Here is a 56,497-nt window from a genome sequence, read left to right on the forward strand (position 1 = left end):
AGCGTGTAATTTCTGTCAATCAGGTAGCTTTTGCCCTCTTTCTTGAGTACGCCTTTATGAATAACCGTCACAACATCTTTGTTGTTAAACAGGAAAAGCGTGGTTAGCGACATATCGGTTGACTCACCCGTGGAATAGGTTTTCCAGGAAATGGTATCTGACTGGCAGCCAAACCCCTCATCCTGCGTTCTGGTAAAATAGACCCATAACAACGCGATGACAGACAGCGCCAGTACGATACTGAACAGTACACTCATTTTAGTCCTTGACATATTTTAACTCCCGGTCAGGCTTCTGTAAGAAATGCAGTTCTTATAATCGTCGATACTGTCCTGCTGATAACAGATGGCCAGGAAATAATTTTCTATCTGCGACTTTTTAAACCTGGAATAGTAAGCATCTGCAACCTGATGTTGACAGTCGATATGTTGACTGGCGATGACCTCTTTTACGTGATTAAAGTAGTGCTGTCGCGGCTGATACATATTCTTATCGATCAGGTATATCGTACACCTGTCCACTTTACCGAGCAGATGCTTATCAGAATCTTTCAGGCTCTCGGCATAGGAATCCCGCTGGTGCAACAGTAAAACAGCGGTGCCGGTAACAATAATCAATAATAACGTGCAGAGAGAAATAAAGAGTCTGTGCAGCGATATTATTTGTTTAGGCGGATCGGCATCTTTCTTATGCACTAGCGTATCGAATGCTTCAGAGGCAGATTCTTCGCTAAGCGTTGAAATAACCGGCGGCCTGACCGTGTGATGTTCAATATGCGCGGCAAGGCTAAATCCCTTGCCACGTATCGTTTTTATCAGTAAAGGGTCGCAGCCTAATGTACGAAATGCTTTTCTGATTTCACTTATGGCAACATTTAGACTCACCGAAGAACCAGAGAAACCATGATCCTCCCAGACCTTCTTTATCAGGTCGTCTCTGTCGAGTGTTTTACCATTATTGATGATAAGTTCATAAAGCAGACGACCCGCCTGGTTAGATAACTTAATGGATGACTCTTCCTCTCCATTAATCATGATCATACCGGTGTCGACTTCATAAAGCATTGTAAGATCAATGAGATACTTCATATTATTATTACGCCATTGTTAAATTTTTGTGCATTTGCCAGGCAATAATAAGTCTAAAGTTTGTGTGGTCAAGTCGCGTGATATTAATTGAGAGATGAATTCATAAAGCTTCATTAATTAACGATTATTAAAGCATTAATAAAAATCTTCGAACCAACGCATTTAGGTTAAAACATTAAAAAAAACATACTGGCAAGATTATAATCTTAAACTTTAGAAGTTGTTGGAATAATGTTTTGTTATGTACTTTTTTAGTGCAACATAATATCGTCAAAGCATTCTCCCGAGTCGCCATGCGTCTAGCCGGTACATCAGGGACATGTGTAGCCGATTAACATTCATTTTAAATAACACAAATCTTCATGGAGTTTATCATGTTCAAATCGATCATGACCGTATCACTGCTGGCCGCCGCTATTGCCTCTACCAGCGCAGTGGCCGCAGACAATTCGGCGGGTGGTATCATTAACTTTACCGGCGCTATTACCGATACAACCTGTACCATTAACGGCGGTAAAAGCGCGGACTTTACCGTTGCGCTTTCCCCTATTTCGGTAAAAGATGCGGGCACAACGGTTGGCCTGATCACCCGAAATAAAAAATCTATTGCGCTGACATTCTCTGGTTGCTCACCAGCAGCCGGAACGACCGGTACCCCGCTGAAAGTTTATTTCTCCAGCGCGGATAATATTTCCACTGACGGTAAATACCTGCTGAATAACAGCGTGAACGAAAGCGATGCCAGCGTGGCACGTAATGTCGGCTTTGCGTTAGTGGAGCCAGGTTCGTCTACGCCTATTACCCTGAACCAGCCTTACACGACAAATATTATGGGTACAGCGACCGCGCCAGATTCCGAAACGCTGACGCTGGACGTTTATTACTATAAAACAAACGCCGCTGCCGCCACCGTGGGCGAGTTAAGCTCCAACGTAACGTATACCATTTCCTACCTGTAATAGTGATTATTCAGGCTCTGTTTTCGCAGAGCCTGTATTTAAGGTTACAATCATGCGCAAGGCAATTTTGCTGGCAGGCTTACTGCTAAGCACGGGTCACTCATGGGCCAATATTGTCATTAATGGCACCCGTGTCCTTTATCCTGAAAATAACAAAGAGGTGATCGTCCAGTTAATGAATACGGGCGATGCGCCGGCTCTGGTACAATCCTGGATAGATGACGGTGATATTAATTCCACGCCGGAAACAGCCAATGTGCCGTTTCTGTTGTCGCCGCCGGTGATAAAGGTTAACGAACATAATGGTCAACAGCTTCGTATTAAAAAGCTGCCGTCCAGCTTGCCTGCGGATCGCGAATCCGTCTTTTTCCTGAATGTCCTCGACATTCCGCCCAGACCTGAAAATCTGCAAAACCAGAATACCGTTCAGCTGGCGATTAAATCCCGTATCAAACTTTTTTATCGGCCCGCTGCGCTGAAAGGCACGCTGGATGACGCGGTGGCGAAACTGACGCTCGCCGCCGACGGCGATCGCTTTCGCATTACAAATAACAGTCCGTTCCATATTACGGTCGCCAATATTTCGCTGGGTAAAACGAAATTGCTCCAAGAGTCCCCGATGGTTTCCCCGTTTGGGCAGCTGACGGTCGCCGCCAAAAATACGGTTAAGCGCGGACAGACCTTCCAGCTGATGTATGTGGACGATCTTGGCGCGTATAAAAACCGGACTTTCACCAGTCAGTGATCGGAAAGACTCACCATGAAAATGAAACAAAACAGACTCTGTCTGCTGGCAGTCTGCACGCTTCTGCTTTCGCATAAATCAGGGGCCGTCTCGTTTGATCCCTCCCTGCTTGCTGGCGCATCCGGTGAGTCCGATTTGTCTCGCTTTTCCGAAAACAACGCCATGCCTGCCGGCAGTCAGGAGATGGATATCTACGTAAACGGCAGCTGGAAGGGACGTTATACCGTCATCTACGGCGAACAGCGTGACGACATCCGCCTTGCCTGGAAAGATGCCCGGTCGCTGGGCATCAACACCACGTCCGTGCCTGCGCCCGCCATTGCGCACGGGCAGGTCCAGCTGCGCGATCTGGTTCAGGGCGGTGAAGTCAAAACCGATACCAGCACCCTGAGTCTGGCGCTTACCGTTCCGCAGGCGGCCGTGCAGCGTACTGAAGAAGGTTACATTGCCCCCCAGTTCTGGGACGAGGGGATACCGGCGCTGATGCTCTCGTGGAACACGACCTGGTACAACACCCGCGCGAAAGGCACTGCGAAAGACACAAATGATGATTTTTATGCCGGGCTGGATTCCGGCGCCAACCTGTTCGGCTGGCAGTTTCGCGACAGCAGCGCCTGGCGGAAAACCGCCAGCGGAGAGAGTAGCTGGCAGAATAATACCCGCTACCTGCGCCGTCCCCTGGCCTCGCTGAAATCCAACCTGACGCTGGGTGACTTTTATATTCCTGGCGATCTGTTTGATTCCCTGCGCGTGCGCGGCGTGTCGCTGGCGTCGGATATGAAGATGCGCCCAAATTCACAGCAGGGTTTTTCACCGGTGGTTCACGGCGTGGCACGGACGAACGCCCTGGTGAAAGTTATCCAGAATGGCAACGTGATCTATCAGGAGAACGTGCCGCCGGGCCAGTTTACCCTCGACAGCATTCAGCCTACCGGGTCCGCGGGCGATTTGCTGGTGGTGGTGCGTGAAGCGGACGGTTCACAGCAGTCCTTCACGGTGCCGTTTTCCGCCGTGCCCGGGATGCTAAAAGAAGGGGTGAGCCAGTACAGCGTAGTGGCGGGTAAAGTGCATCAGAACACGCTCGATGCCGAACCCGCATTCATGCAGGCCACGCTGCGCTACGGGTTTAATAACCTCATCACCGGGTATACCGGGACGATTATTAGCGATAACTACCAGGCCGGGCTTGTCGGTACCGGGTGGAACCTTCCCTTTGGCGCGGTCTCGTTTGATGTCACCCACGCCAAAACCACCCTACAGGATCGCACCAGCAGCGGTCAGAGTTATCGCGTGTCGTACAGCAAATTTATCGATACCACCGCCACCAACTTCACCCTGGCGGCCTATCGCTATTCCACTAAAGGCTATTACAGCTTCAGCGACGCGCTCTATTCGCGCGAAGGGTATCAGCGCCTGAGAGCGCAGTACGACGACTATGAAGATCGGTTTGGCGTTGCGCCCGACATGTCGCTAAGCACCTGGGACGCCCTGCGCGCGGCGCAGCCCAAAAATACCTTTACGCTTAACCTTAATCAGCGCCTGCTCAATAACTGGGGCACGGTGTTTGTCTCCGGCACACAGCGCGATTACTGGAACTCACAGCAAACCACGCGCGAATATCAGATGGGCTATTCCAACGCCATCGGCCGCGCCAGCTATACCCTGTCGGCCAGCCGGGTACGGAACAGGGACAGTGAAGAAGAGACGCGCCTTTACCTCTCCCTCAGCCTGCCGTTCTCGCTGTTTGATAATAATGCGTGGATCACCTCCAGCCTGACGGCCAGCGATTCGCATTACGAACAGAGCAATATCAGCATGAGCGGGAACGCGCTGACGTCGAACCGCCTGAGCTATACCCTCTCCGGCAGTAATGCGCGGGGGGGTAAAAATGCGGCAAGCGTTAACGCCGCGTACCGTTCGAACTTCGCGACACTCGGTGGCTCTTACAGCGAATCCTCCGACTACCGCCAGACCGGGCTCAGCGGACGCGGAAGCCTGGTGGCCTACCCGTGGCACGTTCTCGCCTCAAACGAAACCGGCACAACCATGACTATCGTCGATGCGCCAAAGGCGGAGGGACTGATGGTGAACGGCGATGAAAGCATTATGACGAACCGCGATGGCGTGGCGCTGGTGCCTTACGCCACCCCGTATCGCAAAAACGCCATTACGTTAACTGAAACGGAAAACAGCGCTGGCGCGGAGGTGATCGGCAATATGGCTAACGTGGCCCCTTACGACGGGGCGGTGAGTTATATCCGCTTCGAAACCGACAAGCGCCAGTCATGGGTACTTCATGCGACGCGCGCCGACGGCAAACCGCTGCCCTTTGGCACTGAAGTGCTGGATGAACACGGTGAATCTGTCGGGTATGTCGGCCAGGCCAGCGTACTGTATATCCGTGCTGAACAGCCGCCACGCGCGCTCAACGTGCATCTCCGCGGCGGAAAGTGCGAAATCTCCTCCCCGGCCTGGGGGCTGAACAGCCCCTCATCGGTTTGCCACTAATTACGGATTATCAAAATGTTACGATCATTCATATTCCTGCTCCTCACCAGCGTTAGCGGGATGAGCTATGCCACCTGCTCCGGCAGCAGCATCGTTTATGGCACACCGATTACCATTGATTTATCGGATAAGCTGAGCCCGGCCACGCCCACATGGACCGGCAGCTTCACCACCCAGTACAGCGGCTCGTTCAACTGTACGACGGGTAACAGTGAATTTTCTTACACGCCGATCCTGTCGACCGACAGCAAATACGCGACCATCCTCGGGTTCAGCAACAACAAGTATATGGTGCGGGCGGAGATCACCAATCCCCCGGCCAATAAAACCCTGTCAGCCAGCGGTAGCCATACGGCGTCTGAGCTGAACACACCGTTTACGGTTCGCTTCACCCTCGTTAACCAGAGCGGTACCACCCTGACGGGGGATACGGCGAACATGAGCGACGTTCTGTTCGTCAGCGACATGAGCGGGTTATCCATCTGGGAAATCATCACCTGGCCAATCAATCAGGTCATCAAGATAGCGCAGTGGTTATTCAGCGGGTTCAAGTGGCCTTACGACAACCGAGATATGTTTGGTCAACCGATGATCATCAAATACGCGCCGAAACTGACTACCTGTTCCTTTGATAATGCGGGGCTGACCGTGGCGCTGCCGACGCTCGGCATTCCCCAGCTCAGTGCATCCTCACAGCCGGGGCTGACGCCTTTTTCACTGAACATGAGCTGTCAGAACGTCGGGGTTAATGGCAATTCCGATCGGGCAATTGAGATGTTTCTGTCCAGCACGCAGCTGCTCTCAACCGACAGCTCGGTGCTGATCGACAGCAGCAGTAGCGCGGCGCAGGGCGTGGGGCTCCGCCTGATAAAACGTGACGCCCCGCAAACGCCGGTGACCTTCTCTACCTCAACCACCAGCCGTGGCAACGCCACGATGATTTTCAGCGTGGCGGCTGGCGCGGCGCTGGACGAACATTTCACCCTTCCGATGGCGGCGTACTATTACGTGTGGGCGCCCGCCCAAGTGAGCCAGGGTAAGATCAATACATCGGCTACGCTGAATATTATCTATCCCTGATGTGAACTATTCCTCCATCTTTCCAACCGCTTGCACATACTTAATCAGTTCGCTGTGGTTGGAAAGATTCAGCTTTTTCATTGCATTGTGTTTCTGTGTCGCAATGGTACTGACCGAACGGTTTCGATGACGGGCAATCTCCGTCGTTGAAAATCCTTCCACGATAAGATGAAGCACCTCCCACTCTCTGGCCGAGAGGATGGAACGCGCCCGGGAGCCGGACCGCATTACCCGCCTGAGCCACGAAGAGATCGACGGTTTTTGCCCGTCCGCCATGAGCAACGCGGGTAATTCCTTTTTCAGTTCAGTCAATTCATCCTGCTGACTGATGGTTAATTCAAATTTCATCTCCAGAACTTTTTTTAACAGCCCGTAAGGCAGCTCGGGCACCAACAGAACACGCCTGACGTGATGGGTTTTACATAAAGATGTAAAACGGCTGCTGACCTCCGCACTCCACTCTTTATGATTAAGCAGATAATTAAATTCAGTGAAGAAAACATCCACGTTATTATCCGCCACCGCCGCCAGCGCCTGTTCTGTGGAATCGACCTGAGTAATGTTCAGTACGTAATCGGGTAAAAGATCCTGGAGCGCCCGGAATATTATCTCTTTAAATATATTTATTTTGTAAAACACCATTACCCTTACGATACGTTCAGTATTATTCATGTCTTTTCTAAATTCTCGTGACCGGAGGAAAATGATAATAGTTTATGTACTCACCACTCACAACCTCTTCGCGCCAGGATTTTATCCTTCTCAGGCCTAAAAATCTGAACAAGGACATTAAATTTATAGAAAAAATTCTATTTTATTCTGCACGCCGTTTCCTCTCGCAGATTAAGCCCTGTCGATAATCCTGCCACGATCACAACTTTTCTCACAGAAACAGCAATAACCCACTGATAAAACAGTGTATTAACTCCATTAATCAACTACCTGATACTTAATTTCCACTCCTTTACAGAATAAAAACCTGTCATGAATATTATTAGAAGATTAAAACAATTACATATACCATTAAAACCATTTTTCAATTTTATCTTCCGCTAACAATTGGCATCAGCTTTACTCGACGGTTTGTATTGGCTTACATTGGTGCCATCGCATCGCGTTATTTAAAAAAGTGCTCGTTATTCTTTTAATAAGAGAGTGCGAACCGCCATTTTCTCTTATATGGACTGTTTACTCAGCGAAAGGAGAATGCCAATGCAAAATAAAAAAACAATTCACGTTGCCGTTGTTGACAGCTGCGAATTCACGATGATTGGCCTGCAATCGCTTGGAAAGCGTGAGCCTGATGAAAAACACGACGTTATTTTCCATGGATTTACCCATATCGAAGAACTTGCTATGAGTGAACAACTCTTTGATATCATCATTTATGATCCGCTGAATACGCGTCATTTCCGGGTGACGACGAATGACGACATTCTCTGCATAAAACAGAAACAAGTGACGGCGAAGATCTATATCTATTCGTTATCCGCCGGCTATTTGAAATTCAAACATGTTGATGGAGTCATCAGCAAAAGAGTCTCCCTGGGGGATATCAAAGCGCTGTGGCAAATACTGATGAGCCAGACGCCGCAAGAGTCTGGCCGTTACAACGTAGGCATGACGACCCGCTTACGCACCCCGGCGAGGCTGTCCAGCGAGGAGGCAAGCGTATTGCGCGGCTATTCCTGTAATCTCAAAACCAAGCAAATCGCCCGTCAGCTGGGGTGTAACGTCAGGCTGGTTTACTTTTATAAGAACAACGCCATGAACAAGCTTAAGGCCGTGCGTGGTCCCTCGTTTTACCAGAGCATTCGCTGGATCCTGAATTAAAAATTTGACCGTGTGTCGTTTGCCTTTTGTTCCCGTGTCCGCGGGAACCTTTTTTCATTTCCTGAAGGCTGTTCCATGTATACCGTTCTTCCCTCTCCCCTGTTGCAACGTATCTCAGGGCTGCGATTCCAGCCGCTTGTCGATCTTCATTCGGGCCAGGTGTTCGCGCATGAAGTTCTCGTGGAGATCCATAACGTCAATCTTGAGGTGCTGTTTGCCTCGCTGCCCTCGCGCAGCGCGCTGCAAATCTTCTTCTGGCAGGCCAACACCCTGTTACAGATACCCGCCCGGGACGCTTACTGGCTAAACCTTCCGGCAGAACACCTTCTCAACGAACGCGCTATCCGGTTGTTGCTGGCGTTACGCCATCAGCAGCGGTTAACGATTGAAATTCAGGATCCCCTCACCATCACACGGCTGAGCGAGGATGAGCAACGTCGTCTTCATGCCACGCTTGTTCGGTTAAAAGAGGCGGGATGGCAAATCTGGCTGGACGATTTAACCCGGGAGTTGGCGGAGGCGTTCGCGCGGCTTGCGCTGCCGCTGGATGGGGTAAAAATTGACCGCTCAGCGCTGCGCGAGCGCGCGCCGCTTGCCCCGTTTGTGCAGCAGGTCAGGGCAGGTATCGCGCAATCGATTCTTATCGAAGGCATCGAAAACTCGCGGGATCTGGCGCGCGCCCGCGCGTCCGGCGCACAGTCTGGTCAGGGTTTTCTGTGGCCCGAAAGCCGAACCGATGCCCGCGTAACGCTTTGACGGCCAGCGGAGCGCTGGCCTTTTTACCGGGGCTTACCAGCCCGGCACCGCACCACCGTTAAAAATGGTCTCCGCCGCTTTCGCCACTTCCGGCGACTGATAGGACTGGATAAATTCCTTCACGTTTTCGGCGTCTTTGTTCTCTTCACGCGTGACCACAATATTCACGTAGGGTGAGTTTTTGTCTTCGATAAAGACGCTGTCGTGTACCGGAGAAAGCCCCGTTTGCTGGAGATAGGTGGTACTGATGATGGCCACATCCACTTTCGGATCGTCCAGCACGCGCGGCAGTTGCGCCCCTTCCAGCTCCATAATCTGTAAGTTTTTCGGGTTCGCGGTAATATCCAGCGCCGTTGGCAGCAGGCCAACATCCGGTTTAAGGGTAATCAGCTTCTCTTTTTGCAGCAGCAACAGCGCGCGGCCAAGGTTGGTGGGATCGTTTGGAATCGCAATGGTTGCGCCGTCCTTCAGCTCAGAGACCGATTTAATCTTTCGGGAGTAACCCGCCATCGGGAAGACGAAGGTATTGGCCACGGCGACCAGCTTGTAATTGTGCGCCTTGTTATCTTCTGCGAGGAACGGGCGATGCTGGAAGACGTTGGCATCCAGTTCGCCCTGGTTGGTGGCATCGTTGGGTAGCAGCGAGCCGCTAAAGCCCACCAGCTCAACATCCAGACCGTATTTCTCCTTTGCCACCTTTTTGGCGACTTCCGCCACGTCCTGCTCAGCGCCATTGATCACGCCGACTTTAATGTGTCTGGCATCATTGCCGCCCTGATCACAGCCCGCGAGCAGCAGGCCAGTCAGGAGAAGCGCACCCAATCGAAGTTTCACGAGACAGTTCCTTTTGATAGACGTTTTGAAGACTATATCGACAACGAGACGGCAGGCTAAAAAACGAAAAGGAATCAGTAAGACGGTTAAGTTATATGCGGCCTGTTGCCGGGTGGCGCTGCGCTTACCCGGCCTACGTAACGGGCGAAGTGTAGGCCCGGTAAGCGTAGCGCCACCGGGCGATGGGCATCAGGCTACGGTAGTCCAGGCGCAAGCAGAACCGCTTCCCTCACGCCTGCCGACGCAGCGGCGCTTCGCGCAAAAACCACGACAGCACAAACGCCAGCACCATAATCCCCGCCGCCAGCATGAATACCGCATGGATCGCCGAGCCGAACGCATCCAGATAGTCCAGACGCAGGGCATCAGGCAGATGGTGTATGGCAACGGGATTAAGTTCGCGCGGCAGTTCCGCCCCTTCCGGCAGCCTGTCGATCAGGCCTGATTGCAGAATATGGGTGAACACCGCGCCAAACAGCGCAACGCCAATCGCCCCGCCAATGGAACGGAACAGCGTCACCCCAGACGTCGCGACGCCGTATTGATCGGCTGACACGCTGTTCTGCACCGCCAGCACCAGCACCTGCATCACCAGTCCCAGCCCCATGCCCAGCACGCCGGTAAACAGGTACAGCTGCCAGGTTGGGGAGGTGATTGAAATGCGCGTCAGTAACACCATCCCCACCACGCCGAGCAGCGTGCCGAGGATCGGGAACAGACGATATTTCCCGGTACGGCTGATGATGCGCCCGCTGATAATGGAGGTGAGCAACAGCCCCCCCATCAGGGGGATCAGCTGCAAACCGGCCTGCGTCGGCGTGGCGTCTTTTACCACCTGTAAATAGAGCGGCAGGAAAGTGACGGAGCCAAACAGCGACATGCCGATAATAAAACCGATCAGACTACAGAGCAGGAAGCTGCGGTCACGGAAGAGCGACAGCGGGATAATCGGCTCCCACGCCAGCCGCTCTTCGTAGATAAACCCGGCGATCCCCGTCAGGCCGAAGGCCAGAATACACCACAGCTGCGGGTCGCTCCATTGGCGGATAGTCCCACCCTCGGTGGTAAACAGAATGATGCACAGCAACGCCATGCTGAGGTAAATCGCCCCCAGGTAGTCAATCTCATGCTTGCTGCGCCGCGCGCTGCCGTGGAAAACCGCGCCAATCACCAGCAGGGCAAACAGCCCCAGCGGCAGGTTGATGTAGAAAATCCAGCGCCAGGATGCGTGCTGAACGATAAACCCGCCGATCAGCGGCCCTATCACCGTCGCCAGGCCAAACACGCCGCCAAACAACCCCTGATAGCGACCCCGATCGGCAGGCGGGATCACGTCCGCCACGGCAGCCATGCTGATCACCATCAGACCGCCGCCCCCCAGCCCTTGCAGGGCGCGCATCAGCACCAGCTGGGTCATGTTCTGCGCCAGACCGCACAGCGCGGACCCTACAAGAAACAGCACAATCGCGATTTGCAGAACGATTTTTCGGCCAAACAGATCGCCGAATTTGCCGTACAGCGGCACCACGATGGTCGAACTGAGGATATAGGCCGTTACCACCCACGAGAGCTTATCCAGCCCGCCCAGCTCACCGACGATGGTCGGCAGCGCGGTGGAGACAATGGTCTGATCCAGCGCCGAGAGCAGCATCACCAGCAGGAGTGCGCTGAACAGCAGCTTAATCGACGGCGCCTTTTTCGCAGGTTGAGTCATTACGTCGGACTCCATAAGACATCACTTGTAATTAATTAATCGTATAATTAATATTTGTGGAAGTGATGAATAAGATCAAGAGATACGGTGACCATGCCAGCACAAAAGGACAATTCTGAACCCCGCCGCCCCGGTCGGCCACGCGGCGGCAAGCGCGTTACCGCCAGCCGTGAACAGCTGCTGGATATCGCCCTGAACCTCTTTTCCCGCCAGGGGATCGCCAATACGTCGTTGAACGCCATCGCCCGCGAAGCAGGCGTGACGCCCGCCATGCTGCACTACTACTTCAACTCCAGAGAACAGTTGCTGGATGCGATGATTGAGGAGCGCTTCCTGCCGTTACGCGAGCGGATCGGGGCGATTTTCGCCGACAACCGGGATTCGCCGGTGGATGCCCTGACGGAAATGGTCAGGGTGCTGGCCGAACTGGCGGAAAAGTATCGCTGGTTTGCCCCGCTGTGGATGCAGGAGGTGATTGGCGAGATGCCGGTACTGCGCACCCATTTGCAGGCACGCTTTGGCGATGAGAAATATCACACCACGCTGGCAACCATCAAAAGCTGGCAGCAGGAAGGAAAGCTGAATCCGGCGCTGGCCCCCGAACTGCTGTTCACTACGCTGCTGAGCCTGGTGCTGGTGCCGTTCTCCCGCATGCGCAATGACGAGAGGCTTAACGCCCTCTCGCCGGAGATCGTGGTGCGCCACGTGTTAGCCGTGACAGGCACCGGGATCGGCGGTTAAAGATTTTTGGACAGATAGTGTCTCTGCATTCCCTGATAAGGGTAATCCTGCAAGGACATCTGCACCTGATAACCCTGTTTTTCATAGAACGGACGCGCCTGGAAGCTGACCGTATCCACCAGCGCGTGACGACAGCCTTTGCGACGGGCCTCCTCTTCAGCCGTTTTGATAAGCTGGCTTCCCACGCCCGTTCCCCGCACGCTGTCGCTGACCCACAGATAGTCGATGTTCAGCCAGTCGCCTTTCCGTACGCCGATTAACCCGCCCAGCATGACGCCATTGTCGTCTCGCATATATACGCCAATATCGCCGCCAAATGTCGACAGATCTAAAAACTGCGCGTTATAGGCTCTTAGCCCCGTTAATAATTCTTCTTTTTCTTCGGCTGTGACATTATCTGTAATGCTCAGATGCATAATTCTCTCCTTATTTTCAGCGCAATCTGAATATCTCACAGCTTAACCTTCATAAAAACTCCTTATTTTCTCCATTGTTTATACCTGGAAATATTCATTCAATATGTAAATAAAAAAAGCCTTTCCAATAGTCTCCGAAAACGTATAATGAGAACGATCATTCTCACTTTTTACGGTAGCCGACAATGAGTACAAAGCTGGAAGAACGACAAAAACTGCGCCAGGACGAAATCATTACCGCCGCGCGCCGCTGCTTTCGCGCCAGCGGGTTTCACGCTGCCAGCATGTCGCAGATCGCCAGCGAAGCCAGGCTCAGCGTCGGACAAATCTATCGCTATTTCAGTAACAAAGACGCGATTATTGAAGAGATGATCCGGCGCATTATCGACTCACGTATTGAAGAGATGCAGGGCAAAACCCTGGTTGAAGGGATGCCGCAGGCGCTTGCCTGGCGCCAGACGCTTAACGAAGACGATGACGCGCTGATGCTCGAAATGTCCGCAGAGGCCACGCGCAATCCGCTGGTGGCAAACATGCTGATCGAAGCCGAAGCCCGCATGTTCGCCAACGCCTGTGAGCACCTGAAAAAGCAGTTCCCTCACCTGAGCGATGAGCATATTCGCTGCTGCGTGGAGATTACCGCCGTGATGATCGAAGGCACGATTTACCGTCGACTCACGCCTTTAAAAGTACCATCAGAACAATTAGAGCCTATATACCAGAATATTTTAAATATGATTTTCTCTGCGAAGTAATCGCATGTGAATAATTAGCGGAAATAAGTAATTTCCCTTTTTTCATTTCTGGCTCAGCCAGAGATGCGGGATCGCTGTGCTTTTAATTAGCCCTCCTCCCTGTTAAGCGATTAACAGGGCAGGCTTCGTTCACCCTGGAAAAAGATTATGAAAACCATAACAACCTCCATCGCGGCATTACTCCTCCTGACAGGGTGCGATAATGCGCAAACATCTGCTCCTCAACGTCCTCTTCCGGAAGTGGGGATTGTCACCCTCATGAGCCAGCCGGTGTCCGTCGTCAGCGAGCTGACCGGCCGCACCGCCGCCGCAATGAGCGCCGAAGTGCGCCCCCAGGTGGGTGGCATTATCCAGAAACGGCTCTTCACCGAAGGCGATACGGTCAAGGCCGGGCAAGCGCTGTATCAGATCGATCCTTCCAGCTACCGCGCCGCGTATGATGAAGCCGCCGCCGCACTGAAACAGGCGCAGGCGCTGGTGCAGGCCGACTGCCAGAAAGCCCGGCGTTATGCGCAGCTGGTGAAGGACGACGGCGTATCACGTCAGGATGCGGAAGACGCGAAGTCCACCTGCGCGCAGGACAAGGCCAGCGTCGAGTCAAAGAAAGCCGCGCTGGAAAGCGCCCGCATTAACCTCAACTGGACCACCGTCACCGCGCCGATTGCCGGACGTATCGGCATCTCCTCTGTGACCCCCGGCGCGCTGGTGACCGCCCAGCAGGATACCGCGCTGGCCACCATTCGCGGGCTGGACAGTATGTACGTCGATTTAACCCGTTCCAGCGCCGATCTGCTGCGTTTACGCAAGCAAACCCTCGCCAGCAACAGCGATACGCTGAACGTGTCGTTGATTCTCGAAGACGGCAGCAGCTACAGCGAAAAAGGCCGCCTGGCGCTGACCGAAGTGGCGGTGGATGAGTCTACCGGCTCAGTCACCCTGCGCGCCGTCTTCCCGAACCCGCAGCATCAGCTTCTGCCGGGCATGTTCGTCCGCGCCAGAGTGGATGAAGGCATCATGAATGACGCGATCCTCGCCCCGCAGCAGGGCATCACCCGCGACGCCAAAGGCACCGCCACCGCGCTGGTGGTGAACGCCAGCAACAAGGTCGAACAGCGTCAGCTGGAGACGGGCGACACCTACGGCGACAAATGGCTGGTGCTGAGCGGTTTGAAGGCGGGCGATAAGCTGATTGTGGAAGGCACCGATAAAGTCACCGCCGGGCAGGAAGTGAAAGCTGAAGAGATGAAAACCAACGGAGGAAACGCCTGATGTTTTCCCGTTTCTTCGTGCGTCGCCCGGTCTTTGCCTGGGTTATCGCCATTCTCATCATGCTCGCCGGAATGCTGGCGATCCGCACGCTGCCCGTTGCGCAGTACCCGGACGTGGCTCCGCCGTCGATCAAAATCTCCGCCACCTATACCGGTGCCTCCGCACAGACGCTGGAAAACAGCGTGACGCAGGTGATCGAGCAGCAGCTCACCGGGCTGGATAACCTGCTCTACTTCACCTCCACCAGCAGCTCGGACGGGTCGGTGAGTATTAACGTCACGTTTGAACAGGGAACCGATCCGGACACCGCTCAGGTACAGGTGCAGAACAAAGTCCAGCAGGCGGAATCGCGCCTGCCGACCGAGGTGCAACAGTCCGGGATCACCGTCGAAAAATCCCAGAGCAACTTCCTGCTGATCATGGGCGTATATGACAAAACCGACACCGCCAGCAGCTCGGATATCGCCGACTGGCTGGTGAGTAATATGCAGGATCCGCTGGCGCGCGTGGATGGCGTCGGTAGCCTACAGGTGTTCGGTGCAGAATACGCGATGCGCATCTGGCTCGACCCGGCGAAGCTGGCGTCGTACTCGCTGATGCCCTCCGACGTGCAGAGCGCGATTGAAGCGCAGAACGTGCAGGTTTCCGCCGGTAAAATCGGCGCACTGCCCTCGTCGAACGCCCAACAGCTGACCGCCACCGTCCGCGCTCAGTCGCGTCTGCAAACGGTCGATGAGTTCAAAAAGATCATCGTCAAGAGCCAGTCCAACGGTGCGGTGGTGCGCATCAGCGACGTCGCGCGCGTGGAGATGGGCAGCGAAGATTACACCGCCACCGCGAAGCTGAACGGCCACCCGGCGGCGGGTATGGCGGTGATGCTCTCGCCGGGCGCCAACGCGCTTAACACCGCCACGGCGGTAAAAGATAAGATCGCCGAGTTCAAAAAGTCGATGCCGGAAGGCTACGATGTGGCCTACCCGAAAGACAGCACCGAGTTCATCAAGATCTCCGTTGAGGACGTGATTCAGACGCTGTTCGAAGCCATTATCCTCGTGGTGGTGGTGATGTACCTGTTCCTGCAAAACATCCGCGCGACGCTGATCCCGGCGCTGGCGGTGCCGGTGGTGCTGCTGGGCACCTTCGGCGTGCTGGCGCTGTTCGGTTACTCCATCAACACCCTGACGCTGTTTGCGATGGTGCTGGCTATAGGGCTTTTGGTGGATGACGCCATCGTGGTGGTGGAAAACGTCGAGCGTATTATGCGCGACGAAGGGCTGCCCGCCCGGGAAGCGACCGAAAAATCGATGGGCGAAATTTCCGGCGCGCTGATCGCCATTGCGCTGGTGCTCTCTGCGGTATTCCTGCCGATGGCCTTTTTCGGCGGCTCCACCGGGGTGATTTACCGTCAGTTCTCGGTCACCATTATTTCGGCGATGTTCCTCTCCGTGGTGGTGGCGCTGACCCTGACGCCCGCGCTGTGCGGCTCGATCCTGAATCACACCGCTCCGCACAAAAAGGGCTTCTTCGGCGCGTTTAACCGCTTCTACAGTAAGACCGAGCACGGCTATCAGAACAAGGTGCTGCGCGCCCTGCGCCGTTCCGGTGGCATGCTGGTGATCTACGCCCTGCTCTGCGGCGCGATGGGGTTCGCCATGCTAAAACTGCCGGGCAGCTTCCTGCCAACCGAAGACCAGGGTGAAATCATGGTGCAGTACACCCTGCCCGCCGGCGCAACCGCGGTGCGTACCGCCGAGGTAAGCCGCCAGGTACGCGAGTGGTTCCTCACCAAAGAGAAAACCAATACCGACGTGATCTTCACCATTGAAGGCTTCAGCTTCAGCGGCAGCGGCCAGAACGCCGGGATGGCGTTCGTCTCCCTGAAAAACTGGTCAGAGCGCAAAGGCGATGAGAATACCGCCCAGGCCATTGCCCTGCGCGCCACGCAGGAGCTGAGCACCATTCGGGATGCCACAATTTTCGCCATGACGCCCCCGGCGGTGGATGGTTTAGGCCAGAGCAACGGCTTTACCTTTGAGCTGATGGCCAGCGGCGGCACCGACCGCGACGCGCTGCTGAAACTGCGTAACCAGCTGATTGGCGAAGCCAACCAGGACAACTCGCTGCACGCCGTGCGCGCCAACGATCTGCCGCAGATGCCGCAGCTTCAGGTGGATATTGATAACAACAAAGCCGTGTCGCTGGGGCTCTCCCTGAGCGATGTTACCGACACCCTCTCCAGCGCCTGGGGCGGCACCTACGTGAACGACTTCATTGACCGTGGCCGCGTGAAAAAGGTCTACATCCAGGGCGACAGCGACTATCGCGCGGTGCCATCGGATCTTAACAAATGGTATGTGCGCGGCAGCGACAGCACCATGACCCCGTTCTCCGCCTTCGCCACCACCCGCTGGGAGTATGGCCCGGAAAGCCTGGTGCGCTACAACGGCTCGGCGGCGTATGAGATTCAGGGCGAAAACGCCAGCGGCGCCAGCTCCGGTACGGCGATGAGCAAAATGGAACAGCTGGCGAATAACCTGCCGTCCGGCAGCACCTGGGCATGGAGCGGTTTGTCGTTGCAGGAAAAACTGGCGAGCGGTCAGGCAATGAGCCTCTATGCCCTCTCGATCCTGGTGGTGTTCCTATGCCTGGCGGCGCTGTATGAGAGCTGGTCGGTGCCCATTTCGGTGATCCTCGTGATCCCGCTTGGGGTGCTTGGCGCAGCGGTTGCCGCCTCCCTGCGCGGCCTGAACAACGACGTCTATTTCCAGGTGGCGCTGCTGACCACCATCGGTCTGTCGTCGAAGAACGCCATTCTGATTGTCGAGTTTGCCGAAGCCAAAGTGGCCGAAGGCTACTCCCTGACGCGCGCCGCCCTGCGGGCCGCCCAGACGCGTCTGCGTCCGATCATCATGACCTCGCTGGCGTTTATCGCAGGCGTGACGCCGCTGGCGATTGCCACCGGCGCCGGGGCCAACAGCCGCGTGGCGATCGGTACCGGTATTATCGGCGGGACGCTGGCCGCGACGCTGCTGGCAATCTTCTTTGTTCCTTTATTCTTTGTACTGGTGAAACGTTTGTTCTCCGGTAAGCACGCAAACCGGAGGTCATAATGTTTCGTGTAACCGTATTAACGTTAGCGCTGCTGAGCGCGGGCTGTGTGTCATTAGATCCCACGTATCAGCGCCCGGACGCCCCCGTCCCGGCGACGTTGCCGGGCGCCCATGGCGAAGCCAACACCGTGGTGAGCCAGTGGCAGCAGGTGATGAATGATGCGCGGTTGAAAAGCGTGGTGACGATGGCGCTCAACAGCAACCGCGACGTGCAAAAAGCGATTGCGGATATCGACGCCGCCCGTGCCCAGTATGGCGAAACGCGCTCATCCCTGTTCCCGACGGTGGACGCGGAACTGAGCCACACCCGCAGCCGCACGCTGGCGAGCGGCGTCGCGACAAGTGACGAAGCCAACGGCGCGGTCTCCAGCTTCGAACTGGATCTGTTTGGCCGCAACCAGAGCCTGTCGCGTGCCGCGCGTGAAACCTGGCTTGCCAGCGAATTCACCGCGCAGAACACGCGCCTGACGATGGTCAGCGAGCTGACCACGGCCTGGGTGACGCTGGCGGCGGATAACAGCAATCTGGCGCTGGCGAAGTCCACCCTGGAGAGCGCCGCAAACTCGCTCAAGATTGTGAAGCGCCAGCAGGAAGTGGGCGTGGCAGCGGCAACGGACGTCAGTGAAGCGATGGCGGTTTACCAGCAGGCGCGCGCCAGCGTGGCGAGCTACCAGACGCTGGTGATGCAGGACAAAAACGCTCTCAACCTGCTGGCGGGCGATACGGTGCCCGAGAACCTGCTGCCCGGCACGCTGGAGAGCCTGAGCGACAACGCCATCACGCTGATCCCGGCGGGCGTCAGCTCCAGCGCGCTGCTGCGTCGTCCGGACATTCAGGAGGCCGAGCATAACCTGCTGAGCGCCAACGCCAACATCGGCGCGGCGCGCGCCAACTTCTTCCCGACCATCTCGCTCACCGCCAGCGCGGGCGTCGGCAGCGATTCGCTGTCGTCCCTGTTCAGCCACGGGATGAAGGTCTGGTCGTTTGCACCTTCCATCACCCTGCCGCTGTTCAGCGGCGGCAGCAATATGGCGCAGCTGCGCTATGCGGAAGCCGAGAAAAAAGGGTTAATTGCGACCTATGAGAAAACCATCCAGAGCGCGTTCAAGGACGTGGCCGACGCGCTGGCCCGGCGCGAAACGTTGAGTGAACAGCTTGATGCCCAGCGTGAATACGTGGCGGCGGAGCAAAAAACGCTGGATGTGGCGACGCGCAGTTACAAGGCTGGCGCGGGCGATTATCTGACGGTGCTCACCGCGCAGCGGTCGCTGTGGTCGGCGCAGGAATCACTGATTGCCTTGCAGCAAACCGACCTGGAAAACCGCATCACGCTGTGGCAGTCGCTGGGCGGCGGGATTCAGTAACATCACTGCCGGGCGGCGCAACGTTGCCCGGCCATCAGAGTAAATACCTATGGCAAAACTCTCTTTTTCTTTCGCGGCCATCCTTGGCCTGCTGACGGCTATCGGGCCGCTGTGTTCCGATTTTTATCTTCCGGCGCTGCCGGAGATCGCCACCCAGCTCAACACCTCCACAACGCTGACGCAGCTTTCTCTTACCTCGGCGCTGATTGGCCTGGGGCTGGGACAACTCTTTTTCGGCCCGCTAAGCGATCGCATCGGACGTAAAACGCCGCTGCTGTTCTCACTTTTGCTGTTTGTACTGGCTTCAGTGCTTTGTGCCAGCACGCAGAATATTTACGCCCTGATCGGCTGGCGATTTGTGCAGGGCGTTGCCGGGGCGGGCGGCTCCGTACTTGCCCGCTCCATCGCCCGTGATAACTATCATGGCACGATGCTAACGCAGTTTTTTGCCCTACTGATGACGGTCAACGGCATCGCGCCCGTGGTGTCCCCGGTACTCGGTGGCTATATCGCGTCGCATTTCGACTGGCGGATGCTGTTCTGGGTAATGGCAGGGGCGGGTCTGGCGCTGCTGATCGCCAGCCAGCTTTTTATCCGCGAGTCCCTCACAGAGAAACAGGGCGGGGGATCGCTGACGCAAACCGCCAGGACGGTACTTAAAAATCGTCGCTTTATGCGCTACTGCCTGATCCAGGCCTTCATGCTGGCGGGGCTGTTCGCCTATATCGGGGCATCCTCCTTTGTGATGCAAAACGAGTATGGCCTGAGCGCCATGCAGTTCAGCCTGCTGTTCGGTGTGAACGGTATCGGCCTGATCGTCTCAGCGCTGATTTTCTCCCGTCTGGCACGCCGACACCCGGCGGAAGGGTTAATGCAAATAGGTCTGGTTTTGGCCTTAACCTGCGCGGGGCTGACGTTGCTCTTTGCGTGGATGCAGCTTTCCGTTCCGGCACTGATTGCACTCTTTTTCACCGTCGCATTTAACAGCGGGATCAGCACCATTGCGGGTTCAGAAGCGATGAGCGCAGTCGACGCGAAGGAGTCCGGCACAGCGTCAGCCATTCTGGGCATGCTGATGTTTTTATTCGGCGGGATCGCAGCGCCTCTCGCGGGTATCGGCGGAGAAACGATGCTGAAAATGAGTCTCGCGGTGTTAGTAAGCTATGGCATTGCACTGGCGATCGGATCTCGCACGCAGAATGCGTAAATTCATACTTTTGGCTTGAATCGCGTTGATGAATGTAACGATATATTTCAGGGGAAGCATGTGACTTTCAAAGGAGGTTTCGATGAAATCTGCACACCTGGTTTGCCTGCTCGTTTGCCTGATTTTCGCTGCGTTTGTTCACGCGCAGGAGAAGAGCGCTCCGGAGAAAGAGGCCCAGATAAAACAGCAGGTCCTGAAAGATGTGAAGAAAACCTGTACCCCGCAGAAAAAGCAGAGCGATAAGGCCTGGCAGGCGATGATTTTGTCGTCTGAGGCCAATCAGCTGCTGATCAAAAACGCCATCACCGCCGTGAAGCGTGACAACCTGGACGCCTACTGGGATGCAGTAAGTCAGGTGGATTGTATGGAAGATTACTGAGGGTTGAGCGCCGGGTGGCGCTGCGCTTACCCGGCCTACATCACACGTTTAACGCTTCCGCACATCCGGAATAATCAAATCCCCGCGCAGAACGTAGGACCCGAGCATCTGCGTTTTCTCTGTCAGCCAGCTCACGATGCGCGCCGCCATGGCGTCCATGGAATACTCAATGGCCGGGATCACCGGAATACCCGGCAGATGCAGCGAACCGCCGAGGCTGAAAACCATGATGTCTTCCGGTACCGATTTATTAAACGCCTGTAACTGCGGGATCACCCGCTGGGCTTCCTGCTCATCCGCCACCAGCAGCGCGTTGAAGTTCAGCGTGGACGCGTTGTTGAGTAATTCCTGAAGCGCAACGGACGATGAAGTCGCGTCCATAAACACGAGGTTGCGATTAAAGGGCAGGAAGTTTTTCTCCAGCGCGTGTTTGTAGCCCAGCAGCACCTGATCGGCAAAGCCGCTGCCGTGCGGGTGGATCAGCGCTATCTGGCGACGCCCCTGGCTGGTGAGATAGTTACAGGCCGTTTCGGCCGCGAACGCGTGATCGAACTGAATGCTGTTGGCGTTATCGGCTTCCATACAGTCGACCAGAATCACGTTGTCCATGTCCACGTCCAGCGGGAAACGCGCGCCAATCACCAGAATGTCATCACATAAGCCGCAGGAGAGTTCTTCAAGGGCGTTCATCACTTCTGTTTTTGTGTGTGCAAAACGCAGCAGCAGATGTTTTTGATGCTGGCTGAGGTGTTTTTCCAGCGCGTACAGGTAACCGGTGGTCTGGTTAATGTTTTCCTGCGCGCAAATCACCCCAATGCAGCCCGTCGACTGGCTGAGCAGCGACTGGGCGATCACGTTGGGACGATAGTTCAGCTCATCCACCGCTTTCAGAACAGCCTGGCGGCTGGCTTCTTTAACGCCACGCGACCCGCTCAACACCCGTGATACCGTGGCTTTGGACACCCCGGCCAGACGCGATACATCGTTGATTGTAGACATCTCTCTCCCCTGTCAGACGCAACTGGCGTCTGTAATTTCCATCACCGCTACGGCTCACATTATAGCCAGAACGGAGTATATCCGTTTCCGTTTTCCATGGAAACCGATTTTCCGTTTCCACTCAATTTGATGCCAAAACAGCCAAATTATGTGACCCACATCCGGTTAATTAGCCTCATAAGTAAGGGATCTTGATGGTTGTCACACTTCTGTCTTTTATAAATGGAAACCGGTTTCCGTATCATGTCCAATCATCCTCGCAATAACTTTTTACATTTTGAGGATGGTTGTCGATGTTCAAGATTATGCTGTGCTGCTCTGCCGGGATGTCCACCAGCCTGCTGGTCAGCAAAATGATCGATGTTGCAAAAGAACGGGGCTTGCCCGTGAAGATAGATGCGTATGGCGTATCCGAATTTGATACGCAGTTTCCGCACTATCAGGTGGTGCTTCTCGGACCGCAAGTGAAATACATGTTAAAGACGCTCTCAGACAAGGCAGCGACGCAAGGCATTCCGGTGCAGCCCATCGACATGATGGATTACGGCATGCAGCGTGGCGATAAAGTACTGGACTATGCTCTGTCGCTCATCGAAGCGGCACACTAAAAGGTGTTCACATGAGTTCGTTATATCAATCCATGGTCGCGGTGATTGAGCAGTCAATTACGCCGCTGGCCGCGAAGCTCGGTCAGCAAAAGTATGTGATTGCCATCCGCGACGGCTTTACCGCTGCGCTGCCGTTTATGATCATCGGCTCGTTTATGCTGGTGTTTATCTTCCCGCCGTTTTCGGCGGATACCACCAACAGCTTCGCCCGCGGCTGGCTGGATTTCTCCGAGACCTACCGCGAACAGCTGATGCTGCCGTTTAACCTCAGCATGGGCGTGATGACCTTCTTCATCTCGGTGGGGATTGGGGCGAGCCTGGGGCGTCAGTTTAACCTCGATCCGGTGATGTCCGGCCTGCTGGCCTTTATGGCCTTCCTGCTGGTCGCCGCGCCCTATGCCGATGGCAAAATTTCGACCCAGTATCTCTCCGGTCAGGGGATCTTCACTGCGCTTATCACCGCGATCTACTCCACTCGCGTCTATGCGTGGCTGAAACAGAACAACGTCACCATCCGCCTGCCGAAGGAAGTGCCGACCGGCGTGGCGCGTTCGTTTGAGATCCTGATCCCGGTGATGGTGGTGATCGGAACGCTGCACCCGCTGAACCTGTTCATTGAAGCGCAGACCGGGATGATCATCCCGCAGGCGATTATGCACCTGCTGGAGCCGCTGGTGTCGGCGTCTGACTCGCTGCCCGCCATTCTGCTCTCCGTGCTGCTGTGCCAGATCTTCTGGTTCGCCGGTATCCACGGGTCGCTGATTGTCACCGGCATCATGAACCCGTTCTGGATGGCGAACCTCTCTGCAAACCAGGCGGCGCTGGCGGCGGGCGCGGCGCTGCCGCACGTTTATCTGCAAGGTTTCTGGGATCACTACCTGCTGATTGGCGGCGTAGGCTCCACCCTGCCGCTGGCGTTTCTGCTGCTGCGTAGCCGCGTTACGCACCTGCGCACCATCGGCAAAATGGGCGTGGTGCCAAGCTTCTTTAACATCAACGAACCGATTCTGTTCGGCGCGCCGATCATCATGAACCCGATGCTGTTTATCCCGTTCGTGTTTGTTCCGCTGGTCAACGCCTGCCTGGCGTACGGCGCAACCAAACTCGGCTGGCTGGCTCAGGTTGTTTCGTTAACCCCGTGGACCACCCCCGCGCCGATTGGCGCCTCGTGGGCGGCGAACTGGGCGCTGAGCCCGGTGGTGATGTGCCTGGTCTGCATGGTGATGTCCGCCCTGATGTACCTGCCGTTCCTGCGCGCCTATGAGCGTACGCTCATCAAAAATGAAGAGCAGAAAGCCCAGGCAACCGTCGGCACCGCTGAAACAGTCAGTAATTAAGTCAAAGAGGAAGGGTCATGAAATACGCATTTCCCGATAACTTCTGGTGGGGCAGCGCAAGCTCCGCTCTCCAGACGGAAGGGGCAAGAGAGGGCGAAACCACGTGGGATTACTGGTTTGCCCGCGAGCCGAACCGTTTTCACAACGGCGTGGGGCCGCAGCACACCTCCACGTTTTATCAGCACTGGAAAACGGACATTCAGCTGTTAAAGCAGCTGAACCACAACAGCTTTCGCACCTCGATTAGCTGGGCGCGCCTGATCCCCGACGGTATCGGTGAAGTGAGCCCGGACGCGGTCGATTTTTACAATCAGGTCATTGATGAGCTAAACGAGCAGGGTATCACGCCGTTTATCACCCTGTTCCATTTCGACATGCCGATGGCGATGCAGGAGATTGGCGGCTGGGAAAACCGTGACGTGGTGGACGCGTACGCCCGCTATGCGCAGATTTGCTTCGAGCTGTTCGGCGACCGCGTGCTGCACTGGTTTACCTTCAACGAGCCGATTGTTCCGGTGGAAGGCGGTTATCTGTACGACTTCCACTACCCGAACGTGGTGGATTTTCGTCGGGCGGCCACCGTGGCATATCACACCGTGCTGGCCCATGCGAAGGCCGTTCAGGCTTACCGCGCCGGACACTACGCGGGTGAGATCGGCATCGTGCTCAACCTGACGCCGTCGTACCCGCGCTCCCGGAACCCGGCGGACGTGAAGGCGGCGCACATAGCGGACCTGATGTTTAACCGCAGCTTCCTCGACCCGGTGCTGCGCGGGGAGTATCCGGCGGACCTGGTGGCATTGCTGAAATCTTACGATCAGCTGCCCGCCTGCAAGCCGGAAGACGGTTTCCTGATTGCGGAAGGGAAAATCGACCTGCTCGGCGTTAACTACTATCAGCCGCGTCGCGTGAAGTGTCGCGACAGCGCGGTGAACCCGCAGGCGCCGTTTATGCCGGAGTGGTTCTTTGATAATTACGAGATGCCGGGCCGTAAGATGAACCCGTACCGCGGCTGGGAAATCTACGCGCCGGGTATTTACGATATTCTGGTTAATCTGCGCGATAATTACGGTAACCCTCGCTGCTTTATTTCGGAAAACGGCATGGGCGTCGAAAACGAGCAGCGCTTTATTGAAAATGGCCAGATTAACGATCAATACCGCATCGATTTTATTTCTGAGCATTTATCGTGGCTGCACAAAGGTATTAGCGAAGGCTGCAATTGCCTTGGCTATCATATGTGGACGTTTATTGATAACTGGTCGTGGTGTAATGCGTATAAAAACCGCTACGGTTTTATTCAGCTCGATGTAGAGACGCAGCAGCGCACCATTAAAAAAAGCGGAGAGTGGTTTGCCGCCACCGCCTTAAATAATAGTTTTGATAAAGAGTAATGATGATGATCGCACTAGAAGAAGCCGTAATGGAAATTATCGTCAACGCCGGCCAGTCCCGCAGCTTGTGCTTTGAAGCCCTGCACGCGGCGCGTCAGGGCAACCTTGACGAGGCCAAAAGCCTGCTGCGCGAAGCCGACGGCTACGCACGCCAGGCGCACAAGATGCAGACCAAACTGATCGAGCAGGATGCGGGCGAAGCCCGCCAGCCGATGACCTTAATTATGGTGCACGCCCAGGATCATTTAATGAATTCCTTATTAGCGCGCGAGTTATCCGAAGAAATTATTCATTTATATCAGAGATAATCTATGGCGAAATAATTACTGTAATACCTCTGTACCCTAAATAGAGATCCACTTGTTCTGATGATAGCGACATACTCTGTCAGATCGGAGCGGGATGGTTATTGTCTGAATAAAATTAAACTATATTGAGATAACCATGAATACGATTAAAAAACTTCCATTAACCATGGCGGTTATCGCCGCGCTTTGCCCAATTTCCGTGCTCGCACAGGAATTTACGCAGGAGCAAATCGACGCCATTGTGGCAAAAGCGGTGGATAAAGCCCTGGCAGAACGTCAGGCCAAAATGGACGCGGCGGTCGCGAAAAAAGCGGACGTGGTGACCGAGCCGCAGAGCGCGGCGCAATCTCCGGATATGGCGATCCCGTTCGGGGTTAAATTTACCGGCTACGCCCGCTACGGCGCGCACTTCCAGGCTGCCGATCAGAAATACGTGGCGGTGGACGGCTCCTACAACGGCGCGTCCGCTATTGGTCGTCTGGGTAACGAAGGCAACGGCGGCGAGTTCCAGCTCTCTAAAGCCTTCAAGGGCGAAAACGGCGCCATCTGGGACATCAACGTGATGATCGACCACTGGGGCGACGAAGTTAACCTCAAGAAAGCCTACGCCGGCGTGACCAACATTATGGCCTCCAACCCGAACGCCTACTTCTGGGCGGGTCGCGACTTCCACCAGCGTCCGCAGCAGGGCATCAACGATTACTTCTGGATGAACCACGACGGTCAGGGCGCCGGGGTGAAGAACTTCGACATCGGCGGCGTGCAGTTTGACGTGGCCGCCGTGGCAGCGGTGGAATCCTGTAGCCCGGAAGTGATGGAGGACGAAGCGAACCCGTCGCGCATCACCTGTACCGGCGGGTCCGGCACGGGCGACAAAGGCAACTACGCCGCGACGTCTAAAATCCACGGTATGAAGCTCGGTCCGCTGGATCTGGAGCTGTACGCCAACTACGGCTTTGACTCGAAAGCGGTGGAGAGCGACGAACGTCTGAACGCCTGGCAGGGCGGCGTGGTGCTGAGCCACACCAACGACAGCGGCGTGAACAAGGTGATTGCCCGCTACTCCGATAACGCGGACAACAGCGTGTTCAACAAAACCGAGGATCTGACCACAGTCTACGCCAGCTTCGAAGGGCTGTACAAATTCACCCAGGCGACGCAGGTGGAGTACCTCCTCGCCTTCCACGACTACGACAACAGCCGCGATAAGACCGACAACCGCAAGAACTACAACGCCATCGTGCGCCCGATGCACTGGTGGAACGACGTTCACTCCACCTGGCTGGAAGCGGGCTGGCAGCACGTGGATTACGACAACGGCGGCGACAACAAGGGCTGGAAGCTGACCCTGTCGCAGAACATGTCTATCGCCATGGGGCCGGAGTTCCGTCCGATGCTGCGCTTCTACGTGACCGGCGGCAAGGTGGATAACGAACGTACCGCGCGCGTGAACAACACCAAAGATGAAACGCTGGACGACTTCAACGTCGGCGCGATGTGGGAGGCGTGGTTCTAGTAGAGCGTCGTTTGTTTCGCCCGGCGGCGCTGCGCTTGCACGGGCCTACAAGGTTTTGTAGGCCGGGTAAGCGTAGCGCCACCCGGCAAGATCCCATGTTATGCTACAAAAAAACCAACATAACAGGGGAGAACATGGGTTCCACACGCAAAGGGATGCTCAACGTCCTGATCGCCGCCGTTTTATGGGGCAGTTCCGGGGTTTGCGCGCAGTACATCATGGAGAAAAGCCACATCTCTTCGCCTTACCTGACCATGGTTCGTCTGCTGTTTACCGGCGTGATCCTGCTGACGCTCTCCTTCGTTCACGGCGACAAGATTTTCTCGGTCATCAAAAACCGCAAAGACGCCCTCAGCCTGCTGTTTTTCTCGCTGGCTGGCGCGCTCACCGTGCAGCTCACCTTCCTGCTGACAATTGAAAAATCCAACGCCGCGACGGCCACCGTGCTCCAGTTTCTGTCGCCGACCATTATCGTGGCATGGTTTGCGCTGGCGCGGAAAACGCGTCCCGGCATATTTGTCTTATCCGCGATTTTCACGTCGCTTGTGGGTACCTTCCTGCTGGTAACCCACGGCGACCCGACGTCGCTCTCCATCTCGCCGGCCGCGCTGTTCTTCGGTATCGCCTCGGCGTTTGCCGCGGCGTTTTATACGACGTACCCGTCGACGCTTATCGCCCGCTACGGCACGCTGCCGATTGTCGGCTGGAGTATGTTGATTGCGGGATTAATGCTGACGCCGTTCTACGCCGGACGCGGCACCACCTTCGTGATCGACGGCGGCCTGCTGCTGGCGTTTTTCTACCTGGTGGTGATAGGCACCGCGCTGACGTTCAGCCTGTATCTGAAAGGCGCACAGATGATCGGCGGGCCGAAGGCGAGCATTCTGAGCTGCGCCGAGCCGCTGAGCAGCGCGCTGCTGTCGGTGGTGTTGCTGGGGGTGGCATTCACCCTGCCGGACTGGCTGGGGACGCTGCTGATTGTGTCGTCGGTGGTGTTGATTTCGATGGATTCGAGAAGACGGGTTCAGACATCGGCGTAGCCTGATGCCCTCACCCCAACCCTCTCCCACGGGAGAGGGAGAAAAGCACTACTTCGCCTTAACCTTCCCCGCCACCAGCAGCGCGGTCAGCAGCATCAGCGTGCCGGAAATTACCAGCGGGGAGGTCAGCCCCAGGTGGTCGAGCGCTACGCCGCCCACCGCCGCGCCGCAGGTATTCGCCAGCTGGATCACCGCCACCTGAATCGACCCGGCTTTTTCCGCCTGATCGGCAAGCGAGCGGGTGATCCACGTCGACCAGCCCACCGGCACCAGCGCAAAGGCAAAGCCCCAGATAATCGCGATCGCCGAAGCCACCCACTTATCGCTGCCCCACAACACCAGCACCGCGGCGCTGATCGCCAGCACCAGCGGGGCACCCGCCAGCGCCACCTTCAGGGAGCGCTTCAGGAACTGGGACGACAGCGAGGTGCCGACAAAACTGGCGATCCCGAAGCTCAGGAGCACCAGCGTCAGGCCGTCCACGTCAAAGCCCGCCATGGTCATATACACCGGGCGGATATAGGTGAAGAAAGCAAACTGCCCGGCAAAGGCCATGAAGATGGCGGTCATCCCCGCCAGCACGCCCGGGCGCTTCAGCAGCGCGAACATGTTCTGTTTGTGGTGCGCCGCTTCCCCCGGAAGGGACGGCAGCGCCTTCCACACCCAGATTATGCACAGCACGCCCATCACCGCCGCCGCGTTAAAGACGTTGCGCCAGCCGATAATTCCACCGAGGAAACTGCCCAGCGGCGCGGCGATCACCAGCGCGATCGAGACCGCACCGAAGATAACGGACAAGGCTTTTGGCACCGTACGCGCGGGCACCAGGCGCATGGTCAGCGAGGCGGACATCGCCCAGAAGCCGCCTAATCCCAGCCCCAGACAGGCACGGCCGAGCAGCAGCAGGGTGAAGCTTTCAGCGAAAGAGACCAGCAGGCAGGAGAGCGTCAGCAGCACGCTGAACAGAATGACCACCTTGCGGCGGTCGATGGTGCCGATCGCCTGGGTGATAAACAGGCTGGCGAACATCGCCACAAACGCGGTGACGGTCACGGACTGCCCCGCCACGCCCTCGGAAATGCCCAGATCCTGCGCCATCGGCGTCAGCAGGCTGACCGGCAGGAACTCGACGGTGATCAGGCAGGCGACGCAAAATGCCACGGAGAAAACCGCCGACCAGTTGGGGCGTGAAACCTCTTTGGCCTGCGGTGTAGTCGTGGGCTGGGTATGTTCTGTCATGGCATCACCTGAAGATAAAAACGTGCGGAAAAGTCGCGCAGTTTATCATCAAAAGTGTGACGAATTTAACGTTTCGACAACTTTTGTCGTTTTTTAATGCCGGGCGGCGCTTTGCTTACCGGGCAAAATTACCCGCGAGCCTTAAGAGCGGCATTCGCCAACCCGACAATCCACTCCTGATGCCCGTTAATCATTGGGTTCGGCACCGTGCGCGCTAATTCCTGCGCCGGCACGCCTTTCTGCGACTCCTGAGTCAGAATGCGCACGCGGTTTCCCGGCAGGTCTTCAAACAGCCAGGCGTGGATCACGTCCAGACGCGAATTTGCATCCCCTTCTACCCAGCCGTGCCACGCGATACGCGCGGCTTCGCCCTCCACGGGCGGAACATACTCCGTCACCTGCGCCTCAACCGGAAAGCCAAAGGTGGTGAAGCGGAAGCGGGCGTTGGCGCTCAGCGCCGGGCCGCTGCCGTCGTGAAAACGGATATCTTCGGCGTTGCTGTAGTAGTTCGGCCACAGGGTGGTGTCGTTGAGCTGCGCCCAAATCTCTTTTGCGCTCAGCCCGGCGACGATGATTTCGTTGGAGGCAAAGTTATCGGTGGTGCCGGGCAGGTAGTCGTTCGGCCAGATAATGGCGGATTGTTTCATGGTTCACCTCATCGGTTAGTTGATAAGGTGATGGTGCGCCTGCGGGTGATATAAATCTAATGACGATGCTTTATACTCTTCATCACGTTTCGTGATATCAGTGCAGGTAAAACACGCCCTCTTCCGGCAGGAAAAGCTGGTTGTAGCGCAGCTGGAAGGCGTTAAGCTCCTGCGGGTCAGGCTCTATCTCGCGCATAAAGCCGAGCGCGAGGCGGATTTGCGCGTCGGTGATCGGCGCGGCCAGACGGGCTTTACGCAGCATGCGGTGCCAGGTATGCAGATTCTCTTCGCTGGCGTCGACGATGCAGACCTGCCAGATCAGCAGCACCTGAGCGGCATTTAGCAGATGCGCCTCGTCGGGGCGTTCAAGATAGCGGATAAACTCATTGCCCGGCGTTTTACCGAACTGGTCAATCATCGACTCGACCGGCATCGGGGTGATCCCCAGCCGCTCGCTTAAACGTTTGATGGCGCGGCGGGAGTCTGAGGTCAGGACACGAAATCCAACCACAAACACCACGGCAAGCGTTGCCAGCATTATCCAGACCATGCGTTCTCCTTAGACTAGCCGCCCATCATAGCGGGAAACGCAGTGCGTCAACAGCGGGCAGCGCCATAATAGTAAACGGAAAAGAGGTGGAAAAACGTCATGAAAGCGGATCTGCGCACGCTGGATCTTAACCTGCTGAAAACGCTGGATGCCCTGCTGGACGAACGCAGCGTCACCCGCGCGGCGGCGCGTCTTGCCCTGACCCAGCCAGCGGTAAGCGGCATGCTTAACCGCCTGCGGGATTACTTTGAAGACCCGCTGTTTATCCGCGCGCCGCACGGCATCGTGCCTACCACCCGGGCGGAAGCGATGGCGGCTCCCGTCAAACGCATTCTGGCAGATATCGACGAGCTGCTTCAGCCGATCGCCTTTGATCCGCTCACCGCAACGTTCACCTTCACGCTTGCCGCGACCGACTACGCCCTGCGCGCGGTCGTCGTGCCGTTTATCGCTGCGCTTAAGGTACAGGCGCCGGGTATTCGCGTGCGCGTGGTGCCTGTGGAATCTGACCGTCTGGTCAGCCAGCTCGAACAAGGCTCTGTCGACGTGGCGCTGATCACCCCGCACACCACGCCAGATGAGCTTCACAGCCGGGCGCTTTATGATGAACGGTACGTTTGCATGATGCGTGCCGACCATCCGGATGCCGGACAGCCCATGACGTTAGACCGGTTTTGCGCCCTGGAGCATGTGCTGGTCTCTTACGAGGGCGACGGTTTTCGCGGCGTAACGGATGGCGCGCTGGAGAAAACTGGCCGAACGCGGCATGTTGGCTTATCGGTGAGTAACTTTTTAGTCCTGCCGGACGTGCTGGCCCTCAGCGATATGATTGCCGTTGTGCCATCACGCATAGCGGAAAAGCAGACGGGGATGTTCGTCTGCGAGACGCCGGTTCCCGTGCCCGGTTTTACCAAAAGCATGGCCTGGCACGGCAGAACGCACCGCAACCCCGCGCAGGCGTGGCTGCGCGGGCTGTTGCTGGAGACCAGTCAGCGCGCCTGAAGCCCTTTCAGCAGCGCCTCGTGGAAGCGGGCTGGATCCTGCATCTGCGGCGCGTGGCCCATGTCGTTAAATTCAACCAGCGTCGCGTGCGGGATACGCTTCGCCGTCTCTTTGCCCAGCACCGCGTAGTTACCGAGCGTCTTGCGGATCTCCGGTGGGGCGAGATCTTTCCCGATGACGGTGTTGTCCTTCGTGCCGATCATCAATAATACTGGCATCTTCAGCTCGTTAAATTCATAGACGACCGGCTGGGTATAAATCATGTCGTAGAGCAGCGCCGAGTTCCACGCCACGCGCGCTTTGCCCGGCCCGTTGTTCAGCCCGGCAAGCATGGTGACCCAGCGCTCGTACTCCGGCTTCCACTCCCCGGCGTAGTAGGTGTTTTTCTCGTACTGACGAACACCGTCGGCACTGACCTTCAGCTCACGCTGGTACCACTGGTCGACCGTAATATGCGGCACGCCGCGCGCTTTCCAGTCTTCAAGCCCTATTGGGTTCACCATCACCAGCTGCTCCACCTGCTGCGGCCACATCAGCGCGTAGCGGGTCGCCAGCATGCCGCCGGTCGAGTGGCCGATGACCGTCACGCGATCAACGCCGAGCGTTTTCAGCAGCGCGTGGGTGTTATCCGCCAGCTGCTGGAAGGTGTACTGATAATGCTCCGGCTTGGTGGATTTGCAGAAGCCGATCTGGTCGGGTGCGATCACGCGATACCCGCTGGCTGAAAGCGCGCGGATCGTGCCGTCCCAGGTGCCAGCGCAGAAGTTTTTGCCGTGCATCAGCACCACGGTGCGGCCGTTGGGTTTTTCCGGCTTCACGTCCAGGTAAGCCATATCCAGAGGCTGGTTCTGCGAGGTAAAGGTAAAGTGTTTTACCGGCCAGCCGTAGTCAAAACCTTCCAGCTTCTCGCCGTAGGTGGGGGCATCCGCGGCCATTGCGGGGGAGGCCAGCGCCATCAACAGCGCCAGGCAGGACAATCGTCGGGTCAACATGCAAGCTCTCCGTTAGCAAAAGGGGCTAAGGCTGCACGAAAGGCGGCAGCAAAAAAACTGTAGAGCATGGAGAGGGGCGGGTGTGTAAAGCGGGGTAAAGGTAAAAGGCAGGCCGTGAAAAATAAAAAAGCCCGGCATCACACACCGGGCAAAGAAGTTACCTGCACACTCAGGCTACTTTTAATTTCTGCGCACGATTCTCGCGGCGGATCTTACGCTCTTCCAGCACCGCAACCATCGCCATCAGGACGATACAGCCAATCGCTGCCGCATCCAGCGCGGCGAAGGTGCCCGCCCAGCCGGTGAGGCCGAAAATTGGCGTGCCGTCGGCGATCATGCCCAGACCGAGCTTGGCGAAGCTGTCGCCGATCAGGTAGGCGAAGGTGCCCTTAATCCCATCGGCTGCGCCGATCGCTTTTTTCGGCACAAAGCCAACCGCCGCCACGCCGATCAGCAGTTGCGGACCGAACACCAGGAAGCCGAGCGCAAACAGCGACGCCAGGTAAACGTACTGGTTGCTGGCGTGCTGGTAAACGCCGAGCGTGGCGATAATCAGCGCCAGCGCGACGCAGGCCACCAGCGCGCGACGGCCGTTGGCGAGGTCCGAGAGCCAGCCCCACAGCAGGGTGCCGACCAGCGCGCCCACCTCGAACAGAGTGAAGCCCTGAATCGCCACCTCTTTCGAGAGCTTCAGCTCCTGGAAGGCATACACGGTGGACCACTGGTCGATACCGATACGCACCACGTACAGGAAGATGTTCGAGAAGCAGAGCAGCCAGATCACTTTGTTTTTCAGCACGTACTCAACAAAGATCTGCCATTTGGACATCTCGTTTTCTTCGGTCTCTTTGTCCTCCTCGCTGATCTCCTCCCCGAACAGCTCTTCAGCTTTGCCGAGGCCGTAGGATTCCGGGGAATCGCTGCCGTAGCGCAGGCCGATAAAGCCGACAATCAGGGCGATAATCGACGGGAAGATAAACATGCCAATCACGTGGCCGTCGAACAGGTAGTTCGCACCGAACAGCGCCACGCCGGCCGCGCCCGCTCCGCCGAGGTTGTGGGAGATGTTCCACATGCCGAGGTACGAACCCCGCTTGCGGCGCGGGGTCCATTTGGTGATGGTGGAGTAGCTGCACGACCCGCCGGTACTCTGGAAGAATCCGCTCAGGGCGTAGAAGGCGATCATCAGGAACAGGCTGACGGAGCCCGCGCCCATGCTGGCGCTGAAGCCGAGCATACAGATGGCGGAGAGGATCAGCATAAACGGCAGGAACTGCTTGGTGTTTTTGCCGTCCGCGTAGTAGGACACAACCGTTTTCCCCACGCCGTAGGTGATGGAGAAGCCCAGGCCAATCATCCCCAGCTGCGTCATGCTCAGCCCGTAGGTCGAGATCATGTCGTTCTGCGCGATGTTAAAGTTTTTGCGGATCAGGTACATGGTCAGGTAGCCGATGAAGACCACCAGATAGGACTGCATGAACGGTTTGAACCACATCTTGCGCCGCACGTCGAGCGGCAGATCCAGGGTCGGCTTGCGCACCTGATTTAAGAAGGCCAGCATGACTGAGTTACTCCTGAGCTGATTTTTGCAGCATTGTAAAAACCAGCCAGGAGAGATGCCTGAGACAGCGTCCAGGTGAAACCGGGAAAATTTCTTAGTTTTGCGCGTCTCGGCAGCAAAAGGTGAGGCGCGTCACGCTTCGCGCGGTGCCTGCGCGTGCAAAAACGGCAGCAACAGCAGGGCGGAGATGCCCGCCGCGATGGCGATCACCGCGAAGAACCCGCTCCAGTGCCAGACGTCGATCACCCGCGCCAGCGGCCAGCCGGAGAGCGATGCGCCAAGGTAGGCAAACAGCCCGACAAAGCCCGTCGCCGCGCCTGCCGCCTCTTTGTGGGAACACTCCGCCGCCGCCATGCCGATCAGCATCTGCGGGCCAAAGACGAAAAAACCGATGGTGAAGAAGCACGCCGCCTGCATCACGTAGCTGGCGAACGGCATCAACCACAGCGACCCGACGGAGAGCAAAATCCCGGCGGCAAAAATCAGGTTCATCGGACCGCGGTTGCCGTTGAACAGCTTGTCCGAGCCCCAGCCCGCCACCAGCGCGCCGATAAACCCGCCCAATTCAAACATGGTCACCGCCGAGTTGGCGGTCACCAGGTCCACGCCGAGAGTTTCGGACATGTACAGGTTGCCCCAGTCGTTGATGGCCGCGCGCACCACGTAGACCAGCACGTAGCAGAGCGACAGCAGCCAGATGTAGGGGTTTTTCAGCACGTATTTGGTGAGGATCTCCTGACGGGACAGCCCGGCCCCTTCCTGCTGCTGGGCGATCTCCATCTCGTCGTGCCGCCAGTCTCCCACCGGCGGCAGGCCGACGGTTTGCGGCCTGTCGCGCAGGCGCCAGCAGAGGAACAGCCCGGCGACAATCGCGAGGCCACCGGCAATCATCATCCCCGCGCGCCAGCCGTAGTGCAGCGCTGCGGCACCCACCACCATCGGGATCAGCGCCCCGCCGACGTTATGCGCGGTATTCCATATCGCCCACCAGCCGCCGCGCTCGTTGCGCGAGTACCAGGCGGTGAGCAGGCGGGCGCAGACCGGCGCGCCCCAGCCCTGGAAAAAGGCGTTCAGCGCCCACAGCAGGGCAAAGGCCCACAGCGAGGTGGAGAAACCAAACAGGATGTTCACCACGCCGGTGGCGATCAGCCCAACGCCCATAAAATAGCGCGCGTTGGAGCGGTCGCTGACGATGCCGGAGAAGAACTTCGACAGGCCGTAGGTGATGTAAAACAGCGTCGCCAGCAGGCCGATATCGGTGCGCGTCATCACGCCGCTGGCGAGGATTTCCGGCGCGGCGGCGTTGAAGCTTTTGCGGGTGAAATAGAACAGCGCGTAGCCGAGCCAGATGGTAATCAGGATATGGCGACGCCAGTAGCGGTAGCGGGAGTCGATTTCCGCTTTGTTGCTTAATGGGGCTGCGCTGGCGGGGGTTTTAAACATGGTGCGTCCTTAACGGCAAACTGACGCTGACGCGCGTCCCGTGGGTGCAGGAGATGTTCAGCGTGCCGCCCAGCGCCTTTACGCGCTCGCGCATGCCCGCCAGGCCAAACCCCTGCTGGCCGGAGCCCGGCGGCAGGCCGCAGCCGTCGTCTTCAATCACCAGCATCAGGCGCTCGTCCTGCTGCCAGCCCTGGATCGTTACCGCGCTGGCGCTGGCGTGTTTGACGATGTTGTTCAGCCCTTCCTGGCAGACGCGGAAAAGGGTCACGCGCTGGCCTTCGCTCAGGGTAGCTTCATTGATGCGCCAGTCGAGATGGCTGACAATCCCGCGGCTCTCCAGCTCCATCTCGCGCATCAGAGAGCGTATTGCCTGCTCGAGCGAGAGATCGTCAAGCTGGCGCGGGCGCAGCCGCCCTAACAGGCGACGAACGGAATCATAGACGCCCAGCGAAAGCTGTTCGATATGCGCCCCGCCCTGCTTCACGCCCGCGTTTTCTGCCGCCAGGCGCTGAACAATGCCCGCCTGGGTGCGGATGGCGGTGATGGTCTGGCCGATGTCATCGTGCAGCTCGCGAGCAACCTCCTGGCGCACGCTCTCTTCCGTCTCCAGCAGACGCTCCGCCAGACGGCGGTTGCGCGCCAGCTCGGCTTGCAGAGACTGGTTCAGCTCGCGCAGGCGCTGTATGCCCGCGCCGAGCAGCAGCCCGGTCAGGCTCTGGGCCAGCAGCGAGAGCAGCAGATCTACCGGGTGATCGTGCCAGGTCTGGCTGGCAATCAGCGCGATGGCGTTCATCAGCGTGGCGATCAATGCGCCCTGCCAGCCGTAATGCCAGGCAAGGGCGATGATCGGCAGCGCCAGACAAAACGGCGTGAAGCGTGATAATTCAGCGGGCAGACCAAGCTGCAACCACAGGCTCACCACAAACAGCAGCAGATACCAGATCAGGTGCCGGGCGCGCCAGTTCACCGGCTGGGAGACCAGCGCCGGGCCGAGCGGCTGCCAGACGGTGCTGGTAAGGTAATGCCAGAAAACCAGGCAGGTCGGGGCCAGCGTCAGGCCGCCGGTGAGGGTCAGCAGCAGGGCGTTGAGCCCCTCCTTTTCACCCACCCACGGCAGGGACTGCAACAGCGCGGCGGCAATCAGCGCCGCACCCTGACGCAGCAGCGTGCGCCAGTCGCGCTGGTGACGGTAGCGGGAAATCAGGGCGACCGGGATAAGCGTGAGCAGGCTTCCGGTCATCAATAAAGGCAGGTGCGCGAGGGCCACTTCCTGCGCCAGCCAGATCAGCATCAGCCACTCTGCGCCCAGCAGCACCGGCCAGTAGCCGCGCGGGCATTGCAGCATTAGCCCCAGCCGCAGGCCAAAGGGGAACAGCAGCACCGCCAGCTCCGGGCGCTCGACAAGATGCAGGCTGATACTCCACAGACAGAACCACGCGGCGGAGAAGATAAAAAAGCTGGCGACGACGGCGATCAGCCGTGAAAACAGGGAGTTCATTGCCAGCTGTCAAACATACGGCGCGCCAGCTCGACATCGTTACTGACGTTGAGTTTTTCCATCAGGTTGGCGCGATGAACGTGAACGGTCTTTGGCGACAGCCCCAGCTCTACGGCAATCTCTTTCACCGACATGCCCTGGGCAAGTTTCTCTGCCACCTGGCGCTCGCGTCTGGTGAGCGGATCCTGCCGTCCCGCCGCCAGCTTGATGGCAATATCCGGCGTCAGGTAGCAGCCGCCGGTGGAGACGGTACGCACGGCGGCAATCAGCTCGTCCGGGCTACAGCGTTTAGAGAGAAACCCGCGCGCCCCCGCGTTGAGCGCCTGCTCGACCAGCGCCGGGCTGTCGTGGACCGAGAGCATAATCGTCGCCATCCCTTTCGGCAGCTGGCTTAACAGCTCCAGCCCGGAGAGGTCCGGCATTGAGATATCGCAGATACAGACCTGCACCCCGCGTCCCGGCAGACCCGCCAGCGCCTCGCGTCCTGAGCCAAACTCGGCCACGACCTGAAAATCCGGTTCGAGGTTTAAAAGCTGGGCAAAGCCGGAGCGAACGATAAGGTGGTCGTCGATAAGGGCGATGGTGGTCATGGTTTGATCCTGATGCGTGAACGCGCCGGATGGCGGCGCAAACGCCTTATCCGGCCTACGTGTAACGTCCTTGCAGGCCGGATAAGCGCAGCGCCATCCGGCAAAAGCCTCTTACCTTAAGTGATTTACTCAAAAAACACCGCAATTTTGTTAAACATGGTGGGATCGGACTGGTTGCGTGCCACTTTGGTGACGTCCTCCAGCTTGTCGATCTGCGCCATCATCTGCTCCAGACGCTGGTCGTCGTTCACCAGTAGCCAGATGCGGCTGTGCTCGCTGCCCTGAATCGGCAGGCACAGAATGCCTTCCACGTTAAACGCCCGACGGGCAAAGAGCCCACAGACGTGGGTCATGACGCCTGGGTGGTTGCGGACGGTGAGTTCCAGAATGACGTTATCACATTGTTTCTGCATGGCTTATTCCCCCACCATCTCAGTATTTGCCGCACCCGGCGGCACCATCGGATACACTTTTTGTTCAGGGTCGATACGCACGTGGATCAGCGCCGGGCCAGGGCGAGAAATCGCATCCTGCAACGCCGCGTGGGCATCTTCTTCGGCGTTCAGATCGCAGGTGTGCAGGCCAAAACCAGCGGCAATCTGCATAAAGTTGATCATCCCCGGATAGGTCGCCGCAAACACGCCCTGCTTGTAGAACAGGCTCTGCTGCTGGTGCACCAGACCCAGCGCCTCGTTGTTCATCAGAATGATTTTGACGTCTAACTGGTTTTCGGCCGCCGTCGCCATCTCCTGAATATTCATCATCAGGCTGCCGTCACCGGAGAAGCAGATCACCTTGCGGTCCGGGTTGGCGAGCGCCGCGCCAACCGCTGCTGGCAGGCCGAAGCCCATGGTGCCAAGGCCGCCGGAGGTCAGCCACTGACGCGGGCGGTTCAGCGGATACGCCTGGGCGGTCCACATCTGATGCTGGCCGACGTCGGTGGTGATAATCGCGCTGTCATCCACGCAGGCGGCAACGGCGTTGATAAGACCATAGTGGCTCAGCGGGTCGCTCTCGGTTGGGATAGCGCCCGGGAACTCCCGTTGCAGATCGGCCACCAGCTGGCGCCAGTCGGCGCGGTCGGTTACCTCCGTCTGCGGGATCAGCTGCGCCAGCACCTCGGCCACGTCGCCCTGGATCGCCACGTGCGGCTGCTTGATTTTACCCAACTCGGCGCGGTCGATATCCACGTGAATGATTTTGGCGTTCGGGCAGAACTGCTCGGTTTTGCCAATCGCCCGGTCATCAAAACGCGCCCCCATAACTATCAGCAAATCCGCCTCTTGCAGGATGTAGTTGGTGCTGCGCGCGCCGTGCATGCCCAGCATGCCGAGAGAGAGCGGGTGCGCTTTTGGCAGCATACCCAGCGCCATCAGGGTCATGGTGGTGGGCAAATTAGCTTTTTCAGCGAACTGGCGGATTTCATCCGCGGCGTTGATCGTCCCGCCGCCCAGATAGAGCACCGGGCGTTTGGCGGCGTTGATCATCGCCGCCGCATCGCGCACGCTCTCAGCGCTGAATTCCGGCGCGGGGGCACGGTCACCCGGCTCCGGCAGAACGTCGATCTCAATTTCTGCGGTCTGGACATCCTTAGGAATGTCTATCCACACCGGGCCCGGGCGGCCAGACTGCGCAATGCGGAACGCATCGCTGATAACCTGAGGCAGCTCGCTGATATCGCGAACTAAATAGTTATGTTTGGTGATGGGGATAGAGATGCCGTAGGTGTCGACTTCCTGGAACGCATCGGTGCCGATCATCGAGGACGGCACCTGGCCGGTAATGCAGATCAGCGGAATGGAGTCGAGACGCGCGTCGGCGATGGCGGTCACCAGGTTAGTGGCGCCCGGCCCGCTACAGGCCATACAGACCGCCGGTTTACCCTGGGTACGCGCCATGCCCTGAGCGATAAAGCCTGCGCCCTGCTCGTGGCGCGCCAGCACGTGGCGGATCTGTGTGCTTTGGCTTAACGCATCATACAGCGGCAGTACGGTCCCACCCGGGATGCCCGCAACGGTGGTGATGCCCTGTCGTTCCAGTAAATGAACAATCAGCTGCGCGCCTGTAAAACGCGTCTTGGTGGATGTTGTGCCCGAACTTGCCATGCTCCAGTCCTTTTCTTCTGAGCCAGCCTTCCGGGGAGGGTCCTAAACGAAAAACCCCGCCCGGTTTGCGCCGGCGGGGTTTTGGATTCGTGTGTTGATCCAGTCCCTACGGCGCATTGCCGACGACCACCACCACACGCACGACGACCACTGCGGCAGGTTGCGCAGTTTTTAGTAGGGTCGAAGTGAAGATGGATGAAGTCATTGGGGACCTGTGTTTGGAATCATTGATTGAATTTATACAAACACAGGTTTTCGGATGTGACAATGGAAATATTTTCATCTGCGCAAAAATGCGTCAGGGATCACGTTTCAGTACGTTGCTCGCTCATTCCAGGTGTCACTATAGATGACATTGCCGTCGCAATGCTTCCAGGTGATTTTCTCGTAGCGTATGAGAACCGTTTCAAGGTGGGTTCCGGTGTTTGCGCCGGGATACAGGTCTGGTGTGATTGAGGTTATTTTCACATTCTCCAGGAAGATATTAAAATACTCCTGTTCAAAACCCGCCTCATTAATCTGATACATCTTAATAGTGGCTGACTTGAGCATTCTTCCCGTACTCAATGCGCGAAAGAGAAGCGGGGTTACACGATCAAATTCTTTTTGAAACATGATGGGCATGTGTATACGCGTACCCGTCAATTTCCCGGTATTCCCGTCGACCGGGACGTTGACATTATGAGTGAACGTTTTAAGTTCAATTGCACCTTCACGCCCTGACACAAGGCAAGGGCCAACCATGGGAGAACCATTTTCATCTGTTAAAAACAAATAAGCTGGGTTTGACATAAAAATCCTTTTAATAACATTTAATCGTATTTATCAAAGTGGCCAAAAATCATCGGGTGAACAATAATAAACACAACGATAGCAATGAATGTTAGTAAGACCCAGTGGTCAGGTACCAACCACAGGAACAAAGAGGCGCACGCAAAAATATAAACAGGGAATAAAATATCCGTTAATAGAATTGATAACAGACTTTTAAACATGCTCCTTGCCCTTTAAGTCTTTATAAATTGCATCGAAATCCTTATAGAATCCCAACTGCACCTTCTTAATGAGTTCAGACAGGAAAGGCTCAAAAAAGTAGTAAAGCATCTCCAGTTGTGCGGCATAGAGGGTGGCGTAATACTTAGGGTCCAATGTTTTCAGGCGACGAGCAGCAAGAGCGCACTTCTGTTCCGTTCCAATCAATTGAAGCGCCATGACTACGTTAGGTACGCGGCGTGCAAGCCGTTCGACGACGATTTCAGACAGCAGGCCAGATTCGGAAAGGGATTTGGCCAGACCCCATGCTATCGCTAAACGCGCGGCCTTGCTGGTCGGTATGTTATTAACAAGCCCGGTTACTTTTGAATCCATCTTACGAACGCGATTGTTTTCATTTCCATTTTCAGAATCGGAAATAACACTTTCAAAATAAAGATATAGCATGTGTGCTATTACATCGCGATAACGGTAAAGCGAGAGAATTGAGAGGTACATTCTCTTTTCTTCTGAGAGAAGCTCGTCACACACATCGTGATAGCTGGGGATTAAGCATGATGAGTACCAACTTACACGCTCAATTCCTGAGTAAATATCAGAGCCGATCCCCTGTAATGCTTTCCATGTCCCTGCTACGCCCTGCTGTCCATAAATAGCCAACTGCCTGTCGCTTTGGAACTTCATCTTTAAATAATCAGATGCCTGCATAATGTATCCATACTATGCGCGTGGTTATAGATAGTACAATGAAAAATCGAATAATTCAAATTAAGGAGGGTTAACCCCGCAAATATTTAAGAAAAATATAAATTAGTTCATTATTATTTACTGCAATTATAGTCGATACCATTTTTTCACTTTCAGAAGAGTATTGATGTCTGGAATGAGTTTATGTATTGAGAGACGTAAACTTGTATAAGTGGCCTAGAACCAGAACCACTGCTTATTAGAACTTATTAAATTAATCATTGAATCATACTGCATGCCAGCCGCACCCATTGCCAATAAGTCAACAAGCACCTTTTCTGGGCTGCCCTGAAAACAAAAAACCCCGCCTAAGCGAGGTTTTTATCAGGGTTTTGCGGTTGGTTGCCGCAGAACACACTGTGTTACGTCAACGCGAAAAGTATACGCGATCGAAGACGAACGCGCAATTCCGGCACGGATTTTGACGTTTTTAAGTATGGATCGCCTTCCAAATTTTGTCCATAAAATACTGTTCATGCATACAGTATTTATCTATACTGAGGGTGTTCGCAGTGAGCGAGGGGGCCGCAGTTTACCGGCGCAACGAAGTCCTGGCTGAAACGGGTGGTGCCGTCAGTGCCTTAACCCCTGAAGTGAGCACACTGTGTTACGTCAATCCAGGTGCTGGCCACAGGCGGCGGAAAGGTACGCCAGCATCGTGCTCCTTTTAACCAAAAGGAGACGCGTATGAGCGTCGTGGATATGGTCATACTTGTCCTCAAACTCATTGTTGCTGTATTGCAACTGCTTGATGCTGTCCTGAAATACGTTCGGTGATTCAGGTTCAAGTCGCACCTGAGAGGGGCGGGCAACCGCCCCTCTTTAATAACGAGGGAATGCTATGTCGCGTCTGTTAATTGAGCCTGTCACGCCTGATGAGCCTGGGTATATCGCCCTGAAGGCGGAGAGTATCGCGTTGAATTTCAATATGCTGCGCAGGCTGGAAGAGAACTGGCAGCGGGGTGAAAACCGCTTTAACGCGCCGGGTGAAAAGCTGCTGGGGGCGTTTCTTAACGGCAGGCTGGTGGGCGTGTGCGGCCTTAATCGCGATCCGTTCAGCCAGCAGCCGCGCGCCGGACGTATTCGTCATCTCTACGTCAGCGAAAAGTGCCGTGGGCAGGGCATAGGCAAACAGCTTTTGACCGTGGTGATGGCGGATGCCAGCATCTGGTTTGATTTTCTTAATACCCATGCGCCGGAAACCGCGTACGGATTTTACCATCGGGCGGGCTTCAGGCTGGTGTCAGACGAACCCCGGGTGACGCACCGCCTTTTTTGCGCAGTGTAAGCGGCTGGCAGCATCAACGGGTGAATGTTACAGTTGGATGACATTTCACCAACCGATACGCCATGACCATCACCGTTTTCTGCATTTTACTGTTCGCCGCACTGCTGCATGCCAGCTGGAACGCCATCGTTAAAGCCGGAACGGATAAGCTCTATTCGGCGATTGGGGTCAGCGGTTCAGCCGCGCTTATTGCCCTGATTTTACTGCCCTTCTCTCCTCAGCCAACTGCCGCAAGCTGGCCATATTTGTTCGTCTCCTGTGCGTTACAGGTGGTGTATACGGTACTGGTGGCAAAAACCTATCAGGTCTCCGACATGAGCCAGACCTACCCCCTTATGCGCGGGACGGCCCCTCTGCTGGTGGCGCTGATCAGCGTAATGGTGCTCGGGGATCATCTCTCCTGGCTTGCCTGGTCCGGCATTGGGGTCATTTGTCTGTCGATTCTGGCGATGGCGATGAATGGCCGCATGCAGTCACGCAAGGGGATCTGGCTGGCGCTGCTGAACGCCTGTTTTATCGCCGGGTATACGCTGGTGGACGGCACCGGTGTGCGACTCTCGGACACTGCGCTGGGCTATACGCTCTGGACCTTCTTCATGAACGGTTTCTGCCTGCTGAGCTGGGCAATGGTGGCGCGGCGTCGCGAAGCGTCCAGCTACCTGCGCCTGCACTGGAAAAAAGGGCTGCTCGGCGGCGTCGGGACGATGGGATCTTACGGTCTGGCACTCTGGGCGATGACGCAGGCGCCGCTGGCGGTGGTCGCAGCGCTGCGTGAAACCTCTATTCTCTTCGGCGCCTTAATCGCATTTGTGCTTTTAAAAGAGAAGGTTGCTGGCCTGCGCATCGCGGCGGCACTGGGCATTGCTGCCGGTGCGGTCCTGCTGCGCCTGGCGTAATTCGCTGGCAACATTAGTTGCCGATCTTGTTTACAAATCCTGCCTTCACGTCTTCTGTCATTCATCACAGTAATGCTTAAATTGTCATCTCTCTGTGGTAGATTCCTCGCGCATTTATGGGAATGCGTAGTCACTTATTCTTTATTTATCTCTTTTGGCAAAAGTATTCAGCGACATGAAAAAGCAACGGAACGTGAACTTATTGTTGATGCTGGTGTTACTGGTGGCCGTCGGGCAGATGGCACAAACCATCTACATTCCGGCGATTGCCGATATGGCAAAAGATCTGAGCGTCCGCGAAGGTGCAGTCCAGAGCGTGATGGCAGCCTATCTGCTGACCTATGGCGTTTCACAGCTGGTTTATGGTCCCCTGTCCGATCGCGTCGGGCGTCGTCCGGTCATTCTGGTGGGCATGAGCATTTTCATGGTGGCGACGGTGATTGCCATTACCACGCACAGCCTGACCATACTGATTGCCGCCAGCGCCCTCCAGGGCGTGGGCACCGGCGTTGGTGGGGTCATGGCGCGTACCCTGCCGCGTGATATGTACCAGGGCACACAGCTTCGTCACGCCAACAGTCTGTTAAATATGGGCATTCTGGTCAGCCCGCTGCTGGCCCCGCTGATTGGGGGTCTGCTGGACACCGTCTGGTCCTGGCGCGCCTGTTACGCCTTCCTGCTGGTGCTGTGCATTATAGTCACCTTCAGCATGGCGCGCTGGATGCCGGAAACCCGCCCACAGGACGCGCCGCGCACGAAGCTCATCGCCAGCTACAAAACGCTGTTCGGTAATGGGTCGTTTACCTGTTATCTGTTGATGCTAATCGGCGGCCTGGCGGGCATTGCGGTGTTTGAAGCCTGTTCCGGCGTGCTGCTGGGCGCTGGCCTTGGCCTGAGCAGCATGGTGGTGAGTATTCTGTTTATTCTGCCGATCCCAGCGGCGTTCTTCGGCGCATGGTTCGCCGGACGTCCGAACAAGCGTTTCTCCACCCTGATGTGGCAGTCGGTGATCAGCTGTCTGCTGGCCGGGCTGATGATGTGGATCCCGGGGCTGTTTGACGTGATGTCGGTCTGGACGTTGCTCATCCCGGCGGCGCTGTTCTTCTTCGGCGCGGGCATGCTGTTTCCCCTCGCCACCAGCGGCGCAATGGAGCCGTTCCCGTTCCTCGCAGGCACGGCAGGCGCGCTGGTAGGCGGTTTGCAGAACATCGGTTCCGGCGCGCTGGCCTGGCTGTCGGCTATGATGCCGCAGACCGGGCAGGCGAGTTTAGGCCTGCTGATGACGCTAATGGGGCTGCTGATTTTGCTGTGCTGGCTGCCGCTGGCGTCGCGTGTCCCGCATCACGAACAGCCGGTTTAACCGCATGATGGCCCGGCTTCTCGCCGGGCTTTTCACAGACGGGCGCAATCATCGCCTGCAATAGCCGCTCTGGGGCAGGCCGCCACGCCCCCTCTTCCCCGTCATAAAACTGAACATCGGCGTTTATCGCATACGGGATGTTGGCCTGTTGCAGCTCGCACGCCATAAACGTGGCAAACGCCATCTGCGAGGCGGTTGGCGTCAGGCTTTTCGATTCGCCCACGCCCCAGCCGCCAACCCAGCTCACATGCCCGGTTTTTTGTTGCCAGTGCAGCGCGGCATTGATTCGGTTACGAATAGCCGCTTTCTCAGCCGCGGTTCCGGACGTCCACGGGTATTTGCCGTTCGTTTTCAGCGGACCCCAGGGGAAAATATGCCACTCCGCCAGCAGGTAATTCTGGCTGTGCGCGGGCAGCTTCAGGCTGGATAAATCCTCCGGCGCGGCGCGCAGACGAGGGGCGATAAAAATCATGCGGCTGGCATCAATGGCGTGAATGTCTTTGATCGCTTTCTCATACACCCGGTTGAGCGAAGCAAGGTTGTGGTTGAGCTTGTCCGCCGGTTCGTAGATCAGGTCAAAGCCCAGCAACGGCGAGCGCTGACCAAAATAGTGCGCCACGGCAATCCACCAGTTGATCACCTCTTTTTCGGTATCCGCTTTCGGGTCGTTTTTATATTCATCGGCCTGATAAGCGATGATGGGGATGACGCCGTATTGCTCGCAGGCCTCCACCAGCTTACGCAGGTGAATCAGCCGCGCTTCCGTCGGTTCGCCCGCCACCCGAATACGGACATGACGTATGCCTTTCGCCTGGAAATCACGGACCACCAGCGGGTCGAACTCGCGGATACCGCGCTCGGTGCGGGCCCAGTCGACATCCATTCCGACGCCCAGCATCTGCGCGTAACGGGCAGCCGTCAGCGGCGGCTCAGCGGCAATCGCCCAGCCGGAAGAGAGTAAGATCGCAGTGGCAATAAAAGGCTTTAACACGGTTTACCCTGGATAAATCAAAAGCATTACCTGTATTTAGCACGCTTTTTCACATTTGGTGTAGAGCGAAAGCGTAATAATTCTTCAACCCGCCAGCTCTCTTAGCCAGCCGATAAAGGCGTCAATTTTCGGCCACTGACGGCCGGGAAGCGTTGAGACGTAATAATGCTGATGGCACTTGAGAGTTTTCCCATCAAAGGGTGCGATCAACTCCCCTCGTTCGAGACGTTTTTGCACCAGCCGCTTTCTCCCCATCGCCACCCCCACATTATTCATGGCCGCGATAATGGCTAAATCAGAGCGATCGAAGCCAATACCCGATGATAACGGCACATTCGCCGCGTAATGCTGCGCCCAGCTCAGCCACTCATCCGTACCGGAATCATTGCTCCAGGCCTGACGGTCGTGCAGTAACGTGCAGTGGCTGAGGTTATGGGGGTTTTTCAGCAGTTCATGCTCCCGGGCATACGCCGGCGAGCAGACGGGCAAAATCTCTTCATCCATCAAAAAGTGATGAGAAAGGTGGTTTGGCGGCGTATCGTCGAAATAGAGCGCCAGATCGATGCCGGTTCGCTGCATGTTGACGTAATCATTACCAGTCAGAATAGTAAGTGAAATCGACGGGTAGCGGCGGGTAAAATCCCCCAGCATCGGCACCAGCCAGCACTGGGCGATCGACGGCCGGGAGTACACCGTTAGCGTACCTGACAGCGCCTGGTTTTTAATATCCAGGATCTCCTGATTCAGGATGTCGAGGGACGATTTCAGCGTCCAGTAAACGCGCTTGCCTTCCTGCGTCAGCTCCACTTTACGGTGTGAGCGGACAAACAGCTGAATGCCCAGCTCCTCTTCCAGCAGGTTTATGCGGTGGCTCACCGCGCTGGGGCTGAGCGACAGCTCCGCCGCCGCCAGCGCGAAGGACTCATGCCGGGCGGCCACTTCAAAGGTGTACATTTTCGACAGCTGCCAGCCGTTTAACAGCCGGTTTCTGCCTTCATTCGCATCGGTCATCACAATTCCCATACGTAATTTCTGCGTTCAGCATACCGCTCAAGAATGAATTTATGTGAACCTAATACGAGTTAAGTGCGCTTTTTAGAGTCCAGTCACTCAGTTGATCCAATCTGGCTCATCTGAACGCCAATTTATATCGTTTGTCAGCCCACGCCGTTTTTTCGTCCAATACCCCCAGATGACATAAGGGTGAGGTGAGATATGGGATCTCAGGTCTGGGTTGTGGCAACGCTGCTTGTCAGCATCGTATTGATTGTTTTAACCATCGTAAAACTGAAGTTTCACCCGTTCCTCGCGCTGCTGCTGGCAAGCTTTTTCGTCGGCGCGATGATGGGGATGAGCCCGCTGGATATGGTGAACGCCATTGAGAGCGGGATTGGCGGTACGCTGGGCTTCCTGGCGGCGGTTATCGGTCTTGGCACTATTCTCGGCAAAATGATGGAAGTCTCCGGCGCGGCAGAGCGCATCGGGATTACGTTGCAGCGCTGCCGCTGGTTGTCGGCGGACGTGATTATGGTCCTGGTCGGCCTGATCTGCGGCATTACGCTGTTTGTGGAAGTGGGCGTGGTACTGCTGATCCCGCTGGCGTTTTCCATCGCCAAAAAGACCAACACGTCGCTGCTCAAGCTGGCCATTCCGCTCTGTACCGCACTAATGGCAGTGCACTGCGTGGTGCCTCCGCATCCGGCCGCGCTGTTTGTCACCAATAAATTAGGGGCGGACGTCGGGACGGTGATTGTCTACGGTCTGATGGTGGGCCTGATGGCGTCTCTGGTTGGCGGCCCGCTGTTCCTGAAGCTGCTCGGCGATCGTCTGCCCTATAAGCCGGTTCCGGCGGAATTTTCAGACCTGAAGGTGCGGGAAGAACACACGCTGCCGTCGCTGAGCGCCACGCTGTTCACCGTGCTGCTGCCGATTGCCCTGATGCTGGTGAAAACCATTGCCGAGCTGAACATGGCAAAAGAAGGCTCGCTGTATACCCTGCTGGAGTTTATCGGCAACCCGATCACCGCCATGTTTATTGCCGTGTTTGTCGCCTACTACCTGCTGGGGATCCGCCAGCATATGGGCATGGGCACGATGCTGACGCACACCGAGCACGGCTTCGGCTCTATCGCCAACATTTTGCTGATTATCGGTGCGGGCGGCGCGTTCAACGCCATCCTTAAAACCAGCGGTCTGGCGGAGACGCTGGCGCATATTCTCTCGAACCTGCATATGCACCCTATCCTTCTCGCCTGGCTGGTGGCACTGGTGCTGCACGCCGCCGTGGGTTCGGCAACGGTAGCGATGATGGGTGCCACGGCGATAGTGGCGCCGATGCTGCCGCTCTACCCGAACGTAAGCCCGGAGATCATCACCATTGCCATCGGGTCCGGCGCTATTGGCTGCACGATCGTGACCGATTCTCTCTTCTGGCTGGTGAAGCAGTATTGCGGCGCGACCCTGAATGAGACCTTCAAATACTATACGACGGCGACGTTTATCGCCTCGGTGCTTGCACTTGGCGGCGCATTCCTGCTTTCTTTCATTATCTGAGCGCGAAGAGACGTACTATGGAAAACGCAACTATCACTACTTTAACCGCACAGTTTCCTCTGGTTGAGGATCTGATTGCCCTGAAAGAAACCACCTGGCTTAACCCGCGCACCACGACGCTGGCGGAAGGATTGCCGTATGTCGGGCTGACGAAAGCCGACGTGGACGACGCGCACGCGCGCCTGAAACGCTTCGCGCCGTATCTGGCGAAAGCGTTCCCGGAAACGGCGGCAACGGGCGGGATTATCGAATCCGACCTGGTCGCGATCCCGGCGATGCAGGCGCGGCTGGAGAAAGAGTCCGGTAAGGCCATTCCAGGCACGCTGCTGCTGAAAAAAGACAGCCATCTGCCGATTTCCGGCTCGATTAAAGCCCGCGGCGGAATCTATGAGGTGCTGACCCACGCGGAAAAGCTGGCGCTGGAAGCCGGACTGCTGAGCGTCGAAGACGACTACAGCGTTCTGCTGGAGCCGCGCTTTAAGGATTTCTTCAGCCAGTACAGCATCGCCGTGGGCTCAACCGGCAACCTCGGGATGTCCATTGGCATTATGAGCGCCCGCATTGGCTTTAAGGTGACGGTGCATATGTCCGCCGACGCCCGCGAGTGGAAGAAAGCCAAACTGCGCAGCCACGGCGTGATCGTCGTGGAATATGAGCAGGATTACGGCGTGGCGGTGGAGCAGGGACGCAAAGCGGCGGAAAGCGATCCGAACTGTTTCTTCATTGACGATGAAAACTCCCGTACGCTGTTCCTGGGCTATGCGGTTGCTGGCGAGCGCCTGAAGGCGCAGTTTGCCGAGCAGGGCCGCGTGGTGGATGCCGATCATCCCCTGTACGTCTACCTGCCGTGCGGCGTCGGCGGTGGCCCCGGCGGCGTGGCGTTTGGCCTGAAGCTGGCCTTTGGCGATAACGTCCACTGCTTCTTCGCGGAGCCAACGCACTCACCATGTATGCTGCTGGGCGTTTATACCGGGCTGCACGATGAGATTGCGGTGCAGGATCTGGGCATTGATAACGTGACGGCGGCGGACGGTCTGGCGGTAGGGCGTGCGTCCGGCTTCGTGGGCCGCGCGATGGAGCGCCTGCTCGACGGGTTCTATACCCTCTCCGATCAAAGCATGTACGACATGCTCGGCTGGCTGGCGCAGGAGGAAGGGATTCGCCTGGAGCCGTCGGCGCTGGCGGGGATGGCCGGGCCGCTGCGCGTCGATGCCGATGAGAACGTTACCCACCTGGTGTGGGCGACCGGCGGCGGCATGGTGCCGGAGGATGAGATGGCGAAGTATTTAGCTAAAGGGAAGTAATTATGCCGGGTGGCGGCTACGCCTTACCCGGCCTACAGTTCGCGGCAGTTGTAGGCCCGGTAAGGCGCAGCCGCCACCGGGCTTATAAGCTCATAATTTGCTGAATGTGAGTAACTGCAAAGAGTAAAGACAGAGATAGCACAGCCAACGCAATCAGGAACTTATCCCGCACCGCTTTCGGCTGCGCAAAGTCGTTCTGCGCCACGTCCATCAGGTTACGGCTGCGGGTGTAGCGCCATAAAATGACGGCTACCAGCGCCAGCACAACAATGGAGATCCAGAATGGCGCCCCCGTGCGGTGCCAGTTGTGCTTAATGGCAAGAGCGATCAGCGCGCCATACCCCAGCAGCGTGCGCAGCCAGGCCAGCGAGGTTCGCTCCGGCTGAAGCCCGGGGTCCGCTTCCCGCCGTGCTTTGCGGCTATCCGGCATACAACACCAGTAACATCACTACGCCCGCAACCATCAGCAAAATCGTACTAATGATGAGCAAGCCGCGCGTGTAGGGGAGATCCTGCTTCAGACGCATCGCCTTTTCATTTCTAAGCCAGCGCAGATAGCCATAAATCGCCAGCACACCGGCAATCAGGCACAGCAGCAGGGCCAGCACTTCGCGAATCAACGGGGTGGCAAAATCGGGGGCGAGCTGATCAAGACCGACACCTGCGGCCAGAAAGCCCAGGGCGGTGCGGATCCACGCTAAGAACGTGCGTTCGTTAGCCAGTGAGAAGCGGTAGTCCGGTGCTTCACCGAGGCGGGAAATGTTCATGAAGGTTCCTTGTCGTGCTGCATGCAGGCTTCAGCATAGCGTAATTCAGCCAGGACAAGGAGACCGGCATCTGGCGATGCCGGTCAGGAAAATTAATGCAGTTCCGGCCAGTACTCTTTGTTGGCTTCAATCAGATCGTCCAGAATCGCCTTCGCCACCGACGCGCTCGGTACGGTTTTCGACAGGGTAATCGCCTGCCAGAGTTTCTGATACGAGCGCTGCTCCCAGGCGTCCACCACCAGTTTTTCCACTGCCACCTGCTGGCTCATGAGCCCTTTCTGGAAGTGCGGAATATCACCAACGGTCAGCGGCTCCGGTCCGTTGTGGCCGACCAGACAAGGGATTTCTACCATCGCGTCGGCGTCAAAATTATGGATAGCCCCATTGTTAGGCACAATCAGCAGCATGCGTTCCTGGGTATTAAAGGCGATCGCGGTCGCCAGATCGACGATGTACGACGCATGTTCGTCGATTTCCAGTTCACCGGCAGAAGAATGACCGGCTTCGATAATCGCCCGGCATGAACTGAATACATGCTTCTCACGGTGATCCATCACTTCATTGGCGCGGGTACGCTCCGGGTTGGAATGGGCGACCACATAGTCCGGGAACAGGTAATACTTCAGGTAGGTGTTCGGCATGGTGTCCGGATCCAGCGCCTGTACGTCTTTGGCCTTGGCGAAAGTATCATTCCAGCTCGCTTCAGTATGCGCATCTTCCGAAGGCGGAACATAACCGTTTTTCGCCACGTATTCGCGCAGTTTCGGCATCAGATCGTTGCCGTTCAGATCTTCAATCGACGTCCACCAGCCGAAGTGGTTCAGACCGTAGTAGCGCACGCGCATCTCTTTGCGGTCTTTCAGACCGACGATTTGCGCCATACGTCCTTCAATGCCGATCGGCATGTCGCAGATGTTGAGAATTTTCGCGTTCGGACGCAGGCGGCGCGTGGCTTCCGCGACAATCGCCGCCGGGTTGGAGTAGTTCAGCATCCACGCGTTCGGGGAGTACTGCTCCATGTAATCCACCAGCTCCAGCACGCCGCCGATGGAGCGCATGCCGTAGGAGATGCCGCCCGGCCCGCACGTTTCCTGGCCCAGCACGCCGTGGCGCAGCGGGATTTTTTCATCTTTTTCACGCATGGGGTATTTGCCCACGCGAATATGCGCCATCACGAAATCCACATCGGTAAAGGCCGCTTCAGGATCGGTGGTGTAACTAAATTCAATCTCCGGCGCCTGCTCCTTAAGGATGATTTTGCACGCCTCGGCGATGATCTCCTGACGTGCTCCGTCATTGTCATAGAACTTCAGCGCACGCAGCGGGAAACGGTCACGGTTGGCTAACAGCATCAGGACGATACCAGGCGTGAATGTACTGCCGCCGCCTGCAATAACAACTGAGAATTTTTTCATGATATAGCCTCTGTCAGAGTGGTTTGTTCGTTTGTTAAAGGGGTTTTCATCAGCGATTCCAGCTGGTCGCGCACCTGAGGAACGTGCAGACCGACAATCACCTGTATGCCGTTGCCGCGCCGCACCACACCGTGTGCGCCCAGGGCTTTGAAGACGTCGTCGCTTTGGGTTTTCGTCATATCCACCAGGGCGATACGCAAGCGGGTGGCGCAGTTATTGATACTTTCGATATTTGCTGCGCCGCCGAGCGCCTGTAAGAACCCAGCAGCCTGCCCGACCTGCTGGCTGGCTGCCGCCGGGGCGGTGGTTTGCCCGCGCGCGGCCTTATAGTCGGCTTTGTTGTAGAGTTTGATTTCGCTCTCTTCCCGGCCCGGCGTTTTGAGATTCAGACGTTCGATAAGCGTCCTGAAAACCACGAAATAGAGAGCGGTGAAGCAGAGGCCGATGCCAATCTGGGTGAATACCGTCGAGGCGTGGTTATGGAACATCGGGATCCAGTTTTGCGGCAGGAACTGGTCCAGCAGACCGCCCCCCATGTTCCCCACCACCCCGAAGGTATACATCACCGTCGCCATCGTTGCGGCCAGCACGGCGTGGATGGCAAAAAGCAACGGCGAGATAAACAGGAAGGTGAACTCCAGCGGTTCGGTAATGCCCACCAGCACGGCGGTAAGCGTGGCCGGGATCAGCAGACCTGCCACTTTGACGCGGTTCACCGGCGACGCGGTATACCAGATAGCCAGCGCAATACCGACTGAGCCAAACACCTTAGAGTTGCCGTGCAGCGCGAATCCGCCCTCCGGAAACAGCGTTTTCAGCGGCACAGTGCTCTGGCTGAATTCCTGAAGGTGCTGTGCCCAGTAGACCTGAATGCCGCCTTCTACCGCAGCCGGGCCGAAGATAAACGGGCCGTAGACAAAGTGGTGTAATCCGGTTGGGATCAGAATACGTTCCAGGAAGGTATAAACCCATACGCCCAGCGCGCCAGCGGTACGTAGAAAGGCCTGCAACGACTCAATGCCCATCTGCACTTTCGGCCATCCCAGCAGCGTCAGCCAGGCGCAAGGGATCATGACGAAGAACGCGAGGATAACGACAAACGAGGTGCCCTGGAAAATCCCCAGAAAGACCGGCAACGGCTTGTCGAAAAATCGGTTGTGGATGGCGGTGACGAGCCCGGAAATGATAATCGCCCCGATGATGCTGGTATCAAGCGTTTTGATTCCGGCAATCATCGCCAGCCCGCTGCCGGCAGTGGGTTCAGCAGAGAAGTCGACGCCAAAGAAGTGACCCCAGGTCATCCCCATCGCGTTGATAAAGTAGTTCCAGGTCAGGAAGCTAATCAGCACCGCCAGACAGGCGCGGCCCTGCGCCTGCTTTGCCAGGCCAATCGGTAAGCCGACAGCAAAAATCAGCGGCATATTACGGAACACCGCCCAGCCGCCCTCTTCGATGATGTGAACAATTTGCGCGAACAGATTATCCGGCGCGGTTAAGGCCTCACCGACAAACAGCGGATTGCGAAGCATGATGGCGATCCCAACCACGATCCCGGCAAAGGGAAACAGCAAAACCGGGGTGAACATGGCGCCGCCAAAACGTTGTATTTGACTGAGCATTTTTAAATCCTCATGAAACAACCTGTAGGGGATAGAGGCCTTTATGGTTTTTTACTGGCCTGAGGTGAGCATAAGAACTTACTGATGCAGCAACATGGTATGCCGCTGCGATTCGTGATCGCATTCATGGTTTTAATTTGACCAATCAGGTCTACTTTTTAAACTAAACATAGACAAGTTAAGACGTAATCCACGCCATGATGTGCGCAGAGAGGTCTACTGGTGATCTACAAATCAATTGCCGATCGGCTACGGCTGCGGCTGAATTCCTCGGACTACAACATTGGCAGTCCGTTACCCGGAGAAAAAGCGCTGGCAAAGGAGTTTGGCGTAGCCCGGATGACCATCCGCAAGGCGCTGGATCTGCTGGTAAGCTGGGGGCTGGTTGAACGTCGACACGGCAGCGGGACGTTCGTGGCGCGCAAAGACGTTCATCATGAAACGACTAACCTGACCGGGCTGGTGGAGGTGCTGCGCCAGCAGGGGAAAGAAGTGCAGAGCAAGGTGTTGCAGTTTGAAGTGATGCCCGCGCCGCCCGCCATCGCCAGCCAGCTGCGGATTCAGGTTGATGAGCGGATCTATTTTTCAAGGCGGGTGCGTTACGTGGACGGAAAACCGCTGATGCTGGAGGACAGCTTTATGCCGGTGAAGCTGTTCCGCAATCTTTCCCTGGCGCATCTCGAAGGGTCTAAGTTTGATTACATCGAGAAGGAGTGTGGGATCACCATCAGCGGCAACTACGAGAGCCTGACGCCGGTGCTGGCAGATAAACAGCTGGCCGGTTATATGAATGTGCCGGAACAGACGCCGCTGCTGCGCATCACCTCCCTTTCCTACAGCGACAGCGGCGAGTTCCTCAATTATTCCGTGATGTTCCGGAACACCAGCGATTACCAGGTGGACTACCATCTGCGGCGCATCCACCCGGAAGACTTGTTAGCCCATCCCCCAGAACAGCACCGCCAGTAGCTGCGGGGTGATGATGCGCAGAAACATCACTAGCGGATAAACCGTGGCGTAGGACAACGCCGCCGCGCCGCTGGTGGCGTGCAGGTTGTTGGCGAACGCCAGCGCGGGCGGATCGGTCATGGAACCGGCCAGCATGCCGCACAGCGTAAGATAGTTCATTTTAGCGAAGATACGTGCCAGTAATCCGACTGTTATCAGTGGGATAGCGGTAATAAATATGCCGTATCCTACCCAGCTCATCCCTTCGCCGTTGACCAGAGTATCGACAAAATCGCCGCCGGATTTCAGCCCCACCACTGCCAGAAACAGCACGATGCCCAACTCCCGCAGCGCCAGGTTAGCGCTCGGCGGCATAAACCAGTAGAGCTTACCGATGGAGCCGATACGCCCGAGGATCAGCGCCATAATGAGCGGCCCGCCTGCCAGACCCAGCTTCAGTGCTACCGGGAAGCCGGGCACGTACAGGGGGATGGAGCCAAGCATGACGCCAAGCCCGACGCCGATAAAGACCGGCAGCATCTGCACCTGCTGGAGTTTTTGCTGAGCGTTGCCCACCATGTCCGCTACGGCATCAATGGATGAGGGACGCCCGACGAGGTTGAGAATATCACCGAATTGCAGGCTGGCATCCTGGCTGGCTACCAGCTCGACACCGGCGCGGTTAAGCCGGGAGATCACCACGTCATAACGCTCTTTAACCTGCAAATCGCGTATTTTCTTGCCCAAAACCTTCTCATTGGTCACTACCACGCGCTCCACGCGCATGTCCGTTCCACGGGTTGAGAGTGAGGTATCCACCTCCTGACCAATCACCAGCCGGGCATTGTTTAAATCCGCCGGTTGCCCTACCAGATGCAGGAGATCGCCGTGCTGAATAAGGGTATCCGGTGAAGGTACCATCAGCGTTTCATCACGTTTCAGGCGGGAACAGATAATGGTCGCGCTGTTCAGAATGGGAACATCCTGAATCGCCATATTGTTCAGATTAGGGTTTTCGACGCGAATATTGATAGTTTTAATGAGCGCATGGCCGTTGGTCAGCGTGCTTTCATGCTCTTTTGCCTCCTGCTCGACGTTAACGCGGAACAGCACGCGCACCAGCCACATCGAGAGCAAAATACCGCAAATGCCAAACGGATAGGCCATGGCGTAGCTCATCCCCATCTGATCGACGACATCAGCAGGGATACCCAGATCGCGCAGAATTTGCTGGCCCGCCCCGAGCGCGGGCGTATTCGTGACGGCGCCGGAGAAGATGCCCAGCACAACGGGCAGCGGAATCGCGAAGAGTTTATGCAGAATGGCGGTAACCAGCCCACCCATCACGACGATGCCGAAGGCAAAGAGATTAAGGCGTAAACCGGAGACGCGCAGGGAAGCGAAGAAGCCCGGCCCCACCTGAATACCGATGGTATACACAAAGAGGATCAGGCCGAACTCCTGGATGAAATGCAGCATATCGGCGCTCAGCACCCACCCAAGCTGGTCGGCAAAATGGCCGACAAAAATCCCGCCGAACAGCACTCCGCCGATGCCAAATCCGACGCCGCGGATTTTGATATTCCCCAGCCATAGCCCCACTACCGCGACAAGGGCCAACACGCTAACGGTTAACGCGATATCACTCATGATCCACATCCTGTGTATAACCATAGTTATGCTAAGGATTCTCTCAGAGCTGACGGCGGTTGTATGGGCGATGGCGCACAAAAAAGCCCTGCCGGGGCAGGGCTTCATGGCATCTGTGAGCGAGTCGGGTGGCGGCTGCGCCTTACCCGACCTACAGGATCGGCAGGTTTGCCTCGCGGCAAAAATGTGTATTAGCTGTTCAACGCCGGGCGTTCGCTAATGGCGATGCGCTGAGGCGCAATGGCTTCCGGCACGTTACGGGTGAGGTCAATGTTCAGCAGCCCGTTAGTGAACGTCGCGCCAGAAACGTCCATATGGTCTGCCAGGGTAAAGCTCAGGCTAAACGGCTGAGTGACAAGCCCCTGATGCAGCCATTTGG

The 56,497-nt window shown here is 56.7% G+C and carries 53 protein-coding genes and 2 pseudogenes (1 of these 55 cut by a window edge); 27 read left to right on the top strand and 28 right to left on the bottom strand.

Annotated elements, in window-relative coordinates:
* Both IMQ56_RS00730 and IMQ56_RS00735 read right to left on the bottom strand, forming a co-directional pair.
* Nucleotides 1-257: pseudogene (locus IMQ56_RS00730) on the bottom strand (hypothetical protein); the annotation flags it as partial.
* Between the two features lie 18 nt (nt 258-275).
* Nucleotides 276-1,088, bottom strand: coding sequence for a winged helix-turn-helix domain-containing protein (locus tag IMQ56_RS00735; protein WP_196063553.1), 813 nt, complete (start codon nt 1,086-1,088; stop codon nt 276-278).
* Between the two features lie 374 nt (nt 1,089-1,462).
* On the opposite strand from IMQ56_RS00735, the gene IMQ56_RS00740 reads away from it, so the two are divergent.
* The 4 genes from IMQ56_RS00740 to IMQ56_RS00755 are packed head-to-tail and all read left to right on the top strand — an operon-like array spanning nt 1,463 to nt 6,380.
* Nucleotides 1,463-2,047, top strand: coding sequence for a fimbrial protein (locus IMQ56_RS00740; protein ID WP_017383657.1), 585 nt, complete (start codon nt 1,463-1,465; stop codon nt 2,045-2,047).
* A 52-nt stretch (nt 2,048-2,099) separates the two neighbouring features.
* Nucleotides 2,100-2,792: a molecular chaperone gene (locus tag IMQ56_RS00745; protein ID WP_196063554.1), complete on the top strand. Its 693-nt coding sequence runs from the start codon at nt 2,100-2,102 to the stop codon at nt 2,790-2,792.
* A 15-nt stretch (nt 2,793-2,807) separates the two neighbouring features.
* A complete protein-coding gene (locus IMQ56_RS00750; RefSeq protein ID WP_196063555.1) occupies nt 2,808-5,300 on the top strand; it encodes a fimbria/pilus outer membrane usher protein in 2,493 nt (830 codons plus the stop codon).
* 15 nt (nt 5,301-5,315) lie between these two features.
* Nucleotides 5,316-6,380 (top strand): fimbrial protein, encoded by a 1,065-nt coding sequence (locus IMQ56_RS00755; RefSeq protein WP_047364901.1) that lies wholly within the window; start codon nt 5,316-5,318, stop codon nt 6,378-6,380.
* 6 nt (nt 6,381-6,386) lie between these two features.
* On the opposite strand, the gene IMQ56_RS00760 is transcribed toward IMQ56_RS00755, so the two are convergent.
* Nucleotides 6,387-7,022 (bottom strand): LuxR C-terminal-related transcriptional regulator, encoded by a 636-nt coding sequence (locus tag IMQ56_RS00760; protein WP_015570092.1) that lies wholly within the window; start codon nt 7,020-7,022, stop codon nt 6,387-6,389.
* Between the two features lie 570 nt (nt 7,023-7,592).
* On the opposite strand from IMQ56_RS00760, the gene IMQ56_RS00765 reads away from it, so the two are divergent.
* On the top strand, nt 7,593-8,213 hold the full coding sequence (locus IMQ56_RS00765) for a LuxR C-terminal-related transcriptional regulator (RefSeq protein WP_015570093.1): 621 nt from the start codon (nt 7,593-7,595) through the stop codon (nt 8,211-8,213).
* 75 nt (nt 8,214-8,288) lie between these two features.
* Nucleotides 8,289-8,969, top strand: coding sequence for an EAL domain-containing protein (locus IMQ56_RS00770; protein ID WP_048973070.1), 681 nt, complete (start codon nt 8,289-8,291; stop codon nt 8,967-8,969).
* A gap of 33 nt (nt 8,970-9,002) precedes the next feature.
* On the opposite strand, the gene nlpA is transcribed toward IMQ56_RS00770, so the two are convergent.
* Together nlpA and IMQ56_RS00780 are read right to left on the bottom strand one after the other, a co-directional pair.
* Nucleotides 9,003-9,803: a lipoprotein NlpA gene (gene nlpA, locus IMQ56_RS00775; protein ID WP_020480549.1), complete on the bottom strand. Its 801-nt coding sequence runs from the start codon at nt 9,801-9,803 to the stop codon at nt 9,003-9,005.
* Between the two features lie 229 nt (nt 9,804-10,032).
* A complete protein-coding gene (locus tag IMQ56_RS00780) occupies nt 10,033-11,517 on the bottom strand; it encodes an MDR family MFS transporter (RefSeq protein WP_017693997.1) in 1,485 nt (494 codons plus the stop codon).
* 93 nt (nt 11,518-11,610) lie between these two features.
* On the opposite strand from IMQ56_RS00780, the gene IMQ56_RS00785 reads away from it, so the two are divergent.
* Nucleotides 11,611-12,258: a TetR/AcrR family transcriptional regulator gene (locus IMQ56_RS00785; protein ID WP_048973071.1), complete on the top strand. Its 648-nt coding sequence runs from the start codon at nt 11,611-11,613 to the stop codon at nt 12,256-12,258.
* On the opposite strand, the gene IMQ56_RS00790 is transcribed toward IMQ56_RS00785, so the two are convergent.
* The gene (locus IMQ56_RS00790) at nt 12,255-12,674 is read right to left on the bottom strand and encodes a GNAT family N-acetyltransferase (RefSeq protein WP_017383664.1); all 420 of its coding nucleotides are present in this window, start codon (nt 12,672-12,674) and stop codon (nt 12,255-12,257) included. The genes IMQ56_RS00785 and IMQ56_RS00790 overlap by 4 nt on opposite strands.
* Nucleotides 12,675-12,859: 185 nt before the next feature.
* Here IMQ56_RS00790 and IMQ56_RS00795 point away from each other — a divergent pair, with 185 nt between their 5' ends.
* From IMQ56_RS00795 to IMQ56_RS00820, 6 genes are all read left to right on the top strand, one after another.
* A complete protein-coding gene (locus IMQ56_RS00795; protein WP_000104919.1) occupies nt 12,860-13,429 on the top strand; it encodes a TetR/AcrR family transcriptional regulator in 570 nt (189 codons plus the stop codon).
* Between the two features lie 147 nt (nt 13,430-13,576).
* Nucleotides 13,577-14,698: an efflux RND transporter periplasmic adaptor subunit gene (locus tag IMQ56_RS00800; protein ID WP_017383665.1), complete on the top strand. Its 1,122-nt coding sequence runs from the start codon at nt 13,577-13,579 to the stop codon at nt 14,696-14,698.
* Nucleotides 14,698-17,808: an efflux RND transporter permease subunit gene (locus tag IMQ56_RS00805; RefSeq protein WP_196063556.1), complete on the top strand. Its 3,111-nt coding sequence runs from the start codon at nt 14,698-14,700 to the stop codon at nt 17,806-17,808. The genes IMQ56_RS00800 and IMQ56_RS00805 overlap by 1 nt, the downstream gene beginning before the upstream one ends.
* The gene (locus IMQ56_RS00810) at nt 17,808-19,172 is read left to right on the top strand and encodes a TolC family protein (protein WP_077580183.1); all 1,365 of its coding nucleotides are present in this window, start codon (nt 17,808-17,810) and stop codon (nt 19,170-19,172) included. Before IMQ56_RS00805 ends, IMQ56_RS00810 begins: the two co-directional genes overlap by 1 nt.
* Before the next feature lie 49 nt (nt 19,173-19,221).
* The gene (locus IMQ56_RS00815; protein ID WP_017383668.1) at nt 19,222-20,379 is read left to right on the top strand and encodes a multidrug effflux MFS transporter; all 1,158 of its coding nucleotides are present in this window, start codon (nt 19,222-19,224) and stop codon (nt 20,377-20,379) included.
* A gap of 82 nt (nt 20,380-20,461) precedes the next feature.
* Nucleotides 20,462-20,758, top strand: a complete 297-nt coding sequence (locus IMQ56_RS00820) for a YicS family protein (protein ID WP_003861030.1) — start codon at nt 20,462-20,464, stop codon at nt 20,756-20,758.
* A 48-nt stretch (nt 20,759-20,806) separates the two neighbouring features.
* Here IMQ56_RS00820 and IMQ56_RS00825 read toward each other — a convergent pair whose 3' ends face one another.
* On the bottom strand, nt 20,807-21,757 hold the full coding sequence (locus IMQ56_RS00825) for a LacI family DNA-binding transcriptional regulator (RefSeq protein ID WP_003861033.1): 951 nt from the start codon (nt 21,755-21,757) through the stop codon (nt 20,807-20,809).
* A 293-nt stretch (nt 21,758-22,050) separates the two neighbouring features.
* On the opposite strand from IMQ56_RS00825, the gene IMQ56_RS00830 reads away from it, so the two are divergent.
* From IMQ56_RS00830 to IMQ56_RS00855, 6 genes are all read left to right on the top strand, one after another.
* On the top strand, nt 22,051-22,365 hold the full coding sequence (locus IMQ56_RS00830; protein ID WP_003861034.1) for a PTS sugar transporter subunit IIB: 315 nt from the start codon (nt 22,051-22,053) through the stop codon (nt 22,363-22,365).
* A gap of 11 nt (nt 22,366-22,376) precedes the next feature.
* Nucleotides 22,377-23,702, top strand: a complete 1,326-nt coding sequence (locus IMQ56_RS00835; RefSeq protein WP_017694004.1) for a PTS cellobiose transporter subunit IIC — start codon at nt 22,377-22,379, stop codon at nt 23,700-23,702.
* A gap of 17 nt (nt 23,703-23,719) precedes the next feature.
* A complete protein-coding gene (locus IMQ56_RS00840) occupies nt 23,720-25,096 on the top strand; it encodes a glycoside hydrolase family 1 protein (RefSeq protein ID WP_017694005.1) in 1,377 nt (458 codons plus the stop codon).
* A gap of 5 nt (nt 25,097-25,101) precedes the next feature.
* Complete coding sequence (locus tag IMQ56_RS00845; RefSeq protein WP_014168006.1) at nt 25,102-25,404, top strand: PTS lactose/cellobiose transporter subunit IIA; 303 nt, start codon at nt 25,102-25,104, stop codon at nt 25,402-25,404.
* 136 nt (nt 25,405-25,540) lie between these two features.
* On the top strand, nt 25,541-26,920 hold the full coding sequence (locus IMQ56_RS00850; RefSeq protein ID WP_040117018.1) for a carbohydrate porin: 1,380 nt from the start codon (nt 25,541-25,543) through the stop codon (nt 26,918-26,920).
* A gap of 134 nt (nt 26,921-27,054) precedes the next feature.
* Complete coding sequence (locus tag IMQ56_RS00855) at nt 27,055-27,960, top strand: EamA family transporter (protein WP_032103766.1); 906 nt, start codon at nt 27,055-27,057, stop codon at nt 27,958-27,960.
* Between the two features lie 48 nt (nt 27,961-28,008).
* Here IMQ56_RS00855 and nepI read toward each other — a convergent pair whose 3' ends face one another.
* The 3 genes from nepI to IMQ56_RS00870 form a co-directional block, all read right to left on the bottom strand.
* Entirely contained in the window at nt 28,009-29,199 is a 1,191-nt protein-coding gene (nepI, locus tag IMQ56_RS00860) for a purine ribonucleoside efflux pump NepI (RefSeq protein WP_015570108.1), read from the bottom strand.
* Between the two features lie 128 nt (nt 29,200-29,327).
* Nucleotides 29,328-29,846, bottom strand: coding sequence for an SRPBCC domain-containing protein (locus tag IMQ56_RS00865; protein WP_017694007.1), 519 nt, complete (start codon nt 29,844-29,846; stop codon nt 29,328-29,330).
* A 97-nt stretch (nt 29,847-29,943) separates the two neighbouring features.
* Entirely contained in the window at nt 29,944-30,396 is a 453-nt protein-coding gene (locus IMQ56_RS00870) for a DUF1198 domain-containing protein (RefSeq protein ID WP_045333531.1), read from the bottom strand.
* 99 nt (nt 30,397-30,495) lie between these two features.
* Here IMQ56_RS00870 and IMQ56_RS00875 point away from each other — a divergent pair, with 99 nt between their 5' ends.
* On the top strand, nt 30,496-31,398 hold the full coding sequence (locus IMQ56_RS00875) for a LysR family transcriptional regulator (RefSeq protein ID WP_045338706.1): 903 nt from the start codon (nt 30,496-30,498) through the stop codon (nt 31,396-31,398).
* On the opposite strand, the gene IMQ56_RS00880 is transcribed toward IMQ56_RS00875, so the two are convergent.
* From IMQ56_RS00880 to IMQ56_RS00925, 10 genes are all read right to left on the bottom strand, one after another.
* A complete protein-coding gene (locus IMQ56_RS00880) occupies nt 31,386-32,390 on the bottom strand; it encodes an alpha/beta hydrolase (protein WP_086625981.1) in 1,005 nt (334 codons plus the stop codon). The two genes, IMQ56_RS00875 and IMQ56_RS00880, sit on opposite strands and share 13 nt — an antisense overlap.
* 169 nt (nt 32,391-32,559) lie before the next feature.
* Nucleotides 32,560-33,951: a hexose-6-phosphate:phosphate antiporter gene (gene uhpT, locus IMQ56_RS00885; RefSeq protein ID WP_006808805.1), complete on the bottom strand. Its 1,392-nt coding sequence runs from the start codon at nt 33,949-33,951 to the stop codon at nt 32,560-32,562.
* Between the two features lie 132 nt (nt 33,952-34,083).
* Nucleotides 34,084-35,394: an MFS transporter gene (locus IMQ56_RS00890; protein WP_039269389.1), complete on the bottom strand. Its 1,311-nt coding sequence runs from the start codon at nt 35,392-35,394 to the stop codon at nt 34,084-34,086.
* The gene (uhpB, locus tag IMQ56_RS00895; RefSeq protein WP_015570112.1) at nt 35,387-36,892 is read right to left on the bottom strand and encodes a signal transduction histidine-protein kinase/phosphatase UhpB; all 1,506 of its coding nucleotides are present in this window, start codon (nt 36,890-36,892) and stop codon (nt 35,387-35,389) included. Before uhpB ends, IMQ56_RS00890 begins: the two co-directional genes overlap by 8 nt.
* Nucleotides 36,889-37,482: a transcriptional regulator UhpA gene (gene uhpA, locus IMQ56_RS00900; RefSeq protein ID WP_003861054.1), complete on the bottom strand. Its 594-nt coding sequence runs from the start codon at nt 37,480-37,482 to the stop codon at nt 36,889-36,891. The genes uhpB and uhpA overlap by 4 nt, the downstream gene beginning before the upstream one ends.
* A 125-nt stretch (nt 37,483-37,607) precedes the next feature.
* A complete protein-coding gene (ilvN, locus tag IMQ56_RS00905; RefSeq protein WP_015570113.1) occupies nt 37,608-37,895 on the bottom strand; it encodes an acetolactate synthase small subunit in 288 nt (95 codons plus the stop codon).
* A 3-nt stretch (nt 37,896-37,898) separates the two neighbouring features.
* Nucleotides 37,899-39,587 carry an acetolactate synthase large subunit gene (gene ilvB, locus IMQ56_RS00910; RefSeq protein WP_064489731.1) on the bottom strand — a complete coding sequence of 563 codons (1,689 nt, stop codon included), beginning with the start codon at nt 39,585-39,587 and terminating at the stop codon, nt 37,899-37,901.
* Between the two features lie 106 nt (nt 39,588-39,693).
* A complete protein-coding gene (gene ivbL / locus IMQ56_RS00915) occupies nt 39,694-39,792 on the bottom strand; it encodes an ilvB operon leader peptide IvbL (RefSeq protein WP_057979964.1) in 99 nt (32 codons plus the stop codon).
* Between the two features lie 107 nt (nt 39,793-39,899).
* A complete protein-coding gene (gene tssD, locus IMQ56_RS00920; protein ID WP_047734912.1) occupies nt 39,900-40,379 on the bottom strand; it encodes a type VI secretion system tube protein TssD in 480 nt (159 codons plus the stop codon).
* A gap of 195 nt (nt 40,380-40,574) precedes the next feature.
* The gene (locus IMQ56_RS00925) at nt 40,575-41,288 is read right to left on the bottom strand and encodes a hypothetical protein (RefSeq protein WP_033487021.1); all 714 of its coding nucleotides are present in this window, start codon (nt 41,286-41,288) and stop codon (nt 40,575-40,577) included.
* 726 nt (nt 41,289-42,014) lie between these two features.
* Here IMQ56_RS00925 and tisB point away from each other — a divergent pair.
* The 4 genes from tisB (at nt 42,015) to emrD (ending at nt 44,871) form a co-directional block, all read left to right on the top strand.
* The gene (gene tisB / locus IMQ56_RS00930) at nt 42,015-42,104 is read left to right on the top strand and encodes a type I toxin-antitoxin system toxin TisB (protein WP_017383683.1); all 90 of its coding nucleotides are present in this window, start codon (nt 42,015-42,017) and stop codon (nt 42,102-42,104) included.
* Nucleotides 42,105-42,168: 64 nt separating this feature from the next.
* Nucleotides 42,169-42,615, top strand: a complete 447-nt coding sequence (locus tag IMQ56_RS00935; protein WP_003861064.1) for a GNAT family N-acetyltransferase — start codon at nt 42,169-42,171, stop codon at nt 42,613-42,615.
* Between the two features lie 62 nt (nt 42,616-42,677).
* Nucleotides 42,678-43,511, top strand: a complete 834-nt coding sequence (locus IMQ56_RS00940) for a DMT family transporter (protein WP_045338711.1) — start codon at nt 42,678-42,680, stop codon at nt 43,509-43,511.
* 175 nt (nt 43,512-43,686) lie between these two features.
* Nucleotides 43,687-44,871 (top strand): multidrug efflux MFS transporter EmrD, encoded by a 1,185-nt coding sequence (gene emrD, locus IMQ56_RS00945; RefSeq protein ID WP_023298963.1) that lies wholly within the window; start codon nt 43,687-43,689, stop codon nt 44,869-44,871.
* Here emrD and IMQ56_RS00950 read toward each other — a convergent pair.
* Nucleotides 44,777-45,862 (bottom strand): annotated as a pseudogene (locus tag IMQ56_RS00950) (cellulase family glycosylhydrolase); the annotation flags it as partial. The gene emrD and the pseudogene IMQ56_RS00950 overlap by 95 nt on opposite strands.
* Nucleotides 45,863-45,946: 84 nt before the next feature.
* Nucleotides 45,947-46,873, bottom strand: coding sequence for a DNA-binding transcriptional regulator DsdC (dsdC, locus tag IMQ56_RS00955; protein WP_196063563.1), 927 nt, complete (start codon nt 46,871-46,873; stop codon nt 45,947-45,949).
* A gap of 204 nt (nt 46,874-47,077) precedes the next feature.
* Here dsdC and dsdX point away from each other — a divergent pair, with 204 nt between their 5' ends.
* Complete coding sequence (gene dsdX / locus IMQ56_RS00960) at nt 47,078-48,415, top strand: D-serine transporter DsdX (protein WP_196063557.1); 1,338 nt, start codon at nt 47,078-47,080, stop codon at nt 48,413-48,415.
* 17 nt (nt 48,416-48,432) lie between these two features.
* Nucleotides 48,433-49,719: a D-serine ammonia-lyase gene (gene dsdA / locus IMQ56_RS00965; RefSeq protein ID WP_196063558.1), complete on the top strand. Its 1,287-nt coding sequence runs from the start codon at nt 48,433-48,435 to the stop codon at nt 49,717-49,719.
* Between the two features lie 82 nt (nt 49,720-49,801).
* Here dsdA and IMQ56_RS00970 read toward each other — a convergent pair whose 3' ends face one another.
* The 4 genes from IMQ56_RS00970 to IMQ56_RS00985 form a co-directional block, all read right to left on the bottom strand.
* Nucleotides 49,802-50,149 (bottom strand): DUF202 domain-containing protein, encoded by a 348-nt coding sequence (locus IMQ56_RS00970; RefSeq protein ID WP_017383689.1) that lies wholly within the window; start codon nt 50,147-50,149, stop codon nt 49,802-49,804.
* Nucleotides 50,139-50,486 carry a YidH family protein gene (locus IMQ56_RS00975; RefSeq protein WP_003861080.1) on the bottom strand — a complete coding sequence of 116 codons (348 nt, stop codon included), beginning with the start codon at nt 50,484-50,486 and terminating at the stop codon, nt 50,139-50,141. The genes IMQ56_RS00970 and IMQ56_RS00975 overlap by 11 nt, the downstream gene beginning before the upstream one ends.
* Before the next feature lie 92 nt (nt 50,487-50,578).
* A complete protein-coding gene (locus IMQ56_RS00980; protein WP_015570123.1) occupies nt 50,579-51,901 on the bottom strand; it encodes a 6-phospho-alpha-glucosidase in 1,323 nt (440 codons plus the stop codon).
* Entirely contained in the window at nt 51,898-53,520 is a 1,623-nt protein-coding gene (locus IMQ56_RS00985) for an alpha-glucoside-specific PTS transporter subunit IIBC (RefSeq protein WP_196063559.1), read from the bottom strand. The genes IMQ56_RS00980 and IMQ56_RS00985 overlap by 4 nt, the downstream gene beginning before the upstream one ends.
* Nucleotides 53,521-53,742: 222 nt before the next feature.
* Between IMQ56_RS00985 and IMQ56_RS00990 the strand changes: the two genes are divergently transcribed.
* Entirely contained in the window at nt 53,743-54,489 is a 747-nt protein-coding gene (locus tag IMQ56_RS00990; RefSeq protein ID WP_017383690.1) for a GntR family transcriptional regulator, read from the top strand.
* Here IMQ56_RS00990 and IMQ56_RS00995 read toward each other — a convergent pair.
* Entirely contained in the window at nt 54,457-56,118 is a 1,662-nt protein-coding gene (locus IMQ56_RS00995; protein WP_017694020.1) for a putative transporter, read from the bottom strand. The genes IMQ56_RS00990 and IMQ56_RS00995 overlap by 33 nt on opposite strands.
* Nucleotides 56,119-56,309: 191 nt before the next feature.
* Nucleotides 56,310-56,497, bottom strand: the 3' portion of a protein-coding gene (gene ibpB / locus IMQ56_RS01000; RefSeq protein WP_017383692.1) for a small heat shock chaperone IbpB. The gene runs 241 nt beyond the window's last position; only the last 188 of its 429 coding nucleotides appear in the window; the start codon falls outside the window, past its right edge; the stop codon is at nt 56,310-56,312.

This window comes from Enterobacter sp. Res13-Sevr-PEC09-46, assembly GCF_015672585.1.
GTDB lineage: Bacteria > Pseudomonadota > Gammaproteobacteria > Enterobacterales > Enterobacteriaceae > Enterobacter > Enterobacter hormaechei_C.

Excerpts from the sequence above, each read along its gene's own strand:
- IMQ56_RS00850 (WP_040117018.1), top strand. The coding sequence starts at position 25,541 with ATGAATACGATTAAAAAACTTCCATTAACCATGGCGGTTATCGCCGCG.
- ivbL (WP_057979964.1), bottom strand. The coding sequence starts at position 39,792 with ATGACTTCATCCATCTTCACTTCGACCCTACTAAAAACTGCGCAACCT.
- IMQ56_RS00745 (WP_196063554.1), top strand. The coding sequence starts at position 2,100 with ATGCGCAAGGCAATTTTGCTGGCAGGCTTACTGCTAAGCACGGGTCAC.
- ilvN (WP_015570113.1), bottom strand. The coding sequence starts at position 37,895 with ATGCAGAAACAATGTGATAACGTCATTCTGGAACTCACCGTCCGCAAC.
- dsdA (WP_196063558.1), top strand. The coding sequence starts at position 48,433 with ATGGAAAACGCAACTATCACTACTTTAACCGCACAGTTTCCTCTGGTT.
- IMQ56_RS00855 (WP_032103766.1), top strand. The coding sequence starts at position 27,055 with ATGGGTTCCACACGCAAAGGGATGCTCAACGTCCTGATCGCCGCCGTT.
- IMQ56_RS00925 (WP_033487021.1), bottom strand. The coding sequence starts at position 41,288 with ATGCAGGCATCTGATTATTTAAAGATGAAGTTCCAAAGCGACAGGCAG.
- IMQ56_RS00765 (WP_015570093.1), top strand. The coding sequence starts at position 7,593 with ATGCAAAATAAAAAAACAATTCACGTTGCCGTTGTTGACAGCTGCGAA.
- uhpA (WP_003861054.1), bottom strand. The coding sequence starts at position 37,482 with ATGACCACCATCGCCCTTATCGACGACCACCTTATCGTTCGCTCCGGC.
- dsdX (WP_196063557.1), top strand. The coding sequence starts at position 47,078 with ATGGGATCTCAGGTCTGGGTTGTGGCAACGCTGCTTGTCAGCATCGTA.
- IMQ56_RS00995 (WP_017694020.1), bottom strand. The coding sequence starts at position 56,118 with ATGAGTGATATCGCGTTAACCGTTAGCGTGTTGGCCCTTGTCGCGGTA.
- IMQ56_RS00790 (WP_017383664.1), bottom strand. The coding sequence starts at position 12,674 with ATGCATCTGAGCATTACAGATAATGTCACAGCCGAAGAAAAAGAAGAA.
- IMQ56_RS00970 (WP_017383689.1), bottom strand. The coding sequence starts at position 50,149 with ATGCCGGATAGCCGCAAAGCACGGCGGGAAGCGGACCCCGGGCTTCAG.
- tssD (WP_047734912.1), bottom strand. The coding sequence starts at position 40,379 with ATGTCAAACCCAGCTTATTTGTTTTTAACAGATGAAAATGGTTCTCCC.
- IMQ56_RS00780 (WP_017693997.1), bottom strand. The coding sequence starts at position 11,517 with ATGACTCAACCTGCGAAAAAGGCGCCGTCGATTAAGCTGCTGTTCAGC.
- IMQ56_RS00870 (WP_045333531.1), bottom strand. The coding sequence starts at position 30,396 with ATGGTCTGGATAATGCTGGCAACGCTTGCCGTGGTGTTTGTGGTTGGA.
- IMQ56_RS00875 (WP_045338706.1), top strand. The coding sequence starts at position 30,496 with ATGAAAGCGGATCTGCGCACGCTGGATCTTAACCTGCTGAAAACGCTG.
- IMQ56_RS00795 (WP_000104919.1), top strand. The coding sequence starts at position 12,860 with ATGAGTACAAAGCTGGAAGAACGACAAAAACTGCGCCAGGACGAAATC.
- IMQ56_RS00820 (WP_003861030.1), top strand. The coding sequence starts at position 20,462 with ATGAAATCTGCACACCTGGTTTGCCTGCTCGTTTGCCTGATTTTCGCT.
- uhpT (WP_006808805.1), bottom strand. The coding sequence starts at position 33,951 with ATGCTGGCCTTCTTAAATCAGGTGCGCAAGCCGACCCTGGATCTGCCG.
- IMQ56_RS00840 (WP_017694005.1), top strand. The coding sequence starts at position 23,720 with ATGAAATACGCATTTCCCGATAACTTCTGGTGGGGCAGCGCAAGCTCC.
- IMQ56_RS00985 (WP_196063559.1), bottom strand. The coding sequence starts at position 53,520 with ATGCTCAGTCAAATACAACGTTTTGGCGGCGCCATGTTCACCCCGGTT.
- emrD (WP_023298963.1), top strand. The coding sequence starts at position 43,687 with ATGAAAAAGCAACGGAACGTGAACTTATTGTTGATGCTGGTGTTACTG.
- nepI (WP_015570108.1), bottom strand. The coding sequence starts at position 29,199 with ATGACAGAACATACCCAGCCCACGACTACACCGCAGGCCAAAGAGGTT.
- IMQ56_RS00800 (WP_017383665.1), top strand. The coding sequence starts at position 13,577 with ATGAAAACCATAACAACCTCCATCGCGGCATTACTCCTCCTGACAGGG.
- IMQ56_RS00865 (WP_017694007.1), bottom strand. The coding sequence starts at position 29,846 with ATGAAACAATCCGCCATTATCTGGCCGAACGACTACCTGCCCGGCACC.
- IMQ56_RS00830 (WP_003861034.1), top strand. The coding sequence starts at position 22,051 with ATGTTCAAGATTATGCTGTGCTGCTCTGCCGGGATGTCCACCAGCCTG.
- IMQ56_RS00750 (WP_196063555.1), top strand. The coding sequence starts at position 2,808 with ATGAAAATGAAACAAAACAGACTCTGTCTGCTGGCAGTCTGCACGCTT.
- IMQ56_RS00740 (WP_017383657.1), top strand. The coding sequence starts at position 1,463 with ATGTTCAAATCGATCATGACCGTATCACTGCTGGCCGCCGCTATTGCC.
- IMQ56_RS00805 (WP_196063556.1), top strand. The coding sequence starts at position 14,698 with ATGTTTTCCCGTTTCTTCGTGCGTCGCCCGGTCTTTGCCTGGGTTATC.
- uhpB (WP_015570112.1), bottom strand. The coding sequence starts at position 36,892 with ATGAACTCCCTGTTTTCACGGCTGATCGCCGTCGTCGCCAGCTTTTTT.
- dsdC (WP_196063563.1), bottom strand. The coding sequence starts at position 46,873 with ATGACCGATGCGAATGAAGGCAGAAACCGGCTGTTAAACGGCTGGCAG.
- IMQ56_RS00890 (WP_039269389.1), bottom strand. The coding sequence starts at position 35,394 with ATGTTTAAAACCCCCGCCAGCGCAGCCCCATTAAGCAACAAAGCGGAA.
- IMQ56_RS00940 (WP_045338711.1), top strand. The coding sequence starts at position 42,678 with ATGACCATCACCGTTTTCTGCATTTTACTGTTCGCCGCACTGCTGCAT.
- IMQ56_RS00785 (WP_048973071.1), top strand. The coding sequence starts at position 11,611 with ATGCCAGCACAAAAGGACAATTCTGAACCCCGCCGCCCCGGTCGGCCA.
- IMQ56_RS00755 (WP_047364901.1), top strand. The coding sequence starts at position 5,316 with ATGTTACGATCATTCATATTCCTGCTCCTCACCAGCGTTAGCGGGATG.
- IMQ56_RS00760 (WP_015570092.1), bottom strand. The coding sequence starts at position 7,022 with ATGGTGTTTTACAAAATAAATATATTTAAAGAGATAATATTCCGGGCG.
- IMQ56_RS00770 (WP_048973070.1), top strand. The coding sequence starts at position 8,289 with ATGTATACCGTTCTTCCCTCTCCCCTGTTGCAACGTATCTCAGGGCTG.
- IMQ56_RS00980 (WP_015570123.1), bottom strand. The coding sequence starts at position 51,901 with ATGAAAAAATTCTCAGTTGTTATTGCAGGCGGCGGCAGTACATTCACG.
- IMQ56_RS00810 (WP_077580183.1), top strand. The coding sequence starts at position 17,808 with ATGTTTCGTGTAACCGTATTAACGTTAGCGCTGCTGAGCGCGGGCTGT.
- IMQ56_RS00880 (WP_086625981.1), bottom strand. The coding sequence starts at position 32,390 with ATGTTGACCCGACGATTGTCCTGCCTGGCGCTGTTGATGGCGCTGGCC.
- tisB (WP_017383683.1), top strand. The coding sequence starts at position 42,015 with ATGAGCGTCGTGGATATGGTCATACTTGTCCTCAAACTCATTGTTGCT.
- IMQ56_RS00845 (WP_014168006.1), top strand. The coding sequence starts at position 25,102 with ATGATCGCACTAGAAGAAGCCGTAATGGAAATTATCGTCAACGCCGGC.
- IMQ56_RS00935 (WP_003861064.1), top strand. The coding sequence starts at position 42,169 with ATGTCGCGTCTGTTAATTGAGCCTGTCACGCCTGATGAGCCTGGGTAT.
- IMQ56_RS00735 (WP_196063553.1), bottom strand. The coding sequence starts at position 1,088 with ATGAAGTATCTCATTGATCTTACAATGCTTTATGAAGTCGACACCGGT.
- IMQ56_RS00835 (WP_017694004.1), top strand. The coding sequence starts at position 22,377 with ATGAGTTCGTTATATCAATCCATGGTCGCGGTGATTGAGCAGTCAATT.
- IMQ56_RS00975 (WP_003861080.1), bottom strand. The coding sequence starts at position 50,486 with ATGAACATTTCCCGCCTCGGTGAAGCACCGGACTACCGCTTCTCACTG.
- IMQ56_RS00815 (WP_017383668.1), top strand. The coding sequence starts at position 19,222 with ATGGCAAAACTCTCTTTTTCTTTCGCGGCCATCCTTGGCCTGCTGACG.
- IMQ56_RS00825 (WP_003861033.1), bottom strand. The coding sequence starts at position 21,757 with ATGTCTACAATCAACGATGTATCGCGTCTGGCCGGGGTGTCCAAAGCC.
- ilvB (WP_064489731.1), bottom strand. The coding sequence starts at position 39,587 with ATGGCAAGTTCGGGCACAACATCCACCAAGACGCGTTTTACAGGCGCG.